Raw genomic sequence first — 55,142 nt, forward strand, 5'->3', positions numbered from 1 at the left:
GGCGATGATATCCTTGGCGACATCTCCCGGATCGGTGCTCTGCGGCTCCGGCTTCAGATAGCGCACGCCGATATAGGCCGTGCGGGCAAGCTGGATCTTGAAGTCGGAAAAGCTCTCGCAGCCCAAGCGGCGGCAAAATCGCGTCACGGTTGGCGGCGAAACATCCGCCTTCTCCGCCAGCTCGATGATGGAGGCGTTCACCGCAAACTCGAAATCGTTCAGAATGATCTCCGCGATGCGGCTCTCGGACTGGGAGAGCCGCGCCTTTTCTTCCTGAAGGGTAGAGAAGAGATCCATGCCGTCGCTCCCGTGTTGATGGCTCAGGCATCCTTCGGTTTGTAGGCGACGCAGTCGATTTCCACCTTGCAGTCCACCATCATTGCCGATTGCACGCAGGCGCGCGCCGGCGGATGCTCGCCGAAATACTGCTGATAGATGGCGTTGAATGTCCAGAAATCGCGCGGGTCGTCAAGCCAGACGCCGCAGCGTACCACATGCTCGGGCCCGTAGCCCGCTTCCTTCAGGATGGCGAGTACGTTCTCGATGGTCTTGTGGGTCTGGGCCGTTATATTGCCCTCGATGATCTCGCCGTTTTCCATTGCCACCTGACCGGAGACATAGAGCCAGCCGTCGGCCTCCACTGCCCTCGCAAAGGGCAGCGGCTTGCCGCCCGCACCGGTTTGCACTGCTCCATAACGTTTGATTGCCATATCCAATCCTGCAAATTATTTTCGTGATAAGTTGACAAATGACCACATTGGCCTGATTTTGGCCAGTGAAATTCACCATTCATGAAAAGAATTTTAATGAGGACCTGAATGCGCGATCCGTTTCGCAATCCCTTTCCGTCTGAAGATGCGGCCCGTCACCAGATCTGGGAGATGCTCGTCCCCCGTGACATCGATGCTTTCCTGGCGGCGGACTGGGCGGCCGTGGAAGGGGATTTCATCGCCGAAGGCTTTCTCGGCATCGATGCGGGGAAGCAGGTCAATCCGGATGGCTGGCGCCTCGCCTTTCCCACGCTGGAAGCCTATCGGGATGAATGGCTCCGGCAGGCAAGGGAATTTGCAACCCTCTCCTTCGCCGAGGATGCCCGCACGGCGATCTTCAACACCACGCGCCTCGAGGTCATAGAAATCACCGGCGAGGCGGCACTCGTGCGCAAGAAGTTCGATGGCGGCATTACCCGCAGCGATGGCACGCGAGACATCATGGCCTGGCAGACACTTTATTACTGCCGGCTCCATCAGGGCCGCTGGAAGATCTGCGGCTTCACCGGCTACCTTCCCAATCCGATGGGCTGAGCCCGGACGGCCCACACCTGCAGCATGAACGGATAAAGGCTTCAATCGTGCGGATCTTCACGGCGGCGCTCGCGACCGAGACCAACACCTTCTCCCCGATCTGCATAGACAGGCGGGCTTTCGAGGCATCGCTTTATGCACCTCCGGGCACGCATCCGGAAACGCCTACCCTCTGTTCCGCACCGATCACGGTGGGAAGGCGGGTGTGCAGGGAGAAGGGCTGGACGCTGATCGAGGGGACGGCAGCCTGGGCCGACCCGGCGGGCCTCGTGAACCGGCAGGCCTATGAGGGCCTGCGCGACGAGGTTCTTGCCCAGTTGCAGGCAGCCCTGCCCGTCGACGCCGTCATTCTCGGCCTCCACGGCGCGATGGTGGCTTCCGGCTACGAAGACACCGAAGGCGATATCCTGGCCCGCGTCAGGGCGCTGGTGGGCCCCGACGTGCTGGTGGCCGCGGAGCTCGATCCCCACAGCCACCTCACCGCAAAACGCCTCGCCGCGGCGGATATCTTTGTCTACTTCAAGGAATTCCCCCACACCGATTTCGTCGACAGGGCAGAGGATCTCTGGCGGATTGCAGTGGACACGCTGGAGGGCCGGGTCAAGCCGGTGATGTCGGTATTCGACTGCCGGATGATCGACGTCTATCCCACCTCGCGCGAACCGATGCGCTCCTTCGTCGACAAGATCCAGACCATCGAGAAGGAAGACCCGGACGTGCTTTCCATCTCGGTGGTCCATGGCTTCATGGCCGGGGACGTGCCGGAGATGGGCACCAAGATGCTCGTGGTGACGAATGACCATGCCGGCAAGGGAGACGCGCTTGCCCGCAGCCTCGGCCTCGAGCTCTTCGCCAAGCGCGGCACCTTCATCATGCCGCAGATCGACGAAAAGGCCGCGGTGGAACGCGCGCTTCGCGCCACGCGATGGCCAGTGGTCATCGCCGACGTCTGGGACAACCCCGGTGGCGGAACAGCCGGCGATGCCACCGTTCTGCTCGCCGAACTGCTGGCGCGCGGGGCCGAGGGCGTGGCGATCGGCACCATCTGGGACCCGATGGCGGTCAGCATCTGCATGGCGGCAGGCGAAGGGGCTGAAATTCCCTTGCGATTCGGCGCCAAGTCCGCGCCGGGAACCGGCAACCCCATCGACGGTCGGGTGAAGGTGGTCAAGATCGTCGAAAATGCAGAAATGCGCTTCGGCGAAAGCTATGCCCCCTTCGGCGACTCGGCGCTGATCACGATGGGCGGCATCGAGATCATCCTGAACTCGACCAGAGCGCAGAGCTTCGACCCCAGCCTTTTCTCGGCGATGGGCATAGACCCCACGTCACGCAGGATCCTGGTCATCAAGTCGACCAATCATTTCTACGCCTCCTTCTCCCGCATCGCTGCGGAGATCATTTACTGCTCCGCCGGAACCCCCTATCCCAACAATCCGGCAAAGACGCCCTATCAGCGGGCGCCCCGCACCATCTGGCCGATGGTGGAGGATCCGCACGGGCTCGAACGGAGGATGGGATAAGATGGACAACGCGACCTATCAGGAGATCGCACGCCCCGGACAAAGCGTGGAAGCCCTTTCCACCCCCCGTCCGATCATCGACGAGGACCGGCTGGCCGCCAATATCGCACGCGCTCAGGCCTACATGGACGCCCATGGCCTGCGGTTCCGCCCCCATATCAAGACCCACAAGATCCCCGCCCTTGCAGCCGAGCAGTGCAAGGCAGGCGCCCGGGGCATCAACTGCCAGAAGATCACGGAAGCGGAAGTATTTGCCGCCGCCGGCTTCCAGGACATCCTCATTACCTTCAACATCCTCGGGACGGAAAAGCTTGAACGCCTGGCGGCCCTCAACGACCGTATCGACGATCTGAAGGTCGTGGCTGACAGCGCCGTCACCATCGACGGCCTGTCGGCCACCTTTGCGTCCCGAAAACCGCTGAAGGTTCTGGTGGAATGCGATACGGGAGCGGGCCGGTGCGGCGTGCAGTCGCCACAGGAGGCCGTCGCTCTTGCGCGGCGGATCGCCGAAGCGCCCGGTCTCGTTTTTGAAGGCCTTCTGACCTATCCGAAGCCCGGCGCTTATCAGGCCGTCCAGACCTTCCTCGAAGAGGCTCTCTCGAGGCTGGAGGCAGCAGGCATGTCCTGCCCCATCGTGAGCAATGGCGGTACGCCCAGCCTCTTCGAGGCGCATCTGGTCACCGCAGCGACGGAACATCGCGCCGGCACCTACATATTCAATGACAGGTCCATGGTCCGGGCGGGCCACTGCACCGAGGACGACTGCGCCATGCATGTTCTGGCAACCGTCGTGTCCCGGCCGACGCCGACGCGCGCGGTCATCGATGCCGGTTCGAAAGCACTGACATCGGACCTTCTGGGCTTCCAGGATTACGGAACGGTCGTGGGTTATCCGGGCGCTGCCATCACCGCGCTTTCCGAGGAACATGGCGTGATCGATCTCAGCGCGGCACAGAGGGGGCCTGATATCGGCGAGAAGATCCGCATCATTCCGAACCACACCTGCGTCGTGTCCAACCTTTTCGACACGATGGTGTTTCATCGCGACGGGAAGGTGACCCGCGTCGAACCGGTGGCCGCCCGCGGCCTCGTCTGGTAACGCAAGAGAAAAGGGAGAGACACGGCCTTCGCTGCCTCTCTCCCGTCACGGCACAGGGAGCCCTGCCGCGGAAATCCGATCAGGCCGGCGCCCGCGCCGGCTCGAGAAGCTTCATGTCGATATCGGTAAGCGAGACGCGACGCTCGAAGGCCTCGCCATCCGCATCGAACAGATGGCAGTCGGCCGCACGGATACCAAGGGTCAGGGGCTCCTCGGCCCGAATGCCGACGCTGCCAGACAGGGTGGCGCAGAAATTTTCCCTTTCGCCATCCAGCGACGCGTAAGCGACCGTTTCTGCACCGAGACGTTCGATCACCGTCGGCCGCACGGTAAGAGTGATGTCTCCGCCGGCGAGATCGATATGCTCCGGCCTGATGCCAAGGGTGAGGTTTTGTCCCTCCATGCCCGGGCGCGGCTCGACGGGAACCGTCATCCGCTGCCCCGCGTAATCGATGACAACGCCATCCGGACTCGCAGACACGCAGGTGACCGGCATGAAGTTCATCTTCGGATTCCCGATGAAGCCTGCGACGAAGAGATTGGCGGGCTTGTGATAGAGTTCGAGCGGCGCCCCCGTCTGGGCGATGCCTCCGGCATTCATCACCACGATGCGGTCGGCCATGGTCATGGCTTCCACCTGGTCGTGGGTGACGTAGATCATCGTGGCCTTGAGCCGCTTGTGGAGCTTCGCAAGCTCGATCCGCATGTCCGCGCGCAGGGCCGCATCGAGGTTCGACAGCGGCTCGTCGAACAGAAAGATCTTCGGTTCGCGCACGATTGCCCGACCGATCGCCACGCGCTGGCGCTGGCCACCGGACAGCATGCCCGGCTTTTGCTCCAGCCGCTGCTCCAGATGGAGAATGCGTGCGGCATCCTCGACCTTCTGCCGCAGCTTTCCTTCCTCCATGCCTTCCACCCGGAGCGGAAAGGCGATGTTCTCGAAAACCGTCATGTGCGGATAAAGGGCATAGGACTGGAAGACCATCGCGATGCCGCGCCTGACGGGCGGCAGGTCGTTGACCCTTACCCCATCGATGACGATGTCACCCCTTGTGGTGTCTTCCAGACCGGCGATCATGCGCAGCAAGGTCGATTTTCCGCAGCCGGACGGGCCGACGAAGACGACGAACTCGCCCTCCCTGACCTCGAGATCCACGCTCTTCAGCACCTCGAACTGGCCGAAAAACTTCTGCACCCGGTTGATGTTCAGCTGTCCCAATATCCCACTCCAGCGATACGCCGGGCTTTCTGCCCGATTGGGAAGGTGTGTGCCGCCCGGCAGGAACATGCCGGGCAGCACACCTCCGTCACACGATCTTACTTGAACTCTTCGATCTCCGCCGCAGCCTTCTTCAAGGCGTCGGCAGGCTCGGCCTGGCCGGTCACCACGGACTGTACCATGGTGATCATCGAATTCTGGAAGTTCTTGTAGTCCGTGAAGAGCGGCTCCGGACCGCCGAAGGAAATGCCGTCGATGAACGGCTTCCAGTAGGGCTTTTCGGCCACCAGCTTGTCCACCTCGGGGCTCGGACGCAGCGGGGTCAGGCCTTCGGAAAGCTCGTATTCGAACTGCGGCTTCGGAGCCGTCAGGAACTTGGCGAGATCGATCGCCTTGTCTTCCACCTCGGTGCCCTTGAAGACCGCGAGGCTGTCGGTGATCAGCAGGGTGCCCGGACCCTTGGCATCGGGACCGAGCGGCAGGTTGGTGACGCCCCAGTTGATCTTGGTATCGGCCAGGCGCACGACCGCGCCGACCGAGGCCTGGATCATGGCCACCTTGCCATCGAGGAAGATGGCGCGGACCTCGTTCTGCTCGTAGGCGGTCGGGCCTTCCTCGGCATAGGGAACGATGTTCTTGAGGGCGGTCAGTGCCGCGAGGTTCTGGGGGCTGTCGAGCGTGATGTTGCCATCCTTGTCGATGACCGAACCGTTGTTGGTGTACACCCAGTGCAGGAACTGGTGCATGGTGTTGTCGAAGGTCTTTGCGACGACGCCGAAGCCGGGAATGCCCGTCTTCTCCTTGATGGTCTTTGCCATCTGCTGCTGCTCGTCCCAGGTCTTCGGCGGCGTTTCGGGATCGAGGCCGGCCTGCTTGAAGAGTTCCTTGTTCCAGTAAAGAGCCTTTGTGGAGAAGGCGACCGGAACGCCCCACTGTTGGCCCTCGAAGGTGACGGTATCCACGATGTTGGGATAATAGGCGCCCTTCTCCTCGTCGGTCATCGGGATCGGCACGATGAGGTCGTTGCTGGCAAATTCCTTCAGCGTGCGGGAGCCGACATAGGCGAGTGCCACCGGTGTGCCTGCGGCTGCAAGGGTCGTCACCTTGTCCTGGCACTGATCCCAGCCGACGACCTCGGGCTTCACCTTGTATCCCGGGTTCTTCGCCTCCCACTCATGCATGGTTCGCTCCTGAACCGCATTCATGGTATCGCCGCAGACGATGAAGGAAAGCTCCTTGTCTTCCGCGAAGCCTGGTATGGCGGTGCTTGCGAGAAGCGCCAGGCTGCCGGCGAGGATGGTCATTGTCTTTGTCATGTCAGTTCCCCTTGCTTTTTGAAGCTTTTGATTAAGGCCTATTGTTTCACGGCACCTGCGGTGAGGCCGGCGACGAGATATCGCTGCATCAGGAAAATGAGGATCATGGCCGGGGTTATGCCCACGAAGCTTGCGGCCATGAGCTCGTTCCACACCACTTCCTGCCGGCCGAAATAGGCAAACAGTCCGACAGGCAGCGGCATGTATTCGGTCTTGGAGTTGAAGGTCAGCGCGAAAATGAACTGCTGTGCGTAGGCGCCGATGAAGGTGGTGATGGCGACCACCGTGATGCCCGGCATGGCAATCGGCAGGATCACCCGGCGCAGCGTGTAGAAGTAGCTGGCGCCATCGACAAAGGCCGCCTCGTCCAGTTCCCGCGGGATGCGCATCATGTAGGTGCGCAAGAGCCAGATGGCGGAGGGAATGAGGAAGGCCACGCCGGGCACGATCATCGCGAAGTAGGTGTTCAGGACACCGAACGAACGCATCAGCCGGAACAGCGGAATGAGCAGAACGGCGCCTGAGAACATGTTGACGGCGAGGAATGCCCCCAGCAACGGCCCGCTGCCGCGAAAGTCGAACCGGGCAAAGGCGTAGGCCGCCGGCACCACCAGCACCAGCACGATGACGGTGACGACGGAGGAGATGAAGAAGGAATTGAAGATGTACCAGCCGAAGCCGGGCACGCTCTGCCACATCGTCACATAGGCCCTGAAGGAGCCGTTTTCCGGCCAGAAACGGTAGGGCGACGAGAAGAGAAGTCCGAGCGGCTTCAGCGAAACCAGGAAGCCCTCGATGAAGGGCGCCAGCACGAAAGCCAGGAAGATGGCGATCCCGGCATAGATGCCGACGATCTCGTACCACTTGTAGCGGGCGATCATCTGTGAGGTCTTCATTTCCGGTCTCCCGAAGTCAGGCGGCTGGTGATGCGGAAATAGGCAAGGCAGAAGAGCGACAGGAAGATGCAGATGAGCACGGCGCGCGCTGCGCCCTCCCCGTATTTCTTCGAGCCGATTGCGGTCTTGTAGGTGTCGATGATCATCGTGGTGGTGTCGCCGTTCGGGCCACCACGGGTGAGGATCCAGATGATGTCGAAGGAATTGAAGGTCGCGATCAGCGACAGCATGGACATGGTGATGAGCGCCGGCAGGATCAGCGGCAGCGTGATGCGACGGAAGCGATAGAAGCGCCCGGCCCCATCCGTCCATGCCGCCTCGTAGAGATCCTGCGGGATGGCCTGCATCGCGGCCAGCATGTAGAGCGTCACCATCGGCACGCCGATCCAGACGTCGGTGATGATGGTGGCCCAGAAGGCGGTGCTTCCATAGGCTAGGAAGGCCACTGGCCCGTCCACCGCGCCCATGTTCTGCAGCACGCCGGAAATCATCCCGAACTGGCCATTATACATCCACCCCCACATGAAGATGCCGATGGCCATCGGCACGATCCATGGCGGCATGGTCAGCACGCGAAACAGCGCACGACCGGGGACGGCGGCATTCAGCATGGTGGCGCCGAAGACGCCGATGATCATCTTGAAGAGAACGGAAAAGAAGGTCCAGACGAAGGTTCGGGTGATGACCTCGGCAAAGGTCGGGCTGAAGATCTTGCGGTAATTGGCCCATCCCACCCAGTTCGTCACCTTCTTCAGGGAGGCATCGGTGAAGGACAGGATGATCGTATCCACAAGCGGATAGGCGACAATCACGGCCACGTAGAGAACCGCCGGCAGAAGCAGGATCCAGGCGAAAACTACGGCGCTCCTCTGTACCGTCATCGCCCCCTCCTCAACCGGTGCGGCCGTGCAGCGCTTCGTCGAAACGGTCCCAGACGGGCCGCAGATCGATGACGCTCTTCGTCATGCGGGCTTCATCCATGGCGAGCGCCAGAATTCCGGCCTCCAGCGCGTTGAGCGTCGAGACGGGAAGCGGCACGCCGCTTCGGGCATTGGCCAGAAGGTCAGCCGCCATCTGCTCGTCGGCGCCGTAGTGTTCGGAAAGCGCCGTGGCGCTGTAGGTATTGGCGACGATGTGCTTGCCGGTCAGCTGTTCGTGGACGTTCAGATAGCCGCGGACGAAATCGCCCTCGGCCTTGCCGCGCGATCCCATGATGGCGAAGCGGCGGAACTGGTCCGGCACGTTGAGGTTCGTGTGGAAGTTCATGCCGACACCGTTCTCGTATTCGACGATGGCGACCTGATAGTCGATGATGTCGCCGTCGCTGTCGAAAACCCGGTTCGACCCCAGCCAGCCGGAGGGCTTGCGATGGAAGAGTTCAACGTCGTTGATGCCTTCGCGGGCCGGATCGTTCTCCGGCACGAAGCTCTTGCGTCCGCCGAAGCTTGCAACCCGCTGGGGTCGCGCGCCGACGACGCCGTTGTAGAGATCCAGGTCGTGGCAGCATTTTTCCAGCATGAAGCTGCCGGAATAGCGGCCGTATCGACGCCAGTCGCGCATGAAGAATGCGCCGTGATAGGGCTCGATGTGCTCCGCCGCCTCGATGGACACCACGTGGCCCAGCTTTCCTTCGGCCTGAAGGGCCCGCAGATCGCGATAGAGCGGTGAATAACGAAGGACGAGGCCGACCTGCACCCTTTCGTGACCGTACCTGTTCATCAGACGGGCAAGCTCGATGCTCTCCCCGATAGTGGTGACGACAGGCTTTTCGCAGAAGATCTTGAGGCCGGCCTCGAGGCCGAGGCGAATGTGATCGAGATGCATGTGGTTGGGCGAGCCGATCATCAGCAGATCGAGCTTTTCGGAAGCGATAAGGTCCTCCGGCGTCGCATAGGCCTTGCCCGCGGAAATACCCTTTGCCTGGAGGCCGGGCAGCCCTGCGGGATCCGGATCGACATAACCGACGATCTCGAAATCCGGCTCCACTGCCTTGAGGACATAGCCAAGGTAGCCCAGCCGGAAGCCCAATCCGATGATGCCCACTCTCATGCTGCCTGCATCCCCTTTTCGTAATTTATTTTCGTCAACCTGCGGCAAATTTTCTCTCTCGTCAACCCGAAACACCGTTTCGCCGCGGATTATGAAATTCATTTTCATGATTGACGTTTTGGGAGGAGACCAGAACGAGGGTTTTCCCCGAAATTGGTCTGGTCCATTTTCAGCGCGCCGGAGGGTTCGCCTGCCGAAGGAAAGGGAGGCAGCCAAAAACAAAAGGGCGACGCTGACGCGTCGCCCTCCAGACTTCAGGATCGGTGGATGCCTTAGCCCAGCTTCAGCTTCATGTGACGGTTGACGTCCTTGTAAAGAAGGTAGCGGAAGCGCCCCGGCCCGCCGGCATAGCAGGCCTGCGGGCAGAAGGCCCTCAGCCACATGAAGTCGCCGGCCTCGACCTCCACCCAGTCCTGGTTCAGGCGATAGACGGCCTTACCCTCGAGCACATACAGGCCATGCTCCATCACATGGGTTTCGGCAAAGGGAATGACCGCGCCCGGCTCGAACGTGACGATGGTGACATGCATGTCGTGACGCAGGTCGGCGGGATCGACGAAGCGCGTCGTTGCCCACTTCCCCTCGGTATGCGCCATGGGCGAGGGCTTTATGTCCTTTTCGTTGACGAAGAATGCTTCGGGCGTATCCAGCCCCTCCACCGCCTCGTAGGCCTTGCGGATCCAGTGAAAGCGGGCCGGCGCGGTGCTTTCGTTGCGGATCGTCCAGCGGCTGCCCGGCGGAAGGAAGGCAAAGCCACCCTCGGTCAGCCCGTGCGCCTTGCCCTCGAGCGTTACCGTGATCTCGCCACCCACGACGAACAATGCGCCTTCGGCACCCGGATCGAGCTCGGGCCGGTCGCTGCCGCCACCGGGCTGCACCTCCATGATGTATTGGGAGAATGTCTCGGCAAATCCCGACAAGGGCCGCGACAGGACCCACAAGCGGGTACCTTCCCAGAACGGAAGGTAGCTCGTGACGATGTCCATCATCACGCCCCGCGGGATGACCGCATAGGCTTCCGTGAACACCGCCCGTCCGGTCAGCAGCTGGGTCTGGGGCGGATTGCCGCCCGTGGGCGCGTAATAGGTCCGGTCTGTCATGTCTCTCCCTCTATCGACCGCGGGCTTTTTTCGGCTCCCGCTATGATTGCCGTCGCCTGCCTCTATCACGGCATCCCTGCGCGAGGCGGTTGGCGTCCAACTTTGTCCTTCCATCTGGATTTATCGTTTTCAAGACCTATTTTCCGGCGAGATGCCCCGTCGGGGGCCTACTACGGCGCTATTTTTGTCCATGCGCCGGGATCTGGGCGGAAACAAATGAATTTCGAAGAGAAAGCCGAACCCTGGCTTTATGCATTGCTGGGCATCCTGACAGTTGTACCTTTCATCTCCGACCTCATCTTTCCGCTCGGCACCGCCATATGGGTTGTGTACCTTCTGGCTGTAGTTTGACACGGCACTCCGGAAATCCGGGAATAACCGCGAACAGCCGGGATTAATCGATATTTCAATACCTTGTGCCGTAAGAAACGCCGCTGCGCCTGTCCGGAAAAAACCAGGGAATTGCCGCGAGTTCGTCCGAAATAACGGACAAGGCGACATAATCCTATGCCTTTCAAATCGCCTTTGAAAAAGCGCTCGAGAGTTTGAAACACCTTCAAGTTATTGAAAAACAAGCTTTGAAGGCACATTACGCCCTACTGAAATGTCCTTTGGAACTCAAATTCTCCGCTCGCCCTTCCAAAATCGAAATTCAACTTCGTGGAACCGAGGGGATAATAACATCAAAACAATCACTTACGACCAGCGTGTCTATTCGCTCGATTCAACTGGCCTCATCGCCAAACTCGTTCGCCAGTCGCCCTGGAAGTCAAAGGTGGGGGCATCGACCACCTCACCAAACCAGAAGTCGGTGAAGGCCGCGACGTTGGGCTCCAGAAACCAATGAGCATTCCCATCGGCATCCAGAGCCCACCATTTCGCGCGACGCGGAGCTCTGGACCAGTCGATCACACCGCAGACAACCTTCGATATTCTTTCCTCACTCATATTGCCGGCCCCATTACCAAAAATTGCTGTTGAATAACCTCAGATGGTACAAAAAATGCCAGTAGAAACAGCGTTGACTACCTCCAAAGGTAACCACCCAAGGGCCGGCCAAACAATGAGGGACTTTACAATCATGAAGCCGAACGTTTGCCAGTGCCAGGCTCGGCCGCGGCTTGCGCCAGACGCTCTACGAGCTGCTGCGCCAAGACAGGAATGACGGCATCGACGACCAACTCATCCCGAATGTCGGTGACCTTTTCAAGCAAGAGGTTTAACAGTTCTGTCGCCTCGTTTGCGATACGGTGACCAGGCGGGCGCTGACCTGCGTCGCGGTAGACGCGCTCGACTGCCTTGTAGAGTTTTTCCATTAGAATAGGGTCCACACCGGTCGAGGCGAAAATTGAAAGCGCCGTCGCCTTCCGTGCCAATTTCTCGCCCTTTCCAGTTGCCACCCATTCCAGTGACAGCCCCGCAGCTTCCGCAATAACAGCTGCGTTCACCATAGATGCGGTCGATGTCTTGGCGCGGTACTTGTTCAAGGTTCCGTTCGCGATACCGATTTTCTCGGCAACCGCTTTCCCCTCGCCAATCATCTTCAGTGCCTCGGCAATCCGATCTCGCAAGGCGCTTTCAGCATCTTCTTCCATCGACTCTATAGTTCCAAGTTTGGACTTGACCAGTTCCAAATTTGGAGCTATCCCTTCCTTAGCGGCCCGCCTAAGCAGTCCGCGATTGTACACACTGAACCCCAAAAAAGCGGCGCTGCAACGCCGCTGATCAGGAGCAGAACATGGCCAAGCCCAAAAAGGCTGGACCTGACCGTCACGACATTCTCGCCGAGCTGCGCCGCCGAGAAATGACGCTGACAGCGCTCGCGAAGCTGCATGGCAGAAACCCTGCAAGCTTCCGACACATCTGGACCCGCCCCAATGCCATCAATGAGGCGATCATCGCCGAATTCCTTGGGCGGCCGGTGGAAGAAATCTTCCCCGACCGATACCCCAAAAAAACAACCCGGATTCTGTCTCACGAATATCTGGCAGAGTCCACTGCCCGTCGCGAGGCCGCATAATGTGTGGCGCGGCTGACCGTTCTAGCCTTTACCATCCGGGTTTTCACCGGCAGGACCTTGCATCTGCGATCCCGGCTGTCCGGCCTTCTTGCCGTGCCACGCTTGAAGCATCGACGATGCGGAGCGGCTCCACAACGTCTGAAGTGGCGTCTGAATTTGGCGCTCGAAACCCCTTCATGCCGGTTTCGAAACCGGCTTACGATGGCTTTGAGGCCTTTGTGATCGTCGCCGTTGCATCGGCGGTGATCCTTGCTGCTGTCTTCGCCCTTCTCTTTTTCAGGGGAGGGATCTGACATGTTTCAATCTGCGGACAGCGCAGTGAAGAAGCTCTATCAGCGGATCGGCGACGAACCTTTGTCCCGAGCCGTAGATATCGCGCTCGAGCTGCTGCCCTATCGCGACGACGAACAGGTCGCAGTGCAGATCCTGTTTGCCATTCTACTCAACGACAATCTTGCGGAGGCGCTCGATGGCTGCCTCTGAAATCTCCCTTCGCATCAATTCTTCGGGGCCGTCCCCGAACGCTTCCAGCCGTGAGATCAGGCTGGACACTGTCACCGGTTGCCCGGCCTCAAGCAGAGCGACCGTCGCTTCTGCAAGCGGGTGCCTCCAGAAATTTGGGTCCAGCTTCCGAGCTGCCTCCATGTTCCGCTTTATGCGGGCTTCCCAATCGATCGCCATACGTTTCTCCTTTCACGTTTTGGCGGTTGAAGAGTGCCAGGGCGCTTTCTCCGCCCTGGCACACCCCAATATGGCTGATTCCCCGAGGAAAGGGCGTGACTCTGCCGTGACAGCCCACGTTCGACGCTTCCAGTCCCTTCGTTTCGCCGCCGAGCAGGCGTCGCCGTCCATCTCGGAGCTGCCCCCGGCAGAGGTTGACCACCTGGTCGGCCGCGCAATCCGCGAGGGGTGGCCGGCATCAAAGCTGACCGAAGAAATCGAGCGTCGAATAGAGCGTCGGGAAACGGGCGGCACCTGCCGCATGGTTCATTGAGACCCGGCCATGATGAACGTCCACGACGCCGACGCCCGACTGCAGTTGATGATGAGCGCGTGCTACCTCGCCGTAAGCGAGCATTTCAGCCATCTGGCGATACGAGACATTATCGATCCGCCCCATGGTTTGTTCGATGCGTTGCTCGCCCGCCAGGTAGCAATAACGCTGATGTGGGATGAGTTTTGCGTTCCCCGCCGGCGCATCGCGATCATGCTTAACCGCCAGCGTGGCCGGATCTGCACCATCACCAAAATCATCGAAGTTCGCCGCGAGTGCCCTGTTTTCGATGCCGCATTCTTGCGCATGGGAAAATACGCGAAGGCGATCTTCCTCCGCGAAATCAAGAGAGACCAGGTGGCAGCATGACCGCAGATTTTGCGCGTATTCCCGTTTCCAGCATCCATGTCGGCGAGCGCCAGCGCCCGATCGACCAGGATCACGCCGAGGCCATCGCCGCCTCAATGGCTGAGCGCGGCCTGATCAACCCGATCACGGTGCGCCGCACGCCAAACGCCCAGAAGGGCGCAACCCCCTACACGCTGGTGGCCGGCGGTCACCGCCTGACCGCTGCCAAGATCAACGAGTGGACCGAGATCGACGCAATGGTGGTCACGGCGGACGCCGCCCAGGCTGTCCTGATCGAGATCTCGGAAAACCTGATCCGCAACGACCTGTCCGCGCTCAACCGGGCGCTTTTCGTCGCCAAGTATCGCGAGACGATTGAGGAGATGGTCGGGAATATTCACCGTGGGCGACCGAAAAAGGGCCACGATGGCCCAATTTTCGCTTTGCCCGGAAAAGAGCTCTCTCAGCGAGTGCAGGAGCGCCTCGGGATCAGCCATCGCACCTATAAGCGTATTTCGCAGATCGCCGTTCACCTTCACCAGGATCTTCGTCAAGCCGTTCGCGCCACGGAGATTGAAGACGATCAGTCCAAGCTCCTGAAACTCGCCAAGCTCGACGTGGAAGCGCAGCTGAAGCTTGCCGCCGCGATGCGGGAGGGCGCGACCTTCAAGGCCGCCATGGCCCTGATCGCGCCGAAGGCCGAACCGCCGGCGCTCGATCTCCAGGGCATGCTGTTCGCCCGCCTTTCGGACATCTGGAGCAAGGCCGATGAGGCGACCCGCCGCCGCTTCCTCGATGAGGTCGTCAGCGCCGACGACTGGTCCAATCTGGAGGACGCAGCATGATCTCCGATCCCTATCAGATCGACATGTTCGCCGAGCCGGTTTTCCCTGTTCGGGAACCTGTCGAGAGCATCGACATCGACCGTTACCGCTCCAAGGTAAAGCGAGCCATGGCGCGAGCGATCCGTGAGTGTCCGCACAGCCGCCCGGTGATCGCGGCGCGCATGGCGCAATATCTCGGCCTCCCGAATGTCAGCCGCGCATCGCTTGACGCTTATACGGCCGAAAGCAAGTCGAGCCACGACATCTCACTCATACGGTTCACTGCATTCGTCCATGCAACGGGCGCCATGTGGCTGTGGGACGAGGTCGCCTCCATCCAGGGCGTGACCGTCCTGATCGGGGATGAAGCAAGGCTCGCAGAACTCGCGCGCCTTCAGCAAGAGCGCCGGCGCATTGAGGCGGAAATCCGTCGTCAAAGGCAGCGTCCCGTCGAAATCAAGAGGGTGCGCTGATGACACCAAGGGGCGCAAAGAAAATCTCCATCGTCGGTCAGATCTCCGAGATCGAGCACGATATCGCGCAGCGCCAGCGGGATTACCCTCGCTTGGTTCGAGAGGGCCGCATGCGTCAGGAAGAGGCCGAGATGCGCATGCAGCGCGTGCTGGCAATCCGGGAAACGCTGCATTTCTGCAAGAGACACGAAGCAGACATCCGAGCCTACATGGCCTCGAAGAAGGCCGGGGGTGCGGCATGAAAGAATGGTTCTCCATACCACAACTGCTGTCGGAAAGACTGCCGGACCTGCCGAGCTCTTATCAGGGAATTCGCAACGTCGCGGACCGAGAGGGATGGGATGCTTGTCCCGATCTCAGCCGCATCGGCGAAGGCGGCGCGCGCGAGTACCATCTGCGCCTTCTGCCGCCTGCGGCTCGCCAGCGCCTTGCGGTCAAATACACGACCTATGACGCGTCTTCGGCCGATAAGGAGCGTTCGAAGATGCTCTGGAAGCGCTTTGAGCGGTTGACGGAGACCCAGCGCGAGACGTGCCGCTTCCGCCTTCAGGTGCTGACGGATGCCGAGACAATGCGGCACGCAGGCATTCCCGGCCATACGATCCTCTCCGAAATCAAGCGCCGGCATGGCGTTGGCAAGTCCGCTCTTTACGAGTGGCGAGCAATGGTCGGAGGAATTGCCCGAGAGGACTGGCTCCCGGCGCTTGCGCCATCGAACGTCAGCATCGGAAATGGCGTGGTGGTAGAGGTCGCCGAATGCCATCCGATGGCTTGGCAATATCTTTGCTCGGACTACCTGCGCGCTGGCGAACCGAAGTTCTCGGCCTGCTTCCGCCGCATGAAGGAAGAAGCCGCCAAGAATGGATGGGAGCCGATCCCGTCCGAGAGAACCCTGCGCCGCCGCATGGCTGCTGAGTTTGAGCCAGCTGTGCAGGTTCTGGCGCGGGAAGGTCGCGAGGCTGCACGCAGGATGTATCCAGCCCAGCGCCGCGACAAAACCAAGCTCCACGCGATGCAGATGGTCAACACGGACGGCCACGTGCTTGATCTGCGCATCCGCGCGCCTTGGTCAAAGGATCCCGTTCGCATCACACTTCTCGGGATCCAGGACATCTACTCGGCGAAGATCCTGTCGTGGCGTCTGTGCGAGGCCGAAACATGGGAAGCAGTTCGCTCCGCAATCGGCGACATGGTCGAGAACCATGGCATCCCGCAGCACATTTTTATGGACAACGGCAAGGCATTCGCATCGAAGAAGATCTCGGGAGGCACGAAGTCTCGCAACCGGTTCAAGGTGCGAGACGATGAGATCGGTGGACTGTTGACGGCCCTTGGTGTCGAAGTCCACTTCACGACGCCTTATCGCGGCCAGGCCAAACCCATCGAACGCGCCTGGAAGGATCTGGCGGAGGAGATTTCGCTCCATCCAAGCATGGACGGCGCCTATACCGGCAGCAATCCACAGGCGAAGCCGCACAACTACGGTGCGCGCGCGGTGTCGCTGGATGAGGTGTATGCCCTCGTGGCGAACCGCATCGCGGAGCACAATGCACGGGTCGGACGGACCTCGCGCGTTGCAGCTGGACGCTCGTTCAATGAAGCTTTCGCTGAAAGCTATGCCGCAAACAGCCACCTGATACCGAGCCCGACTTCCGAGCAGCGCTCTCTCTGGCTCATGGCAGTCGATCAGCGCACCGCTCGCAAGCCTGACGGGCACATCGAGTACCAAGGCAACCGCTATTGGTCGCAGGCGCTCCAGAAGTGGATCGGCAAGAAGGTCACTTTCCGGTTTGACCCGGACCGCCTTCACGACCCGCTGAAGGTCTACGATCCTCAGGGCCGGCTGATCTGCGACGCAAGCTGCATCTTGGATGCAGGTTTCGCCTCGATGGCCGACGCACGGGCTCATGCCCGTAGCGAGAAGGAGTATCTGGCTGCAACCCGCGCCTTCCTCTCGGCCCGCCAACTTCTCAATCCGCAAACCCTCGGTCGAGTCACGCTCGACCAGCAGCCGAAGGCACCGGAGCCGCCCCGCGCGGTGGTCCGCCGGATCGCCACGTCGAGCGTCGCTCGCAAGGTCGAGACCGACACCGAGGTCATGAGCCAGGACGAGTTCAGCGAACGCTTCCGCGCACGCATGAGCCGCGTCACTGCAAATGTGGTGAGCTTTCCAACTCCGAACGGAGGGAAGCGGTAGGCGCTCTGTATCGCGTAGGCCTGCCGAATGCCGGTGAAAACCGGAGCAATGAACCGAGAATGTAGTGCGTACGGTTCCGAAAAAGAAAGGGCGGGGTCGGCCCCGCCCATCAATCGGCCCTTTCGGGCATCTCTGATGGGAACCTGTTTACATGAATATCAAGGCAAACACAACCGGCTGGGAACTTCCGAACGCGACGGCAGAATTCCTCGCAAAACATCAAGGCAGTGAGATCCAGATTTGGTCAGCGCTGCGTATCGAAGTGGCTCAGCTTGCCAAGGCCAGCGGCTTCACCAAGACGGAAGTTGCACGACGTTCCGGCGTCGCTGACTCGACGTTCAGCCAGTGGCTCTCCGGAAAGTACACCGGCACTCTGTCCTCAGTGAACGATGATATCGACAAATGGCTTCGAGCAGCAAGCGAAGCCCGGAACGCTGTTGCACGGATCCCGAGGCCCCCTGCATTCCTCAACCTGAAGGCATCGACGGAGATCATCGATACCCTGGAATGGGCGCACTACTGCCCTGACCTTGTGATGATCACGTGCGGCGCCGGCGTGGGCAAGACTGAGACGTGCCGGCACTACGAACGGACGAGGCCGCACGTCTACCAGGCAACCGTGTCGGAGAACACCAAGACCGTACACGGTATGCTCGTCGAGCTCGCGCAGGAACTGGGGGTCAACGAGCACAACCCGGCTCGTCTTGCCCGTGCCATCGGAAACAAGCTCCGGCGCATGGGTGACGGCACGCTGCTCATCGTCGACGAGGGACAGCATCTCAACGACCAGGCGCTCAACCAGCTCAGGCATTTTGTCGACATCTACGAATGCGGGGTCGCGATCGTCGGCAACAAGGAAGTCTATGACCGCTTTCAAACGGATCGCTCTGGGCCCTCCTATGATCAGCTGAAAAGTCGGATCGGCAAGCGCCTCCTGATCGACAACCCGTATACTGAGGACCTCGTCCGTTACATCCACGCCTGGGGCAACTTCTCCGACGATGTGGTTGAATATCTGGTCGGCATCGGTCTCAAGGGCGGTGCGCTGCGGCAGATCGAGAAGACCGTGAAACTGGCGATGATGCTGCTGGGTGAGGACGACACCCTGACGGTCAAGCATGTAGCCACTGCCTGGAAGAACCGGAACGTGGAGAGCATCGCATGACGATCTGGCTCTCCGAAGAACTGAAAGCTGTCCGAGATCAGCTCATGATGGTGGCTTCTGCGGGCCGCTCGTTGGGACCCATGGAGATCCGCTCCATCGTCCAAAACCTCACCGCGCTCGTTGAACTTGCGGAAGTCGACGAGCACGAGCTTCGCGTCTTCCGGCTTGACCAGGCAGGTAAGCAAGGCCGCAGCATCGTTGAACAACTAGCCGGCGAGGCCATGGGGAACATGATGCTCGATGGCGAAAAAATCGTCCGCCCGAATTTTGGGAGGAAGTCATGACGCCGCAAGAGATCAAGCCGTCCACCATCCTCTCGCAGTTCCGCAGCAAGTTCCGTGCGGTCGTCCAGCCAGGACGAGTGCTGGACGCAATCCAGATCTGCGACCTGCAGCGCCAGCTCAACATGGCCTACGAGGTGACGAAGGACTTCGAAGAGGAATTTGAAATCCTCAGTGAGATCCCGACACCAGCCCGGTCGGACGCACCTCAACAGGAGGGAGCGCAGGTTTTGATGTTCCGCCCAAAGCCGAGGCTCCATGTGATTGCAAGCGGTCCTGGCGGAGGTGACGCGGCATGACCAGGACCATTGCTCTGACCGCGCTTGCGACTTTCGAGTTCCCCCTCGACGAGATCGCCATTGCGATCGGCGAGGAACTGGACAGCGCCCGGAGACGCCAGAAGCGACAGGAAATAAGTCTCCGCGCAGCAACGAAGGAACTCTTTCTCGCAGTTGAGGGCGTCGTCAGCGCCCTCAACAAACTCGAAATCTCCACCAATACGCCTGGTGAAAGGGCTGCGCGCGACCGCCTCATGAGGGCTGTGAGCGAGCTTCGAACCGCGTATGCAAAACAGAGGATCAAGTCAGATGGACGCCGCAACTGAAACACGAGCAGCCGCTGAAGGTGTCACTTTCGTCAACGGTCGCGAATACATGCACGATGCGAAGGGTAACCTCGTACCGGCCGCAAACATCAAGCCCGAAGACAGGCTTGAGGACGAAATGGTCCGCAAGATCATTGCCTTTGCCCGCGACCTGAGCGCACAGATTACCCGTTTCAGAGACCACACCATGGCCGACATCTCGTCCTTCGACCAGTTGCTCGCTCAGGAGTATGGTGCATCGGTCGGCGGGAAAAAAGGCAACAAGACCTACCAGACGTTCGACGGACTGATGCGGGTCCAGGTGCAGGTCGCCGATCAGATCGCATTCGGTCCTCAGCTCCAGATCGCAAAAGCTCTGATCGACGAGTGCCTGAATGAATGGTCAGCAGACAGCCGGCCGGAAATACAGTCGATCGTCACACGTGCCTTCAACACCGACAAGGAGGGCCAGATCAACAAGTCGGAGCTGTTCATGCTCCTGCGTCTGGAGATCGCCGATGACCGCTGGAACCGGGCCATGGAGGCGATCAGGGCTTCCATTCGGGTGACCGGTTCAAAGGAATACGTCCGCTTCTATACTCGCAGTGCTATCGACGCGCCTTGGACGGCCGTGACGATAGACCTCGCGAGAGCTTGAGGAGCAACCTGCTATGGCGGATGCTCTCCTCTCATCTCTCAAGGCAGAGAAGCGGTGCCCTGTTTGCGGGGCGGGAGCTTCGGAAGCAACCTTGCTCATAACGGACCCGGAGCAAGGAGTGACCTATGAATGCGGCGCGGCATTCGCTGCAGAGGCCGGGTCGATCCGAGTGATTGCCCTTTGTCCTACACCATCGACCGTCCAAGCCAACCTCATCGCCGCGTACAGCCGTCGAGGAGCGATTGGTGGCGCGCCCAGACGCCTGTCTTCCACCCACGCTGAAATCTTGGCCGTGCTCGTTGATGAATACCAGCGGGACGGTCATGAGATCATCCATCATGACGGCGAGGCATACGCACGCCTCGTCGAAAAAACATCCAAGGGGGCAATCGTGCTCGCGGAGATCAACCTCCACACCTTGGCGAGCCAGATCGACAGGAGGCTGACATGACCTCCTCGATTGCAGCCATCCACGTTGCCAAGAAGCAGCTCGGGCTCGATGACGATGTTTACCGGGCCAAGCTCTACAACATCACCGGCAAGCGCTCGGCCAAGGACATGTCCGAGGCCGAGCGTCAGAATGTGCTCAAAGTTCTTCGCAAGGAGGGTTTCGAGCCGAAGCCGGCGGAGCGTCGCCAGGACGGCCGGCAGAAGCTGACGGGCAAGTACGCCAAGAAGCTCCAGGCACTCTGGATCGCGGCATGGAACCTCGGCCTGGTCGAGAACCGGGATGACGCGGCTCTGCTCGCTTTCGTGAGGCGACAGACAGGGATCGATCACACCCGTTTCCTCCACCATCATGACGACGCGAGCCGCGCGATTGATGGCCTCAAGGCATGGATGAACCGGGAGGCGCGCGTCGGCTTCGGCAATACCAATGGCTATGACTGGCTGAAACCTGACGGCGCAAAGATCGCCTGGGCACAGTGGCGCATCCTCAATCCGGCTGCCTCGCTGATCGTTCGGATGGGCTTCGACGAGACGGTCTTTAACATTCTAGGAATCGCACCCGTCTATATGGACGCCATAGCGCCGGGCCAATGGCAGACCGTCATGAACGTTCTCGGCGAGCAGGTCCGCGCCAAAAAGGCAGGCTCACTATGAAAAGGATCATTCCCGCGGCCGCGGTTCTTGTTGCCTCTTTCGTTGGTTATGACGCGTTGCGCCGCGAAAGCATTAGGGCGGAACCATACCGGGCCCCACCTCGTAATGACGCGGCTCACATTGCCAAAGCAGAGGAAAAGCGTCGCCTTCGGGCCATGAAAAAAGGCGGTGCGTAATGGTGGCCTATGGCTTCAAAAGGTGGTTCTCCCCACAAATCCAGGACGGCACCAAGACCCACACGATCCGGGGCCATCGCCGGCGTCACGCCCATCAGGGCGAGGAGCTTCAGCTTTTTGAGGGCATGCGCTCGCTGCATTGCCGCAAGATCATCCCGGACCCGATTTGCGTTGCGGTCCTGCCGATCGTGATCATTTCTAGCGATCTTATCGACTGCGGCATTGCCTACATCGAAATAGACGGCTTGCCTCTACACCGTGACGAGATCGAGCCATTTGCAGTCTCGGACGGCTTCAGCCCGGACCGGCTGCGCGGTATTGCCCCGGCTGCGCTGGTCGCATCGACCGCCCGAGAAACCATGGGGCGCTTCTGGCGATCGACACAACCGGGAAGCCGGTTTGAAGGCGTTCTGATCCGCTGGAGGTCCTGAACATGGAGCGCGCACTTCCCCTGTTTGACCGTGTTGAACTGGACAGGATCAAGGTCGAGAGAGCGCGCTTGCTGGAGAAATTGCGCCGCGGCCACGTGGATGCCCGCACGCGCATCCACCGTGAAGACATGCTGAAGCAGCTGACCGCACAACAAATCGAGATCGAGTTGCGGCTCGGAATGGCGTCGAGATCATGAACAACCTCCCTGGCATCCTTGCGGAAATCGCGGACATAGCCGGACTGGAGGCGGCTTATGAGGTCGCCCGCAGCCATGGCGGCACACGTGTATCGATCCCTCCCCGCGCTACGGAGGATCACTGGTTGACCAAGCTGCTCGGTTTCGAGACGGCCGACCGGATATGCCAGGGCCTGTCCACCCTCGACCCTGATGGCCGCTTGAGAGGCGTCCAGAACGAGATCATCCCGCGCGGGCCGGCCGCCGTATTGACAGCCGCGCGCCGCCGCGCTCATGCTGCTCTCCAGGAAGGCAAAAGCGCGCGCGAGGCAGCACGCATTGCAGGCTTGCATGAGCGTACGATTTGGCGCATGAAAGCCAAGGAAGACGACGAGCAAGGCAGTCTCTTCTGAACAGGCTGACACCTGTCAGCCCCTCAAAATACTCCCCCGTAGCATAGTTGCTCCTGTCGCCGGCCTTCCGGCGTTTGGCATGTCGGGGAGCCTTCCATGCAGAGATCGGTCAGCCCGTTGGGGCGGAAATTTCTCTACGCCCATGAGGGCGTGGTGACGAAAGCCTACCGTTGCCCGGCCGGGGAATGGACCATCGGAGCCGGCCTGACGTCGAAGTCCGGCGTGGTGAAGGTCACGCCGGGGATGATTATCACCGAGGCGGAAAACGATCGTCTCGTCGATCTCGCCCTTTCGAAGAACTATGTGCCGCGTGTGCTCGCAGCGCTCGGATCCGAGTGCAGCCAGCAGGCTCTCGATGCGGGCGCATCCTTCGACTACAACACCGGAGCAATCCACAAGGCCTCCTGGGTCAAGGCGTTTCTCGGCAAGGACTTTGTGCAGACCCATGCCCGCCTTCTGCTGTGGACGAAGGGCGGCGGCAAGGTATTGCCAGGCCTCAAGCGCCGTCGCGAGGCAGAGTATGATCTGCTCGTCCACGGCGATTATGCGCTGGCCGCACCTCCGCCTGCCATCCCGCCACGAGGCGGCGCACAGATCCTTGTTCGGCTCTCTGCTGCGGAGATCGAAAACATCAAGGAAGGGCTGAAGTCTCTCGGTTTCGACGCCACGGCGCCACGCGGTTGTATCGGCCTGCACGCGGTTCTGAAGTACCAGGAGAGCCGTGATCTGCTCGTCGACGGGAAGGTTGGCATTGCCACTTTGTCGAGCCTTCAGCGCGACCTCGACGCGCGCTTGAAGGGCAAGCGCGCCGGGCTGGGTGCCGCAGCTGGCACGAGTGTTGTTGCCGGCGACCAGGTAACGAACGTGGTTACCAACCCGCTTCCGGCCGACCCCTCCGCTTTGCTTCCCAACCAGGTCGCTACGCTCGTTGGCGTCGGCATTATTGCTGCCGCCGCCCTCTATCTTGTCATCCAGGCCGTTCGCTATCGCGACGTCATCGCCTCGTCGATCGACGGCATGGCGCCGCGTCTTGCGGCCCTCCTTCGGAGTTTCTGATATGGCGCCCATCATTTCCCTCATCGTCGCAGCTGCTGCCAAGGTCGGGGCACCTGTCGTCAAGTCCATTCTGGAAAAGCACGTCGGCGGAATTCCCGGCAGCCTCGCGGGCGCAGTAATCGATCAGGTGGCAGAGCACGCTGGCGTGGAGCCTGATCAGCTGGCGACCGCAGAACCGGCCGTCATCGAAGCGGCCGTGAAAGAGGTTGAGGCGGCCGGGCCCGAAGTCATCGCTCTCTATCGCGCCGGTCTTGAGGCCCAGTTCAAGCTGCTGGAAACCGAGAATGCCGAAGGCTTCTGGCAGAGTGCCTGGCGCTGGGGCTGGATGTATCTGCTCGCCATTCTTTGGGTCTGCGCCTTCGTTCTGTTCCCGGCGCTCAAAATCTTCGAGGTTCGCATCGATCCCATCGATACCGCCACCCTCATGACGCTCACCGGCTGGTTCATCAGCCTCTACATGGGCGGCCACACGGTCAAGGAAATCGGCAGGCAGGCTGTCGAGGCTGTGAAGACGTGGCGGGGCTCGAATGTACAGTGACTTCGATCGCGAGGTCGGCGAGATGCGCGTCGAGAAAGAGCGTGAGGCCAAGGTCGCAGAAGCCAGCATGGCGGTTGCAAGGCGCGGCCGGTTCATTTGCGAATGCGGTGGATCGATAAGCGATCTGCGCCGGGAAAAGTTCGGCGCGGTGCGTTGCCTCGAATGCCAGCAGGAATATGAGCGCGAGCAGGTGATGAAGTGATGGACCCGCAATTCTTCAAGGACTGGGGCGGCATCATCGCCACCTTCATTTCCATCGGCAGCGTTATCTACGCCTGGCTCACTGCCGGATCCCGCGCCAATACCGAGGCGCTTGGAAAGCTGACCGGACGCATCGACGAGATGGAGGCCGGACTGTTGGAAATGAAGGCAGAGATCAAGCACCTGCCTGACGAAAAGGCGCTGACGCAGCTCAAGCTGGAGCTCGCTGAAATGCGGGGCGTGTTCGGCCGGATGGAGGAGAACATCTCCAGCATGTCCCGCACGGTGCATCGCGTCGAGGAATATCTGCTTAAAAAGGGGACCAACTGATGAGCTTCGATGTCTTTCTGACCGAGGATGCGCGGCTGGTGATCCTGAAGGCGCTGGCGCAGGAATCGAACAACACGCTCAACGAGTCGATCCTCACAAAGGTGCTGGAGACGTTCGGTCACACCCGCTCCCGTGAGTGGGTGCGAACGCAGCTGCTGAAGCTTCAGGAACTGGGGGCCGTGCGGACGGTCGAGGCCGGGACCGTTGTCATCGCCTCGCTGACCCAGGCAGGCCTTGATCATGTCGAGCGCCGGTCGATCATCGCAGGTATTGCGCGTCCGAGCATTGGAGCCTGACGATGGGGCGCGGCAGGCTGAACCATATCGAGTTGCTTCCAGAGGAATGTGGCCCGATCGTCGCCTGGGCGGCCGACGCTCTGCAGGATCGCAATCGCACTCAGACTGAGATCTACGCGGAGTTTGTCGAGAAGCTTCAGGCGCTCGATAAGGAGTACCGCGGTGAACTCGAGATCCGGATCCCGAGCTTCACGGCGTTCAACCGGTATTCGATCAAGCTCGCGACGATGACGCGCAGGCTGGATGAAACGCGGGAAATTGCCACAGCGATTGCAGGTAAGTTCGATCCCCAGGCATCAGACAATCTCACCCTGATCGCAGCAGAGGCTATCAAGAGCCTGGTCTTCGAAATGATGACCAATCCGCAGGGGATAGACCCGAAGGGCGCAATGGCGCTGGCCCAGGCATTAAGGTCGGCTACCCAGGCGCAAACCGTTTCGAATGACCGCCGGAAGAAAATCGAGGCCGAGTTCAAGGCTCAGGCAGAAGAGGCAGTCTCAAAGGTTGCCAAGACCAAGGGGCTGACCGCTGAAACCGCTCAGGAAATCCTCGGGCAGATCCTCGGGGTTAAGACATGACCGCACCTATTTCCGAGGCACAGTGGGCGGAGGCCCGGCGAACCGCCACAGAGGTTCTGCCGGGCCTTGTCGCTCAGGTTGGATTGCCCAAAGCGCTCATATCCTACCAGGCACGCACGTTGGCGCTGCTGGAAGACAGCGCCTGTCGTGTGCTCTTCATCGAGAAGAGCCGACGCATCGGCCTGACCTTCGGTTTTGCATCCTACGCTGCACTTCGCGCCGGCCGGGCCAAATCGGCAGGCGGCATGGATGTGATGTACATCTCCTATTCCCAGGAGATGACGCGCGAGTTCATCGACGCCTGCGCTATGTGGGCAAGAGCCTTCTCGAATGCGGCGCTCGCCGTGGACGAGTTTCTCTTTGATGACAGCGACAAGGACGGCGATCGCTCCATCCAGGCGTTCCGCATCCGCTTCGCCTCGGGCTTCGAGATCCTGGCACTTTCCTCTGCGCCGCGCACCCTGCGCGGCAAGCAAGGCGTGGTCATGATTGACGAAGCGGCTTTCGTCGACAGCTTGCCGGAGCTGCTGAAGGCAGCGCTCGCCTTCCTGATGTGGGGTGGCCAGGTGGTTGTCTGTTCGACCCACAATGGCACCGAGAACGAGTTCAACAAGCAGATCCAGGATATCCTGGCCGGCCGGAAGCCCTACCACCATCTCAGGATCGACTTCGACCAGGCGCTCAAGGAAGGCCTCTACGAGAGGATCTGTCTCGTCAACGGGGTGAAGTGGACACCGGAAGGTGAAGCCAAGTGGCGTCAGGAGATCATCGACTTCTACGCCGACGGCGCGTCGGAAGAGCTCTTCTGCATTCCGACAGCAGGAACGGGAGCCTGGTTGCCCGCACCGCTGATCGAAGCGCGCATGACGCTGACGAACCCGGTCATCCGTCTGGAGCTGCCGCCGAACTTCCTGCACCTGTCCCGTCTGGAGCGCGCAGTTCTGATGGCAGACGCGCTCGCGCAGTTGAAAGCGGCACTCGCCGGACTCGATAAGCAGCGCCGGCATGCCTTTGGCTTCGACTTCGCCCGCGTTGCCGACCTTTCAGTCGCCACGCTGCTCTCGATAGACCGGATGCTGAAGCGGGAGGAAGCGCTGACAATCGAGATGCGCAACGTTCCTGGCGACGAACAGAAGTTGATCGTGCGCACGATCCTTGAACAGGCCCCGCGTCTGGTTGGCGCGGCCTTCGACGCGACGGGTATGGGATGGACCGTGGCGGAAGACATGGGGCGCATCTTCGGCTTCCGGACGGATGAGAATGATGGGGGTCTTGTGGCTCCCGTGAAATTCTCGACCGACTGGTACCGCTTCAACATGCCGCCTCTGAAAGCCGCTTTCGAAGACGACGCGATTGCCCTCATCAAAGATGACGACCACCTGGCCGATGTTCGTCTCGTGCGAGACATCAACGGTGTGCCCAAGGTGCCCGAGGTGCGCACCGGCGAAACTTCGAAGAAGCGGCACGGGGACTTCGCGATCGCACTTGCGCTCGCTCATTGGGCCAGCCGTCAGCAGTGGTTTCAGTACGAGTACACGTCGATACGCGATCTCCAGCAACAGATGCACGGCCACAACGGGGGCCCTGCCCTGGACGACGACGACACAGATATCGGGAGACGGCATTGGTAGAGCGGACATCATCCATCCTGGGGCCAGACGGCAAACCCATCGTGATCCATGCGCTGTCGCAAGAGGTCGCAACACCAACGATTGCCGGTGTCAGGCGTACGCACGAGGATCGTGTGGCCTCGGGCCTTACACCGGAGCGGCTCGGCTCGATCCTGCGCGAAGCTGCCATTGGAAACGCGCGCGCCTATCTGACGCTGGCGGAGGAGATGGAGGAGCGATATCTGCACTACGCGTCCCAGCTCCAGACACGCCGTCTTGCCATCGAGAGTGTCGATTTCACGGTGGAGTCGCAGGGTGTCCCGTCCACGATCGTCGATGCTGTGACGGAACTGGTCCACGATGACGGATTTAAGGAAGCGCGGGGCCATCTTCCGGACGGCATTTCGAAAGGCTACGCCGTCGTCGAGATGATGTGGGAGTACGAGCGCAAGCGTCTTCGCCCTGTTGCCTATTTCGATCGAGATCCCCGCTTCTTCCAGCTGGACCAGCTGAGGCTCACCCAACTTCGTCTGGCGGTGGATGGCTCTGTCGAGGGTGAAGAGCTGCCTCAGGCGAAGTTCCTGCGGCACATGCCGCGAACCAAACTGGGCCTTCCGTTGCGAAGGGGTATGGCCCGGCCGGCAGCTTGGGGGTATCTCATCCAGCAGTTTACCCTGCAGGACTGGGCGGCATTCTCCGAGGTCTATGGCATGCCGCTGAGAGTTGGCAAGTACAATGCCAGCGCCAGCCCTGCCGACAAACGGACCCTCCTTAAGGCGGTAGCCTCGATCGCCAATGATGCGGCCGCGATCATTCCTCAAGGGATGGACATCGAGTTTCACGAGATAAACGGCACCAACGGCGCTGCCGTGTTCTCTGGGCTGCTCGACTATATCGACAAGCAGATTTCGAAGCTGATCGTCGGCCAGACCATGACCAGCGACGACGGCTCCTCGCTGGGCCAGGCGAAAATCCATAACGAGGTGCGCCTCGACATTCTGAGGGCTGACTGCAAGCAACTGGCCGCCACGATCAATCGCGACCTGATCAAGCCCTTCGTCGACATGAACTTCGGCGTCCAGGACCGCTACCCGCTGATCGAGCTGCCGGTTCCAGATCCTGAAGACGTCAAGGCCCTTTCTGAAAGCCTCGGCGTCCTCGTGCCTCTCGGCCTGCGGGTAAAGCAGTCAGAGGTTCGCGAGAAGCTCGGCCTGTCAGACCCGGCGAGCGACGACGAGCTTCTCGCCTCCCCTTCCGCTCCGGCTGAACTTCCGGGAGCCGGGGCAAACCGCTCGGGCAAGGAGACAGGAAGCGAGGCAGCACAGACGCCGGAGAACGAGGCTGAAGACGTGAAGTCAAAGGTTGCTGCGCTCTCGGCAATTGTCTCCGATCACAAGCGAGCCTGCCGTTGCGGCGCCTGCACGTCGCTGCTGGCGGCCGAGGCGGGCGAGCCGGCAGCGTTGGATCAGCTCGACGCACTTTTTGCCAGCGCCATGGACGACTGGGAGGCTATGGCTGATCCAATCGTCGCGCCGATCGCCGAAATATTCGAGAAGGCCCAAAGTTTCGAAGAAGCCACAATGATGCTTCAAAGCCGCTTTCCCGATGCTTCAAGTTTGGCCGATAGGCTTGGGCGGCTCACTGCAATTGCCCGTGGCGTCGGCGACATCGTGGACTGACGATGGCACAGATACGCAAACCTTTCGCCGTTCCCGCCGAGGTCACGCGCTACTTCGACGGCAAGACGGTGACACCCGCGTTCTCGTGGCTCGATGTCTGGGCAGAGGAGCACGCCTATAAGTTCACGGTCGCCAAGGCTGTCGAGCTCGACGTGCTGAACGCTTTTCGCGGTACCATCTCCCAGGCCATTGCCGAAGGCCGTGGCTTCGAGAGCTGGAAACCGCTTATCCAATCCGAGCTGACCAAGCTCGGCTGGTGGGGTCCGCGAATGGTGGCGGATCCATCGGGTGAGCAGCCCGACCGGATGGTGAACTTCGCGAGCGATCGGCGGCTCAAGACCACGTTCTGGGCAAACATGAACTCGGCGCGGTCCGCCGGCCAGTGGGAGCGGGCGCAACGATCAAAGCGGGTACTCCCGTACGTCCTCTACGTCAGAACGACATCAGGAGATCCGCGCCCTGAGCATCTCCAGTGGGTCGGCTTGATCCTGCCGCTCGACGATCCGTTCTGGTCGACACATTGGCCGCCCAACGGCTGGCAGTGCAAATGCCAGGTGCGGATGATCTCAGCTGCGGAACGCGAGAGGCTGATGGGAACCGAGCGGGTTCTCGGCCGGGACCCGAACGGGGAAGAGATCAAGATCCGCTACACGGATCAGGTCCCGGATCTCGGTCCCGATATCGAGTTTCGGAACCGGCGCACTGGTGAAGTCCAGAGTGTTCCTCAGGGCATCGATCCCGGCTGGCATACAAATCCGGGTCTTGCGAGGACGTCCACTCTCATCCGCAATCTCGAAACCAGGCTCGAAGTAGCCGCGCCAATGGATGCAACGCGCGTGCTGAAGGAGCTCTGGAGCGATCCCTACCTCCGGCTTGCCCCCCGGCTTCCCAGCAAGTCGTGGCTTCCTGCGGGCCACAGCGAGAACTTGGCAAAAGAACTGGGCGCGGTGTCACCGGTGATCTCGGTCACGAGCGAGACGGTCGCGGAACGGATCACCAGGCACAAGCTCGACATGGAGGATTTCTCAATCCTTCCTGATGTCCTTGCTGAAGGGCTGATCGCGGCAGATCCGAAAGGATCAGACGTCGTCCGGGCCATCATTGCCAGGATTGGCAAGACCTGGTGGCGGGCCTTTGTGACGGTTTCGAAGAATGGGTACCTTCGTGCCACGTCACTGCATCAGAAGGACGAGAAGGAATTGCGCCGGCAGATGGAGCGGGCGGGTATCAAATGGCCGTTTGGGGAATGAAGCGTGGCAGGGAGGGACCGCATCCGGGCCTTTACCCGGCTCCCCCTGTGGGCATCGAGGCCAACGGACTTCGCTGCCACGCTTCCCATAATGTAGCGCAGGCACCGTCGATCTTCAACATCCGCTGGCACACAGCATCCGTTCCAGGGCAGCCGAAAAATAGGGCCGTAGAAGGGCATCGTCCTTTCATGTGGAAGACGACACGCCCCAGATGCCGAAAACCTCTCCACGGGCTTTGAAACCGCCTCGAAATCGATCTTGCTCTTGATCGGTTCGTGTGATCGGGTTTACATGCGCGTACGAGAGGCGCGCATCGGGTCCTGAGCCCTTGAGCTCGTCAGGGCTGACACCTGTCAGCCCTCGCCTCGGCCGAAGTGGTGGCAGGTTGCCGCCATGATCACGAAAACCCCGCCACTCACCCTATCGACGCTCGCTCCTGATGTCCACGGCATTGCCGAGGCCATGACCGGCCTGACCGTCCTCGACGCCTATATCGCCGATCCGTCGGCGGCGGCTCGGCAGCACGGCCCGGAATGGGTAAAGCTGGCACCGCGAGGCAAATTCACCGCCCGCGACGGCCGCGTCTTCGACGTCGATCCGGAACTGCTCGCAGCGCGCTTCGAGAAAGACGGCGTCGATCTGCCGATCGATATCGACCATGCCACGGTCAAGAAGGCCATGTTCGGCGAGGCCGCTCCGGCTGTCGGCTGGGTTTCGAAGCTCGAAGCTCGGGCAGACGGACTGTACGGCAAGGTCGAGTGGCTGGCCGCTGGCATTGAAGTGCTCGCGGCACGCACGCACCGCTACATCTCTCCCACCCTTAAGCATGACGAGAACGGCAAGGCCTACTGGCTGCATTCGGCCGCGCTCGTTGCTGCGCCGGCTGCTGCGATGGCGGCAGTCGCATCATCTGACCTTTCAACCCATGAGGATCCCAAGATGCTGAAAGCAATTGCCGCCGCCCTCGGCCTTTCCGAGGACGCGTCCGAGGCCTCGTGCCTCTCTGCCGTCACCAACCTGAAGGCTCGCGTCGACCCGGCCGTCCACCAGGCGGCTCTCGACCAGGTCAAGACCCTGTCGGCGGAGCTGGAGGCGCGCAACAAGGCCGATCATCAGGCCAAGGTCGACGCGCTGCTCGAAGATGCGCTGAAGGCGAAGAAGATCGTACCGGCGCAGCGCGACCAGTACGCCGCGCTGTGTGGATCCCCCGAGGGTCTTGCCCAGGTCACCGCTCTTTTCGCCACCATGACTTCGACGCTGAACGCCTCCGGCCTCGACGAGAAGCAGCCGAACGACCAGATGGCGACGCTTTCGGCCGAGGACCGCGAAGTCATGAAGATGCTCGGCATCTCCGAAGAAGACTACCGCAAGGCCAATGGCCTGACGGTTGCCGCCTGAACCCTGAAACCTGCTGGAGACCAAGATGACCGCTCTGAGCCAGGCCCGCCCCGTCGTCCAGACCGAGGGCCGCCAGTCCAACCTGCCCGTGAAGGGTGCAACCACCATCTACCAGGGCGGCCTTGTCGTCATGGACGCAGGACTCGCTGTTCCCGGCCGCACCGCAGTTGACCTCATCGCTGCGGGCGTCGCCCAGCATACGGTCGCGAATACGGGCGCGGACGGCGCGAAGAAGGTGCTCGTCGAGCGCGGCACCTTCAAGTTTGCGAACCACGGCGCTGACGCCGTCACCGCCGCCGATATCCAGAAGGATTGCTACATCGTCGATGACCAGACGGTGGCCAAGACTTCCGGCAGCAATACCCGCTCGATCGCGGGCAAGGTCATCGAAGTCGAGGCTGACGGCGTCTTCGTCCGCGTCGGCTACTAACGCCCGAAAGGACTAGAACCCAATGGCACGAGTTATCACTGCCGCCCTGCTTGATGCAGCACTTCGCGGCTACAAGACGATCTATCAGAACGCCTTCGCTGCCGCTCCGTCGATGTATGCGTCTGTCGCGACGATCGTTCCCTCGACGACACGGGAGGAGATCTACTCCTGGCTCGGCGATATGCCGAAGATGCGCGAGTGGATCGGTGATCGCCGCGTCAAGCAGCTGACCGCCAAGGGCTACAGCATCACGAACCGCAAGTTCGAGATGACCATTGCTGTCGAGCGCGACGACATCGAGGACGACAAGCTCTCCCTCTACAATGCTCGCTTCCAGATGATGGGCCAGTCGGCTGCGCAGCACCCCGACGAAATCGTATTCGAGCTGATCAACGGCGGCTTCTCGACGCTCTGCTACGACGGCCAGAACTTCTTCGATACGGATCACCCCGTCGGTCAGCCCGGCCAGGAAACCTCCGTCTCGAACATGCAGGCTGGTTCCGGCGAGATCTGGATCCTTGCAGATCTCTCCCGGCCGCTGAAGCCCTTCATCTTCCAGAAGCGCCGCGATTACGAGTTCACGACCAAGGAAGATGGCCGGACCTCCGACCACGTGTTCATGAAGGACCAGTACCTTTACGGCGTGGACGCGCGGGTGGCGGCCGGCTTCGGCTTCTGGCAGATGGCTTTCGGGTCGAAGGCCGAACTGACCTCGGCCAACCTCCGGGCGGCCTACACCGCCATGACGGAGTTCAAGGATGACGAAGGTCGGAAGCTCAACATCAAGCCGACCCACCTGATCGTCGGCAATACGAACCACTTCAAGGCACGCGACATCCTCATGTCCGAGCAGATCAACGGCTCGACCAACGTCGACCGCAATCTCGTCCAGCTGCTGCACGCTCCCCTCCTCGGCTGACCGCCGTATCCGCCAGGAGTGAGAAGTCCGCCGGCCCTGTCACGGGCCGGCGGGTTTTCCGGAAAGAGCCAGACCGTGTCTCTTTCCCGAACACCCAGGAGACCGAACTATGGCAAAGAGCAAACCCGCCGATAACCAGTCAACAGATGCAGCAACACCGGAAGCCGGAGCTTCTGCCAAGGTTCTCGTCGTCTCAGCCCCCGGTGGCCCGCGCCGGCGCGCCGGCTTCAGTTTCGGGCCGGTGCCTGTCGAACTGAGCGTTGAGGATCTCGGCGACGATCCGGAGGCGGTGATCGAAGCGCTGCGCGCCGATCCGTTCCTGAAGCTCGACGCCCGCTTCGGAGAACGCGCGAAGGAAGACGCCCAGGAATAACCCAGAGGGAGGTCTGGTACGGCTCGCGAGGCTCCCAGCACCTTTTAGGAACGTCACGAACGTAGGGGCACAGCCCGCCTCCCAACCTCTTTATCGTCGAGGACAAGCATGCAGCCCTACGCCACTATCGCAGACATCGAAGCCCGGTTCCGCGACCAGCTTGCGCTCGTGGCGGCTGACGAACAGACGGGGCTGCGCGATGACATGCGTGTCGAAAAGGGTCTGATCGATGCCTCGATCGAGATCCGCGGAATTCTCGCCGGCCGATACTCATCTTCGGAGCTCTCCGCGCTTGATGCGGACTCTCTTGCCCTCCTGAAGATCTACTGCATCGACGTGGCCTTCTATCGGATTGCGCTCGATTTCTCGCGATCGACCGACAACATCAAGGAGCGCTACGATCAGACCGTCAAGCGCCTGGAGCAGATCGCGGCCGGCAAGGGTGCGCTGACCACCACCATGCCTCCGGCCGGCGGCGACGGTAGCGCAGATGTCGGCGAGATTGGCCAGAACGAAGTGGCGCTGCAAGCGCCCGAGCGCGTCTTTACCCGCGAGAGGCTCGGCCGGATATGAGCACATCGATCGTCATTGACGTGTCCGACCTCGATCAAGCGTTTGCTCGCTTGCGCCCGCTCTTCGATTTCGAGCCTGAGGAGTTGATGAGCAACATTGCCGGGATCGGAACCGAACAAACGCGCCGTCGAATCTTGGAGGAGAAAACCGCGCCTGACGGAAGCCCGTGGCAGCCCAATGCCGAAGGCACATCTATCCTTCTTGAAACAGGTCAGCATCTTCTGTCGTCGCTCTCCTGGCAGGCCTCTTCGACGGAAGCCGAATGGGGAGCCACCTGGAAGTTTGCCCACGTCCATCAGGAGGGCATGACGATCGTCCCCAAGTCGGCTGAAAGTCTCGTGTTCCAGCTGGGCGGGCGCGTTGTCCAGGCAAAGAAGGTGACGATCCCCGCGCGCCCCTTCGTCGGCCTTTCGGATGAAAACCGACAAGAGATTATCGATGTCGTCACCGATCACTTCGGGGCGCTTCTGTCATGATCGAGCCACGCACTCTTGACCAGATCCTCGCAGCCGACGCCTTGGCATCCTTTCAGGCTGCGATTGTGGCGACGCTCAGAACATTGAACCCCGGCGTGACGATCGAACCTCATCCGGGTAAGGTCGACCTTTCCGAGCTGGTCTCAAAAACCGTTGTCAAGGCTCCCGGCTTGAGCGTCGGCTGGAGCCGGATCAAGACCGGGCAGCATGCGGAAGGGCACTTCTACCTTGCGGTGGAATGGGTGGTCTACGTCGTCGCCGAGGCTCGGATCATCGGCGGGCGACGGGTGGAGAAGGAGGCCGTCGGCATTGCCCTTGGCGGCCGCGTTCTCGAAATACTGGCAGACATGGAGCACTCACTCTGGGGCCTCACCCGGATACTCCCGCCCGAAACCACCCCGCCTGCAGAGTTGAAGCCGCTCTTCACCATCCGCGACCAGGCACAGGGGATTGCCTATTACACGGTCACCTGGACCCAGATCATGGCCGATCGTGGAAGCTCCGTATTCCCGGACCCTGCCGGCCATTGGAACGAGCAGGATCGCCGCATCGATTACGCCGATGCCTCCTCGATCGACGAGCTCGCACCGTGGATCCCCGCGCTCCGGGAGCCTGACGATGCGTGACCCGGTAGCCCTCGAATTCAGGCGGCAGATTGCACGGCTGGAAGCGGCCGAAAGGCGTATGGCGATGATGGTCATCACCGGCAAGGTCGAGATCGTTGACGCGGGCAAGCGCCGGCTTCGGCTGAACCTCGGCAAGAGCGCGAACGGCAAGGATGTGCTGAGCCCATGGATCAGGTGGCAGGAGAGCGGCGTGGGTGCTCTGTCGATCCACAGTGAGCCCGCGAAAGGCGAGCAGATGATAATGCTCTCCGCATCCGGAACGGTCGGAGCAGGCTCGATCGCGATGCCCGCCACGTTCGACAAGGATCATTCCGCGCCGTCAAGTGAGAGCGACAGAACCGTCATCAAGAGAGAGGGCGGCCGTATCGTCGTCGCCGCACCCGATATCGATCTGATCGGCAACATCCATTTCAGGGACGGCGACGTGGATCATGACGATGTCGATATCGGAAAGACCCATCGCCATACCGGCGTCGAGAGTGGCGCCGGGCTCACCGGCCAACCCCAAAACTGAAGGAAGCAGCGCATGTCCAAGACCCAGAAATCAAAGCTCGACGTGGCCTCGCAACCGACCGCGGCCACCGATCATCCGGATCGCCGGGAGTATGTGGTGACGGCTGCAGCGCCGCTGCGGGTCGCCGGCCGGCGCGCAAGTCCGGGCGATGTTCTTGCACTGACGGAGGCCGAAGCACGCGGGGAACTCCTTGCCTTGCACATCCGGCCGCTCCACGAGGAGACACCGGCTTCAAAGGCAGACTGAACACGGTTTGAAGGGAGTGTGAGGAATGGCGGGCAGCGTTCGCTTCCGGACGGGGATTGATGAACGGACGGGGAAAGTTCTGTCCGGCCCGGATCATCTTGCCCAGTCGCTCCTGAAGATCTGGACAACCCGCCTCGACACCCGCGTCATGCGGCTCGCCTTCGGATCTGACCTCAGGTCCTTGCTCTCCGAGGACCTGACGCCCGCTATTGCCATGCAGGTCTACAACGAAATGGTCGCCTCGGCCGCACGGTGGGAGCCTGAATTCATGATCACCCAGCTCCAGCTCGTGACGCTGAAGGAGACCGGCAAGCTCGGGATCCGCTACGGCGGCATCTACTTCCCCGAGGGCCGGCTTGGAAACTACGACCTGGCCGTCGATCTCGGCCTCCGGGCGACAACACCAACTGCGCTGGGGGTATGATGGCACCGTTCGACCTTTCCACTCTGCCGAAACCATCCGTTGTCGAGACCCTGGACTTCGAACAGATCGTATCCCGCCAGAAGGCGCGCTTCCAGGATGCGTGGGAAACCGTTCGCGCAGCCTATCCCGACCTGCCGCCTTACGATGTGGGTATGCTGGAGACTGACCCGGCAGTCATTCAGAACGAAAGCGAATCTTACCGAGAGCTGGGGCTGAGGGCACGCGTGAACGAAGCCGCCCGGGCCCGGCTTCTGGCCTTTGCGCAAGGCTCCGACCTCGATCATCTTGCCGCTTTTTACGATGTCTTCCGTCTGCCCAGCGAAACAGATGCCCGCCTGAAACTGCGCGTCATCCTCGCGATACAGGGACGATCAACGGGTGGTCCAAAGGAGCGCTACAAGAGCATTGCCATGGCGGCTGATCTTAAGGTCGACAACGTCGAAGTGTACCGCATCGGCCGCAGCCCCGTGATCTACGTCGCCGTCTTTTCAACCGAAGCAAATGGCATCGCCAGCCCGCAGCTTCTCGCAACCGTGAAAGCGGCCCTGGAGGACGAGAGTGTCCGCCTGGCAAACGACGAATTCGTGATCTCCTCGGCCGTGCAGATCGCGGTAACGCTCTCGGCCGACATCTGGCTGTTGCCCGACGCGGACAGCGCGACGGTCGAGCGAGCGAAGACGGCCCTTCTCACGGCCTGGGAACTGGAGCGAGGGCTCGGTCGGGATCTGGTCAGGGAATGGTGGGTTTCGAAGCTGATGATCTCCGGCGTCCATAAGGTCGTGCCAACCAACCCAGCCGCGGACATCGTTGCCGCTCCCTCACAGGCGATCTCGATCTCGGCCGTTGACCTGACGCTGAAAGGGAGGGCGTATTGAACACGCTTCTGCCCGCCAGTTCCGGGGTATTCGAGAAGGCTTTTGAGCAGGCCTTGGGCGAGCGTTGGGAGCAATTGCACGAGGCAGTCCCTCTCGTCGTATCGGCCAAAGAAGTGCCGCTGCCATCGTTCATCCCGTTCCTCGCCTGGGAGTTCGGGCTCGGCATGCTGACGCCGTACGTCCCAAACCTCTACGAACTCATCTACGAGGGCGTCCGCTGGTTTCGGCTTCGCGGTACCTACGCCGGGGTCGAGAAGGGTCTCTCGTTTATCAACGTTACGGCCGCTCTTGAGCCTGCGTGGCACGGCCGCGCGTGGTGGAACTCGAACCAGCTCCGCCTGTCTGAACTGCCAGGGTCAGATACGCCCGCTCTTGAGAGGATTGAGGGCGTAACGAAGCTGTCGTTGCCATTCCGGTCGGATTTCCGGCGTGGTGTGTTTGGCTACGACGTCCAGCCTGTGGAGCTGGATGCCTCCCCGCTTGACGGTGCTCACGTCGAACGGGAAAGCGGGGTTGCCTACGGCACCACAACAGCGATCTGGTCGTTCGGACGCACGACGGAATTGGAGCACACGCTGACAGAAGCCGAAGGTACGGCGCTTGGAAATTGGATCGTTCCGCCGACCAGCGCGAGCCTGAGGTGGGCTGATATGCACTTCCGATGGAGCACAGCCCTATTGTCCTGGTCCGCCAATCCTGCTGCCCAACGCCGCATCCTGATGGCCCAGTGGTTTGCAGGCAAAGACGCTTATCTGCGCCTGCGCAGGGGAGACGGCTCCGTCATCGGGTATCGACGTTGTCGCATCATCTGCGGATGCTCGCCATCTGCATCCGGCTTCTACTCCCATGGCGGCGCTCTCTACTCCCCAGATGAAAGTGGACAGCGGGTCTACATCGAGGCACGCACTGACTTCGGTGATGCGCCCCGCGAATTTGCCGAAATGGCCGACATCATACTCTCTGGCACCCGTGCTGTCGGCGTTCCAAAGGGCAAGCTCTGGCTTGAGGCCGGCGAATTGAGCGGCGGCGTTGCCATCGCCTCTAAACCAATCGCTGTCCCGCTGCGTGAAACGGTCAGGGATCAATTCAAGCTTATGTTGAGGTTCTAATGGCTTACGAACACAAGAGCGGCCTTCCCTATGCTTTCGATCGCGCCGAAGGCCATGAGGAGCAGAAGGGGGTTATCTTTTATGGCGAGCGCCCCTTGCTGCAAGGGGCGGAGCTGAACGAGGTGCAGAGCATCCTGCGGAGCAATATCCGCAGGGTTGGGAATGTCATCGTTCGGGATGGCACACGCATCGAGCGCGCAAGCGCCGCGGTTAATGTCGCAGCAGGGACTGTAACGCTTACGGGCGGAAAGATCTACGTTGCTGGTGACGTGTTCTCAGTCCAGGAAGCCGTATTGACCGGTGTTCCCATGACCGGTCGCCTCGAAATCGGCGTGCGCCTCACCACGACCTATCGCACCCACGAGGATGACCCCTCGCTTATGGGTCTTGTTCCCGGCTCGATAGCCGAGGGCGAGCCTGGAGCCGCACGCGAGATAGCAACGATTGTCTGGTCGCATTCCCTCGACGGCAAGCCCGGTATCTTCTACGCAGTCTACACCTTGGATGATGGCACCATCCTCGATCAGTCTGGTCCAGCCGTGCTGGCGCCCGCCATGCAGCTTGTTCAGGAGTATGACCGTCCCAACGGAAACTACATCGTACGCGGCTGCCGGGTAACGGCGCTCGGCCTTGACGGCGGTGCCCAGCAGTTTTCCATTGAGCAGGGCGAGGCAAACATCAGTGGCCTGAAACGGACCCGCTATGCGGCTCTGCGCCATGCCGAGCCGGAGGATTGGGATGAGCTTTCCATTCCGGGCGAAACGGTGACCTACCCTGGCGGTGCCAGCTATACGTTCACAGTGGACTTCCCCCCGATCGCGCAGGTGAACTCGATCCTTCTGACCAAGGAACGCACAGTGACGATCACCCGCGGCGCTATTGTAGGCGGTGTTGATGCTCTGCCCGATACCAGTGTGATCTCTGTTTCGCAGGTCAAGCAGGGGGGGACCATATTTGCCACCGGGACCTACCTGCTCCTGAACAACACCATCGACTGGAGCCCGGCGGGTGCAGAGCCTGCTGTCGGGTCGTCCTATGATGTTACCTATCGCTATCGGGCGTTGGTAACCCCGACTGCCCAAACCTATAAAACCCTCACTGTTGCCGGCGGAGCGGCGGGTGGTGATATCATCGTTTCCTACACGGCGAAACTGCCTCGCATTGACCGTCTGTGCCTAAAGGATGATGGCAGCCCGGTCTACTTGAAGGGGATTTCCGCATGGAAGAATCCTCTGCCGCCGGCGGTTCCGTCCTCGCTCTTGAACCTTTGCCAGATCCGGAACGACTGGATTAACAAGCCCGTCGTCAAAAATGACGGCACATTGTTCATGACCCGAGACCAGATGCAGACCTATTTCGACAAGATTGTCGATCTGGAGCGTCTGGTGGAGCTTGAGCGCCTGAAGTCGGGCATCGACCGGAAGGAGCCGGTGGCAAAGCTCGGCATGTTTGTCGATCCTTTCACGTCGGACTATTACCGGGATGCAGGAGCAGCGCAGAACGGGGCTGTTGGCAAGGGCATGTTGACGCTCGCTGTAACTCCGACTTTTTACAAGGCCAACCTGGCCGCTCCGGTCAAGTTGGACCATGTCGAGGAGATCATCGCGCAGCAGCTCTTCAAGACCGGCTGCATCAAAGTGAACCCCTATGCCAACTTCACGCCGCTGCCCGGTCAGCTGAAGCTGGACCCGGCTGTAGATTTCTGGACCGTGTCACAGACGGAATGGACGTCTCCGGAAACGCGGGAATTCAACCGGGGTGAAGCTGAAGATGAAGACAGCCCCCTTCAGAAGGTCACAAGGACTACTCGTCTGGTGGATCAGCGGGAAGAGCAGGCAGATTTTCTGCGCCGCATTGACGTTGACTTCACGATATCTGGCTTCGGTCCGGGAGAAGTACTCAAATCGCTGACCTTCGACGGAAAGAGCGTTAAACCGCCGGGAACACAGACGGCCAACGCCTCTGGTGTCATCAGCGGCACCTTCACTATTCCAGCAGCCATCACTGCCGGCACCAAGGTTGTGCAGGCTGTTGGCATGGGCAAAACGGTAGCGACGGCCATGTTTACCGGGCAGGGCACCATCGAGATCAACGTGATGCGCCGTATCACCACGATCGAGAACTGGACGGCGCCAGAGCCTGAGCCTGCGCCTGAACCGGAGCCTGGATCGCCTGCAACGCCGGCGCCGACCACGCCTACGCCAGTCTTCCGGGTTAAGACCGGAGGCGAGGCGCCAGACCCTCAGGCGCAAATGTTTGCAGTGCCGGAAGTGCGTCAGATCGTTGGTGTCGATTTCCATGTCTGCAAAGTCGGTTCACAAGCAAAGCGGCTGATCCTCGACCAGGTAACGATCGACAATGGCTACCCCACAACGGATATCGTTGCGCAGGCGGATATCCCGATGACGGGTGCCGTGGTCGGCTGGAAGTCGGGGCGCTACAAGCTCCCGGTCACCACCAGGCCGGAGGTCAATCATGCCTTCGTGATCAAGACCGATGACAACACGCATTCGGTTTCGTTCGCGGCGCTGGGTGCCTATGACGCTTCGCTTCAGAAGTATGTCACCCAGCATCCCTATGTGGTCGGGCCGCGCTATGACTCTGTCAATGCGCAGACATGGACGGCGCATCAGAAGGAAGCGCTGGCCTTCAAGATTGTAGCAGCCAAGTACAACGTCCTGACCAAGACGGTTGCCCTCGGCAGCTTCACCCTGGTCAACGCCTCTGACCTTCAGGTTCGGGCGTCTGTCGAGATCCCTGGTCCCGGCTGCAGCGTTGTCTTTGAAGTCGTGCGCCCCAACGGTACGGTTTACAAGCTGGCCGCTGGGCAGGTCCTGAAGCTGAACGAATTCCTGAATGAGACGGTGCAGCTGCGTGCCGTCCTCAAGGGCACTTCAAAGCTGTCTCCGATCCTCTTTGCTCCGGTGCAGCTCATTGCAGGCCGTGTCGAAACGACCTTCTCTTACATCACCCGCGCCTTCGACATCACCGGGGCTTCAAGGATCTCGGCCTACTTCAAGGCGTTCCTGCCTGCTGGGGCCACTGCCGTCATGCATTATTCGCTAGACGGCGGCGCCTGGAACTCCCTGCCCTTCGTCTCGGCCGAGCCACTCCAGTTCAACGGCTGGACGGAACGGAAGTTCGAAAAGGTCGGCGGCCTCGCCGGCTCCACTATCAGGCTGAGGATTTCCGGGACGGGCGGGCCAGCGGCCCGTGTCATCTGCGGTGACTTCGGCGCTGGAGTATTCTAAGGGAATAGGCAATGGCAACGACGATGCACTATGGGCTAGTGAAGCCATCGACTGAGAAGTACGTCGATGAGGAGTTCTACCAGCTTCAGGATACCCTCGACACGCTGGATACCATCCTTCACGGGCTCGACCTTGAGATCGACGAGAAGGCGCCGGTCTCTCATGGGCATTCATTGGCGGATATCATCGGCCTCATCGACGCCTTGAACGGCAAGATGAGCGCCTCGATGACCTTCAAGCTCGACAGCTTGACGGATGTCGATGGTGCAGACGCGGCCCCGAACGGCTATATTCTCGTCAAGACCGCTGCTGGGTGGGTGCCCGCGTCGGCCGCGACGGCCATGGGAAACCACAACCACACCACCGCCCAGGTCAACGGACTTGATGCTGCGCTTGATGCCAAACTGGACGACTCCCAGCTTGACACGGATGCAGCCATGACTGCCAACAGCGATGCGAAAATCGCGTCGCAGAAGGCGGTTCGGGCGGCATTGTCCGTTAAGCAGAACATCGCCGATCGAGGCCTTCTTTCCGGGTTCCGCAACAAGCTCATCAACGGCAACTTCGATTTCTGGCGACGCGGAGCTTCGCAGACTATTGCCGGGTACGGGTCCGCTGACCGATGGAAAAGCAACTTCCTCAGTGTTACCCGAACTATTTCCCGCATGGCCTTCACGCCGGGGCAGACACTTGTTCCCGGAAACCCGGCCTGGAGCTTGCGTCACTCAATTACGGCCGCAACGGTTGACTCGGCCGGCTTCTCGCAGACGGCCCAGTTGATTGAGGATGTCACAACGCTCTCGGGCAGACTTGTAACAGTCACTTTTTACGCAAAAGCCGATTTTGCGGGCCGCCCGATGTCTGTCGAACTGATGCAGTCGTTTGGCACAGGTGGCTCTCCGTCTGCTGCTGTGGCCGGGATCGGTGTAAACAAGTTTCTACTCACGACGGGTTGGGCAAAATACCAGTTCACCACGACAATTCCATCTGTCTCTGGGAAGACGATCGGAACTGGCCAGAATGACTACCTGGCGCTGATTTTCTGGTTCAGCGCGGGCAGTGATTTCGATGCGCGGACGAATTCCCTGGGTAACCAGTCAGGGACTTTTGACATTGCGCATGTGTCGATTGTCGAAGGTGATGCGACGGGCGAAAGCGACCCCTTCAGCCCGCGTCACCCGCAACAGGAGTTGGCGCTTTGCCAGCGATACTTTCAGACGACCCGCATTGTGTTCTGGGGGAATGTTACCTCGGGTGCCAGCTACCGCGCATCGGGTTACTTGGAGACCGCGATGCGTGCCTATCCATCTCTTACCGCCACATCGACCGCAAACAGCAACTTCGGTTCGGGAACCACTGCCTCGGTGAACAGAGGAAATAATCTCACGGACATGCGCACCGCCACTGGCACGGGCGTCGGCTACTATTACACCGATATTGACGCAGACGCGGAGATTTGAGCATGCGTGTGATTGGATACACTGAAGACGCTAACATCTGGGCAGAGATCGAAGGCAGGGAGATGACGGTCCCTGACGATCCGGCGAACCGTCACCGGCAGATGATTGCGGAATGGGAGGCGGCAGGGAATACGATCCCGGCTTTCGTTCCACCACCGCTTCCGGTGCCCGAGGAGATCAGCGATCGGCAGTTCTTTCATGCCCTGGCAAAGGCGGGCCTCATCACCGAGGCCGAAGCACTGGCGGCAGTGAAGACCGGCGATATGCCTGAGGCGATCAACGACTTCGTGAATACCCTTCCCGAGGACGATCGCTTCGACGCTCGCATGCTCCTCGAGGGCGCCACCATCTTCCGGCGCTCTCATCCCCTTACAGCGGCATTCGGTGCCCTCTATGGGATGGAGCCATCGGATATCGACGATCTCTGGCGGGATGCAGCTTCATTGTAAGCTCTGGCGCGCGACTTGATTTTCGCGTCTGGAACGCGCATCTTTACGGCTGATTGAACTTGGCTTGAACCATTTGGGGCTGACAGCTGTCAGCCCTTTCTTTTTTCCATCATCCCTATCCTTGCTGACGACCCTTATTTCAAGCAGCAGCAGGGATGACCGATGTCAGGGACCACGGATTTCGTCGGCGTACGCCGGTTCTCCAACCTCACAAGCACTGTCGCCAAGATCGATACCCGCGACTCGACCATTGTTGGTCTCGTCGCCCCGGCTCCACTGGCAGACAACACCGCCTTTCCGCTCAATGAGCCCGTCGCCCTCTCGCTCGACGACAGTGCACAGGTTGCTCTCCTGGGGGCCGGTATCGTGCGGGACGCCGTCGACCAGATGCTTTCGGAAGGCATCGTCACCGATGTCGCCTTCGTCCGCACCGCGCATTCGGTGCTCACCGACCCGCAGCTCAAGCTTGAGGCCGAAATCAACGGCATCGTCGGCAGCGCCGGCGCAAAGACCGGGGTATGGGCACTGCTGGACGCCAAGAGCGAAATCAAGCTGGAGCCGGGCTGCATCATCTCCCCCGGCTATATGTCTCATCGCATCGGCAATGCGGCCAACCCGATCGTCGCGGCCGCCCGAACGGTTGCAGATCGTATCATCGACTGCATCGTGATCGCGGACACTCCTGCAACTTCGTCCGCGGCCGCCATGACCTGGGCCGAAGACTTTGCCGCGGCCTTGAATGTCATCGGCATTTATCCCGGTGGCATGGTGAACCTCGGTGCGGGCAATGTGGTCCGGCCGCTCTCCCCGCATGTTGCCGCAGCCATGGTCCGGCGCGACAAGGAGACTGGCGGACCCTACAAGGCGTTCTGGAACCGCTCGCTGCAGGGCGTGCTGGGCCCGTCTGTGCCGGTCGGGTACACGGACGGGGATATCAACTCGGAAGCCAACCAGCTTGCACAGGCCGGCGTCGGCTCGATCATCGAAGGCAACCTGCTTTGGGCTCCCTTCACCACTGCCACGGACCCGACCGTCAAGTCCTGGCGTTCCATCAAGAAGATCCGCACCCGTCGGGCCGTCGAAAAAGCAATGCTTCGCCCGCTGCGCCAGTATGCGAGCGAGGACATCACGCCGCATATGGTGTCCCTGATCTATCGCGCAGCCGACCAGTTCCTTTCCGATCTGGTCACCCTCGGCGCAATCATTGACTATGAGCTGGTCTGGTCGAAGTCGATGAACCCGCCTTCGCTTCTCGAGGCGGGAGGCTTGAGGACAAAGATGCGCTGGGCCGAGACACCCGACCTTGTCGATCTCCAGCTCTATGACGAACCCATGCCGGAAGCATTCGACGTTCTCGAAGCGGCCATCGCCACCGCTCTCTCGCAGCTCGGTCTTCCGAACATTCGCGTAACCGCCTAAAGGAGAAACGTCATGGACCGCATCATTCGAGGCGCGAACTGGTACTGCAACGAGATCAACCAGCGCCTGCGCGTCGATGAGACGACGCTGCCCGAACTCTCCCGCGAAATGATGAGCTTCGTCATGGGAGGTGGCTACTTCGCTATGGAGCTGCCGGCCGAGATCCAGCCGCTCACCTGCGAGCAGACGGTCAACGGCGTCCATGAAGATCTGAAGTCGCGGTTCGGCCGAGAGCCGGGGGACTGGACGACGGTTACCTACTACGAGAACCTCCTGAACGTTTTCCCGCAGTCGGCGAACGGAGAAGTCCAGGCCGGTGCAAAGCCCCAGTTGACCGGGCGCGTCGTGTTCCTGAAGGGGCTGCTCAACGGTTACGCCCAGGCAGGGGTGAAGGGCATGAAGTCGAGCGGCGCGACCCGGCTGCGCTGGTCATCGATCGTGCTCTATCACGACATCTTCAACGGTAAGACCGTGCACAAGTTCGACCTTCAGAACAACACCCTGATCATCGACGGCGTGAACTACACCGCAGAGCACAACCGCTTGATCGCCGCTTAAGCGAATACCTCGGCGCGCTCACCGACAGGCGCGAGATCCAGGCTGGCTGCAGCGGTGAGGCGGCCAGCCATTAGTTTTAGAGGCCTACACGATGACTTCGAACCGTCCTCAAACTGCCGTCATTGCCACTCCGCAGTCGAAAGACGATCCCTTCGATGTCAAGATCGAGGAAATACCAATGCCGCCGGCCGACAAGTGGGAAGAGCTCGACAACAGCACTCCGACGAAGTCAACATTAGCCGACGTCACGCCGAAGGAGAATGATACTGCGGCCGGGGCAAGGCCCATCGCCAAGCTCAACTTCATTAAATCGATGGCGTCGGAGGTCCCTCTCGCCTTTCCCTTCGAGCATCCAGAATTCGGGGAAATTCATGCGATTGTCGTTCATCGCCTGACGGTGGGCCAGGTGGGGGACATCCTTGACGCCAGAGCGAAGGGCGCCCCCGATCTCTTCGACATCTATGCGGCAATGACAGGTCTCACACCGGAGGTGTTGCGTGGATTGGAAGCAAGCGATGGTGAACGCGTAACAGGAGCCTGTTTTGATTTTTTGCCCCCATTGTTGCGTCCGGCCCAAACGGGCTGACGCGCGTCGCCATAGATCTGGGGGCATGGCGCGCGGTCATGGCGCGCGTATCGCACAGCTTCGCCACATCGCTTGACGCTCTCAGAGCAATGCCATGGGACGAGGCCTTGCGGTGGTACCCGGAGGCACAAGCGATCTATTCGGAAACTTGGGGTCGAAGATGAGTGATCTGGATGTCTCTCTCAGACTGCGGATGGTCAATCAGCTGTCCCGCCCGGCCAATGAAGCTGAGCGGGACCTGAAGGACATCAAGGAAGCAGCAGACCGAATTGGCCGTTCGAATGGCAGCGATCGCCTGAACCAGGACATCCGCGCAATCGGCCGCACCGCCGACGACGCAAGACAAAAGATCAGGGAAATTGGTACGGGCTTTCAGGGCGTAGCAGGCGAGGCCAGAGGTGCGGCAACAGCGATCGGGCGCATCAAGACCGAAGCGACTGAGGCCCGATCCGCCCTTTCCACCTTGGACAACGGCAGTCTAAATGGGTTGAAGTCGGACGCAGCCAACGCGAAACAGGCCATCACTGAGATAGGCGCAGCAGCTGACGCAGCGCAGGCGAAGCTCCGCCAACTTAAAAGCGGGCCTCTTACCATGACGCCTCCAGGCGGGCGCGTGACGATGGCGGATGGACCCTGGCGACCGCACACAGGAGGTTTGGCAAGTGCGGCAGAAGGTGCGCTGGACCAGTTCGGAGCACCGGTAGCACTCGGAGCAGGCGGCGCCTATTTGGCGGGAGCTGTTCCCGCCGCAGTAGCGGTTGCCGGTGGTGAGGCAATCCGCCGATCTGCTGCAGACGAGTTTACGCTCGATCAGATCCAGAACACGGGCGGTTTCAGCGACGAGGAAAAGAAGCGCTACGATTTCGAGCTGGGAAAGGTCGGTGCGAAATACGGTGTTGGAAAGCAAGGCGCGATGCAGGTCTTCGGATCGCTTCAAGCGGGTGGCCTTGAGCATGGTATAGCCTCTGCGATGATGGAAAGCGTTCTCCGCTTTGCCAAGGCAACCGGCTCCGATCCCGTCGATGCGGCGAAGACTGCGACCGCCCTTCGAAACAACATGAAGATAGAGCCTCAGGACCTCATGGCGGTATTCGACATGATGGCCGTGGGGGGCAAGGAGGGCATGTTCGAGATCCCCGACATGGCGCGGAATTTCCCGTCAATGCTCGCAGCGCTCGCGGTGCATGGATCAAACGGCCCCCGCGGAGTCAGCCTCGCGACTGCCATGATTCAATCGATCAATAACGGCGCCGGCTCGCCGGATCAGGCCAAGACGTCCTTCGAGGCTATGTTACGTGACATGGTTGCTCCGGAGGTCACGGATCGTGCAAAAAAAGATTATGGCATTGATGCCTTCGCCATCGAGGAGAAAGCGAAGAAGGACGGCGAGGACCCAACTCTTGCTCTGATCAAGGCCTATCGGAAAGCCGTCGGCGGAGATCAGGAGAAGATGCGTGGTCTCTTCCGCAACGAAGAAAGCTTCAAGGGCCTGGCGGCCGTATTCAAAGACCTCGACGCCATCGAGGCACTAATGAAGAGAATGGAGGATGCGAAGGGCACGATTGACAAGGACTTCGGCAACGCAACCGACAACCTGTCCTCTCAAAGCGAGCGCCTCTCAGCAAATGTCGGGCAGAATATAAAGGATCTGGCCGCCCCGCTGCTTCCATATCTGACGAGCATTGCACGCGTCATGTCACAGGCCATGGAAGACAGCAGGGAGAATCAGCAAAAGGATCCGCTGTCGCTTGTGCCAAATGCGCCTCTGATCCAGGAAGGCATTCGCATATGGTTGCAGCACGGAGCGACAAAGCCGAAAGGCCCGTCCCTCATCGACCGCTTCCTCTACGGCCAGGCGGCTGACCCGGACTTCGATGCGAAGAAGCACTTTGGTATAGACCTGCGACCTTCTGCCGAGAACTCTATGCAGAGCTACACGCAAGGACTGGCAGAACAGGGGGCCAAAGCCGAACAGGAGGCGCAAGGCATTGCTGAGCGGATCAAGGCTCTGCTCGGCTTCACCGTTTCGCCCGTCATCGCTCCGACCTATGTCGATCCTGGTGCACCCTCTGCGCCAGCGGCAACTCCCGCACCTACAGCACCGTCGCAGAAGAACACCTTTAACCAGACGATCACGTCTCCCAACTCAAAGCACGCGGCAGTCCAGTCGGCCCGCGAAATCCGCCGGGCTCAGGCAAGAACGCTTTATGACACAGGCAGGAGGCTCGCATGAGCGTATTTCGGCCGCACGGCGCTCTGCTGTCCATTGGTGGTGCGATCCTGTACACCGTGGGTCTCAATCCTCAGCGAATTGGCTATTCCTCCACAACGCGCTTCCCGGTCCACTCTGTCCAGGCAGGTTTTCGCGTCCAGGCAACAGGGGCAGATCCCGAGCGAATCGTGATCGATGCCCAGACCTATCCGCATGTGGTGGGTGGCATGGATGCCTACGCGATATTGAAGGCGCATCACCGCTCTCAGTCCGTGGTTCCATTTATCCGTCTCCGGGGGAACTACCTCGGGGAGGCCGGAGGTCTGTGCGTGATTGAAACCCTCGATACGGATGAAGAGCGGCTGCACCCCTTCGATGGCGTCGGCCGTAAAGTCGATGTGAGCGTGGGGCTCATGCTGCTGCCAGCAACCGCCGGCCTCGGCGGGCGGCTTGAGATCGTCACTCTGGGAGGCCTGTTCGGATGAGCTATGTTGTCGCCTTTGGCGGGGAGCGCTTGGACCGGATCGCGAAGAAGCTAATGCAGACAGAGCGCCAAGGTACAGTGGAGGCGTTGCTCGACGCGAACGAGGGATTGGCGACCGCTGCTGTCTCGGGCCTGGTGCCCGCCGGCACCGTTATAAGGGTGCCGAGAGATTGGTCGCCACCTGCCCCAGGCTCACCAACTGTTTTGCCCTGGGAGTAGGTGATGAAGCGTCCAGTCGTGCGGATCGTTGGTGAGACGGGAAGTGACCTTCTGCCGGCATGGGGATCGTCTCTGATGTCGGTGACCTTCACAGACAATTCCGGTGGAGACGCCGATGAGCTGGAGTTCCAGTTCTCGGTCACAACACCCCTTCAGGCACCACCGCAAAAGGGCCAGCAATACCGTCTTCTCTTTAACTGGCAGGGCGAAGCTCTGCGCGATGCAGGCCTCTTCACCTTCCAAAGCGCAAGCCTTTCGTTTGAAGCTGAAGGCGGGTGGACAATGAGCGTTGTCAGCCGTTCTGCTGACTTCGTGGATGCCGATAAGGCCGCCGATGTCGAGCATTTCGAAGAGACGACAGCAGGCGAGATATTCCGCCAGCTTGCCGAAGGCGTCGGGAAAAAAGCGACCGTACATCCTGTGATCGATGCCATTCCAATCCCCTATCGCCTTAGGATGCAGCAGTCCGCAGTCGGCTTTGCCCAGCAACTCGCCGACGAGCTGGGAGCGACCCTGAAGCTTGCGAATGGACAGTGGCTTGTTCCCCTCAAGAATAGCGGCCAGACTGCTCTTGGATCGACACTTCCGCCGATCGTCATCTCAGCCGACGAGGCGACAGGCTGCGATCTCACCACTGAAGGGCGCCCTGAATTTGCAGAAGTGCGCGCAACCTGGTTTGACGAGGAAAAGGGCCTGCCCGCACTCGCAGTGGCAAAGGGCAGTGGAAGAAGCGCCGCCTTCTTCGGGCTGCATTCCGCCCCCTCTGCCTCCGAAGCAAAGCAGCGTAGTCAGGCGGAGCGCAAAGAGATGGAGAGCGCTGCGATAACGGGCAGTGTCTCGCTGGAGGGGCGCGCAGGGGCCATAGCAGGGGCGCCAGTCGAACTGGTGCAGTTCGGCGGCTGGTCTGGTTTCGATCTCGTCGCCCAAACGATTACCCATACTTTCACGTTCGATGAAAGCGGGGGATGGCTAATGTCGATCGAACTCTCTGCCAAAGGCGACGCGAGCGCGGCGGGTTAGAGGCGGGCGAGAACTCGCTCGAAGGGTCTTTGAAGGGGCTTTGCGACGGCTTTGACAGGGACCATCGGAAAATCGAAAATTCCGGATTTGCGTGTCAAAATTCCGGAAATCCGTGTCACGCTACACTGGCGATCGCCCTTTCGTTCTTTGTCTCGCAGCCTGCCGTGCCGCTGATCCTCGCCGCGGTGTCCACCGTGCTGATCGTCATCGGCTATTTCCTGGCACCCCCCGGCGTGTCGCTCGAGCTCGCGCAGGTCAACCGCTCGCTTTGCATCGTCACCGCCTGGATCCTCGGCGGGGCCGGGATGGTTTCCATTCGAGGCAAGCTGGATGTACGGCGGCAGGAATGGCTTCAGCGCGCAGAGGTCGGCCTCGCCAAACGCATGTCGGGGGAACAGACCGTCGAGGCACTCAGCCAGAACATCGTCTCTTTCCTGTGCGAATACATGGGTGCGGCCAGCGGGGCGATCTTCGTCAACCGCGATGGCACCTTCCAGAGAACGGCCACCTTCGGCGTGCCCGCGGATGCGCCCGTGCCGTCGCAGGTCGCACCGGGCGACGGTCTCCTCGGCGAGGTCGCCCGTGACGGCAAGGTCATGATGCTGAAGGACGTGCCCGACAATTATCTCTATGTCGGCTCGTCGCTGGGACGGGCCGTCCCGCGCCATATCGCGCTGTCAGCCGCCAATGCGGATGACGTGATCAACGGGGTCATGGAATTCGGTTTCCTCAATCAGCCGAAGCCACGAAAGGAAGCGCTGCTTTCGCGTGTCGGGCCCACGATCGGCGTCGCGCTTCGATCGGCACAATACCGGCTCACCCTGCGCCGTCTTCTGGAGGAAACCCAGCAGCAGGCAGCAGAGCTGCGCGCGCAGGGCGAGGAGCTTCGCGCCGCCAATGACGAGCTTGAGACCCAGAGCCGTGCGCTGCAGGAATCCCAGGCCCGGCTGGAATTGCAGCAAAGCGAACTGGAACAGAGCAACGCGCAGCTGGAGGCGCAGGCACAGGAACTGGAAGCCCAGCGGGACGATCTGGCGCGCAGCCAGCTGCTGCTCCAGCAGCAGGCGCGGGATCTCGAACAGGGAAGCCGCTACAAGTCCGAGTTCCTTTCCAACATGTCGCACGAACTGCGCACACCGCTGAACTCGCTGCTCATCCTCTCGCAGCTGCTGGCCGACAACAAGGCCGGGAACCTGACGGAGGAGCAGGTAAAGTTCGCACGCACGATCACCTCCTCGGGCAACGACCTGCTCGTGCTGATCAATGACATTCTCGACATTTCGAAGATCGAGGCGGGCCAGGTCGAGCTCCAGATCCAGCCGGTTCGCGTGACTGATATCGCCGCCAAGCTTGAGGGAACCTTCCGGCCTCTGGCCGAGCAGAAAGGCCTCTCCTTCCGCATCACCGCCGCGCCCGATCTGCCGGAGGAGATTGCCAGCGATCCGCAGAGGCTGGAACAGGTGATCAAGAATTTCCTGTCGAATGCGATCAAGTTCACCGCGCATGGCGAGGTCACGCTCGATCTCGCGCCTCGCGGAGAAGCGGAAATCGCCTTCACCGTCCGCGATACCGGGATCGGCATTCCGGCGGAGCAGCAGCAGGCGATTTTCGAACCCTTCCGGCAGGCGGACGGCACGATCAGCCGCAAGTACGGGGGCACGGACCTGGGGCTGTCCATTTCCCGTGAACTGAGCACACTGCTCGGCGGGCATATCGCGGTGTCGAGCAAGGAGGGCAAGGGCAGCAGCTTCACCCTCACCATTCCGGTCTCGCTTTCGGAAGACGAGGTGCGACCCCTGACCGGCGCGGCGCCGGAGCGGCGCTCGCCCTCGGTGTCGTCGCGGCATGCCTCCGCCACGCTGTCCGCCCCCGCCGCAAGCGCACCGGAAAGCCGTCCCTCGATCATCAAGGATGACCGCTCCACGCTGACCGCCGGCAGCCGGCTGATGCTGGCTGTGGAAGACGATCCGAAATTTGCCGAAATCCTCTACGATCTCGCGCACGAGGCGGGCTTCCAGTGTGTCGTCGCAGGCACCGCGGATGAGGGCGTCATCATGGCGCGGCAATATCTGCCGCAGGCGATCATCCTCGACATCGGCCTGCCCGATCATACCGGCCTCTTCGTGCTCGATCGCCTGAAGCACGACCTCAGAACCCGGCATATTCCGGTTCATGTCGTCTCCGCCGGGGATTACGTGCGGAAGGCAAGGGCGCTCGGGGCCGCCGGCTATTCCCTCAAGCCGGTGAAGCGGGAAGAGCTGGTGGAGGTGCTGGAAGGTCTGGAAAGCAACATGCTGGAGCCCGTTCGCCGGGTGCTGGTGGTGGAGGACGATGCAACCCAGCTGGAAAGCGTGCAGCTGCTGCTCGGCTCCCGGAATGTGAGCACCGTCGGTGCCAAGAGTGCCTCCGAATGCCTGGAGAAGCTCCGCAGCGAAGAGTTCGACTGCATGGTGCTCGACCTCACCCTGCCTGATGCCTCGGGCCTGGACGTTCTGGATCAGCTCGCAGGCGATACCTCGATCGCCTTTCCCCCGGTCATCGTCTATACCGGCCGCGAACTTTCGCCGGACGACGAACTCAGGCTTCGCAAATATGCCAAGTCGATCATCATCAAGGGCGCGCGGTCGCCGGAGCGTCTGCTGGACGAGGTAACCCTCTTCCTTCATCAGGTGGTTTCGAAACTGCCGAATCGCCAGCAGGAGATGCTGGCAAAGTCGCTGAACCGCGATGAAGCGCTGCTGAACCGGAAGATCCTCATCGTCGAGGACGATGTGCGCAATGTCTATGCGCTGTCGAGCATCTTCGAAACCCATGGTGCCGAAGTCACCATTGCACGCAACGGGCTCGAAGGCGTCCAGACCCTGGAACAGGCGGGGCCGCAGGGCTTCGACCTTGTGCTGATGGATGTGATGATGCCGGAAATGGACGGCCTCACCGCGACCCGGGAAATCCGCAACCGGCTGGGCATGGACCATCTCCCCATCATCATGCTCACGGCAAAGGCCATGCCGCAGGACCAGGAGCAGTGCCTCGCCGCCGGAGCTGACGACTACCTGCCGAAGCCACTCGATGTGGAGAAGCTGCTGTCCCTCGTTCGCGTGTGGATGTCCCGATGAGCACGCCCAGGATCACCCCGAGGCCGGTCGAGGAGATCGAACTGCAGCTCCTGCTGGAAGCGATCTACCAGAAGAGCCACTACGATTTCCGCGGCTACTCGCAGGCCTCGCTCGCACGGCGCATGGAACAGGCAAGACAGCATTTCGGCTGCGAAAGCCTCTCCATGCTTCAACACAAGGTGCTGCATCAGCCGTCGGTATTCCGCGAGCTTCTCAACTTCCTGACCGTGCAGGTCAGCGAGCTTTTCCGCGATCCCGACTATTACAGAGTTCTGCGCGAACAGGTCATTCCGCATCTGAAGACCTACCCTTCTCTGAAGGTCTGGGTTGCCGGTTGCAGCGACGGGGAAGAGCTCTATTCCCTTGCGATCCTTTTCCGGGAGGAAGGGCTGGAATCCCGCACCATATTCTATGCGACGGACATCAACCCCGCCGCCCTGCGGAAGGCGGAGGCTGGCGTCTACGCGCTGGACCGCATCCCGCAGTTTACCCGCAACCATCACGCCTCGGGCGCCCGGACCTCGCTCTCCGACTATTACACGGCGGCTTATGGTGCGGTGGTCTTCGACAAGAGCCTTCGTGCACAGACGGTGTTTTCGGAGCACAGCCTGGTTTCCGATCAGGTCTTTGCGGAAGTCCATCTGGTCAGCTGCCGCAATGTCCTTATCTACTTCGACAAGCAACTGCAGGACCGCGCCATTGCCCTGTTCGAGCAGTCACTGGTGCGCGGCGGTTTCCTCGGTCTCGGCATGCAGGAAACGCTCGCCTTCTCCCCCCATCAGGACCGCTTCGATACCTTTGCACGCGATGAGAAGGTCTATCGCAAGCGACTGTTCGTCCCGACCGAAGAAAGGGCCTTCCATGGCTGAGCAAACGGTAAAATTCCTGCTGGTCGACGACCTGGAGGAAAACCTCGTGGCACTCGAGGCCCTGCTCCGCCGGGATGGTCTGGAACTCATCAGGGCCCGCTCCGGAGCAGAGGCGCTGGAACTGCTCCTGGTGCACGACATCGCGCTTGCCCTCCTCGACGTGCAGATGCCGGAAATGAACGGTTTCGAACTGGCCGAGCTGATGCGAGGGCTGGAGCGCACGCGGCGCATTCCCATCATCTTCGTGACCGCGCTGCCGGCCGACGAGAACCGGCGCTTCCGCGGCTATGAAACGGGTGCCGTCGACTACCTGCAGAAGCCGATCGATCCGCAGATCCTGCACAGCAAGACCGGCGTGTTCTTCGAACTTGCGCGGCAGCGAAACGAACTCAAGGAGAATGCCGACAAGCTGAGGCAGGCACTCAGCCAGCTGCAGGCCCACACGGACAACTCGCCGCTCGCCTATGTGAGCTTCGACCCCCTCCTGCGCATAACCGGCTGGTCGGACGGCGCCAGTCGCCTGTTCGGCTGGGACGCGGCGGAGATGAAGGGACGCTCCTATCGCCACGTCTCATGGCTGCCGGAAAAGACAAAGACCGATTTCTCCGCCGTTGCGTCCAGCCTGATCGAAGGCCATCCGACCGGACGCGACGTGGCCGAATTCGGCGCCCGCCATCGCAGCGGCCGGATGGTGGAGGGGGAATGGTACCTCTCCGCTCTTTACGACTGCAAGGGCAACCTGACGTCGCTCAGCGTCCAGATACTGGACATCACGGAGCGGCGGAAGGCGGAAGAGACCCAGCGTCTGCTGATGGGCGAGCTCAACCATCGCGTCAAGAACACGCTCGCCACCGTGCAGGCGGTCGCGGCCCACGCGCTTCGGCACACGCGCGACCCCGCCCAGTTCGCCCGGACCTTCAACGGGCGCATCCAGTCCCTGGCCAAGGCGCATTCGCTCCTGAGTGCCACCACCTGGAGCGGAGCCTGCCTGAACGACATCATCCGGGATCAGCTCGATCTTGGCGCTCTCGATGTCAACCGGTTCCAGTCGAACGGTCCCTTGCTCGAGCTCGTGCCTCAGCAGGCCTTGCACATTGCCATGATGGTTCACGAGCTGGCGACCAATGCCAGCAAGTACGGCGCCCATTCCATGCCAAGCGGGCGGATTTCGGTGGAATGGAGGCTGGAAGGCGAAACACTGGTAATTGTCTGGACCGAAGCAGGCGGTCCCGCGCCGGGAGGAATGGTCAGAAGGGGCTTCGGCACCACCCTGATCGAGCAGAGCGCGCGGTCCGAGGGAGGCGCGGCCGAGCTTGTCGTCAGAGACGACGGGCTCAGCTGGACCATCCGCATGCGCTTTCAGGGGAAAATGCCGGAGGAGCCGACGGGCAATCCGGAACCTGTGGAGATGGAAAATGGGATGGGCGTTCCGGCGCCCAGAAGCGACATGCCCTCGGCAGCCGGGCGCCGCCGGGTCCTCATCATCGAGGACGAACCGCTGGTGGCAATGGATATCGCCAGCCTGCTGGAGGCGGCGGATTTCGAGGTGGTGGGCACCGCTGCGACCGTGGGTGAGGCACTCGACTTCATCGCCCGTTCCGAGATCGATGTGGCTCTCCTCGACGGCAATCTTCGGGGATATCCCGTGG

Annotated in this window: 66 protein-coding genes (2 of these 66 only partly in view); 56 read left to right on the forward strand and 10 right to left on the reverse strand. The window is 60.9% G+C overall.

The window, feature by feature from the left end:
• Both GGR23_RS16950 and GGR23_RS16955 read right to left on the reverse strand, forming a co-directional pair.
• Positions 1-297 carry the beginning of a MurR/RpiR family transcriptional regulator gene (locus GGR23_RS16950; RefSeq protein WP_183367517.1) on the reverse strand. The gene continues 570 nt to the left of window position 1, outside the view, so only the first 297 of its 867 coding nucleotides appear in the window; it begins with the start codon at positions 295-297; its stop codon lies off the left edge, out of view.
• A gap of 23 nt (positions 298-320) precedes the next feature.
• Positions 321-710, reverse strand: a complete 390-nt coding sequence (locus tag GGR23_RS16955; RefSeq protein WP_183367518.1) for a RidA family protein — start codon at positions 708-710, stop codon at positions 321-323.
• Between the two features lie 108 nt (positions 711-818).
• Here GGR23_RS16955 and GGR23_RS16960 point away from each other — a divergent pair, with 108 nt between their 5' ends.
• Genes GGR23_RS16960 through GGR23_RS16970 form a run of 3 tightly spaced genes read left to right on the forward strand, consistent with a single transcriptional unit; the run spans position 819 to position 3,926 of the window.
• Positions 819-1,304: a hypothetical protein gene (locus GGR23_RS16960; RefSeq protein ID WP_183367519.1), complete on the forward strand. Its 486-nt coding sequence runs from the start codon at positions 819-821 to the stop codon at positions 1,302-1,304.
• Between the two features lie 47 nt (positions 1,305-1,351).
• Positions 1,352-2,827, forward strand: coding sequence for a M81 family metallopeptidase (locus GGR23_RS16965; protein WP_183367520.1), 1,476 nt, complete (start codon positions 1,352-1,354; stop codon positions 2,825-2,827).
• 1 nt (position 2,828) lies between these two features.
• Complete coding sequence (locus GGR23_RS16970; RefSeq protein ID WP_183367521.1) at positions 2,829-3,926, forward strand: D-TA family PLP-dependent enzyme; 1,098 nt, start codon at positions 2,829-2,831, stop codon at positions 3,924-3,926.
• Positions 3,927-4,005: 79 nt separating this feature from the next.
• Here the strand turns inward: GGR23_RS16970 and GGR23_RS16975 are convergent, their stop codons facing one another.
• The 6 genes from GGR23_RS16975 to GGR23_RS17000 form a co-directional block, all read right to left on the reverse strand.
• Positions 4,006-5,145: an ABC transporter ATP-binding protein gene (locus GGR23_RS16975; protein ID WP_183367522.1), complete on the reverse strand. Its 1,140-nt coding sequence runs from the start codon at positions 5,143-5,145 to the stop codon at positions 4,006-4,008.
• Positions 5,146-5,243: 98 nt separating this feature from the next.
• Positions 5,244-6,461 (reverse strand): ABC transporter substrate-binding protein, encoded by a 1,218-nt coding sequence (locus GGR23_RS16980; protein WP_183367523.1) that lies wholly within the window; start codon positions 6,459-6,461, stop codon positions 5,244-5,246.
• A 38-nt stretch (positions 6,462-6,499) separates the two neighbouring features.
• Positions 6,500-7,357, reverse strand: coding sequence for a carbohydrate ABC transporter permease (locus tag GGR23_RS16985; RefSeq protein WP_183367524.1), 858 nt, complete (start codon positions 7,355-7,357; stop codon positions 6,500-6,502).
• Positions 7,354-8,238: a carbohydrate ABC transporter permease gene (locus GGR23_RS16990; protein WP_183367525.1), complete on the reverse strand. Its 885-nt coding sequence runs from the start codon at positions 8,236-8,238 to the stop codon at positions 7,354-7,356. The genes GGR23_RS16985 and GGR23_RS16990 overlap by 4 nt, the downstream gene beginning before the upstream one ends.
• A 10-nt stretch (positions 8,239-8,248) precedes the next feature.
• Positions 8,249-9,406: a Gfo/Idh/MocA family protein gene (locus GGR23_RS16995; protein WP_183367526.1), complete on the reverse strand. Its 1,158-nt coding sequence runs from the start codon at positions 9,404-9,406 to the stop codon at positions 8,249-8,251.
• A gap of 272 nt (positions 9,407-9,678) precedes the next feature.
• Positions 9,679-10,506 carry a bifunctional allantoicase/(S)-ureidoglycine aminohydrolase gene (locus GGR23_RS17000; RefSeq protein WP_183367527.1) on the reverse strand — a complete coding sequence of 276 codons (828 nt, stop codon included), beginning with the start codon at positions 10,504-10,506 and terminating at the stop codon, positions 9,679-9,681.
• Positions 10,507-10,548: 42 nt separating this feature from the next.
• Here GGR23_RS17000 and GGR23_RS17005 point away from each other — a divergent pair, with 42 nt between their 5' ends.
• Positions 10,549-10,857 (forward strand): hypothetical protein, encoded by a 309-nt coding sequence (locus tag GGR23_RS17005; protein ID WP_183367528.1) that lies wholly within the window; start codon positions 10,549-10,551, stop codon positions 10,855-10,857.
• Positions 10,858-11,217: 360 nt separating this feature from the next.
• Here the strand turns inward: GGR23_RS17005 and GGR23_RS17010 are convergent, their stop codons facing one another.
• The gene (locus GGR23_RS17010) at positions 11,218-11,454 is read right to left on the reverse strand and encodes a hypothetical protein (RefSeq protein WP_183367529.1); all 237 of its coding nucleotides are present in this window, start codon (positions 11,452-11,454) and stop codon (positions 11,218-11,220) included.
• Positions 11,455-11,585: 131 nt separating this feature from the next.
• Positions 11,586-12,140, reverse strand: coding sequence for a hypothetical protein (locus GGR23_RS17015; RefSeq protein ID WP_183367530.1), 555 nt, complete (start codon positions 12,138-12,140; stop codon positions 11,586-11,588).
• Positions 12,141-12,244: 104 nt separating this feature from the next.
• Here GGR23_RS17015 and GGR23_RS17020 point away from each other — a divergent pair, with 104 nt between their 5' ends.
• The 52 genes from GGR23_RS17020 to GGR23_RS17275 form a co-directional block, all read left to right on the forward strand.
• Positions 12,245-12,526, forward strand: a complete 282-nt coding sequence (locus GGR23_RS17020) for a helix-turn-helix domain-containing protein (RefSeq protein WP_183367531.1) — start codon at positions 12,245-12,247, stop codon at positions 12,524-12,526.
• Positions 12,527-12,820: 294 nt separating this feature from the next.
• On the forward strand, positions 12,821-13,009 hold the full coding sequence (locus GGR23_RS17025; RefSeq protein WP_183367532.1) for a hypothetical protein: 189 nt from the start codon (positions 12,821-12,823) through the stop codon (positions 13,007-13,009).
• 304 nt (positions 13,010-13,313) lie between these two features.
• Positions 13,314-13,520, forward strand: a complete 207-nt coding sequence (locus GGR23_RS17030; RefSeq protein ID WP_183367533.1) for a hypothetical protein — start codon at positions 13,314-13,316, stop codon at positions 13,518-13,520.
• Positions 13,521-13,529: 9 nt separating this feature from the next.
• Positions 13,530-13,889: a hypothetical protein gene (locus GGR23_RS17035; protein ID WP_183367534.1), complete on the forward strand. Its 360-nt coding sequence runs from the start codon at positions 13,530-13,532 to the stop codon at positions 13,887-13,889.
• Positions 13,886-14,713 (forward strand): ParB N-terminal domain-containing protein, encoded by an 828-nt coding sequence (locus GGR23_RS17040; RefSeq protein WP_183367535.1) that lies wholly within the window; start codon positions 13,886-13,888, stop codon positions 14,711-14,713. Before GGR23_RS17035 ends, GGR23_RS17040 begins: the two co-directional genes overlap by 4 nt.
• The gene (locus tag GGR23_RS17045; RefSeq protein ID WP_183367536.1) at positions 14,710-15,165 is read left to right on the forward strand and encodes a hypothetical protein; all 456 of its coding nucleotides are present in this window, start codon (positions 14,710-14,712) and stop codon (positions 15,163-15,165) included. Before GGR23_RS17040 ends, GGR23_RS17045 begins: the two co-directional genes overlap by 4 nt.
• Positions 15,165-15,407: a hypothetical protein gene (locus GGR23_RS17050; protein ID WP_183367537.1), complete on the forward strand. Its 243-nt coding sequence runs from the start codon at positions 15,165-15,167 to the stop codon at positions 15,405-15,407. Before GGR23_RS17045 ends, GGR23_RS17050 begins: the two co-directional genes overlap by 1 nt.
• Positions 15,404-17,362 (forward strand): transposase domain-containing protein, encoded by a 1,959-nt coding sequence (locus GGR23_RS17055; protein WP_183367538.1) that lies wholly within the window; start codon positions 15,404-15,406, stop codon positions 17,360-17,362. Before GGR23_RS17050 ends, GGR23_RS17055 begins: the two co-directional genes overlap by 4 nt.
• Positions 17,363-17,513: 151 nt before the next feature.
• Entirely contained in the window at positions 17,514-18,527 is a 1,014-nt protein-coding gene (locus tag GGR23_RS17060) for an AAA family ATPase (protein WP_183367539.1), read from the forward strand.
• Entirely contained in the window at positions 18,524-18,811 is a 288-nt protein-coding gene (locus GGR23_RS17065) for a hypothetical protein (protein ID WP_183367540.1), read from the forward strand. The genes GGR23_RS17060 and GGR23_RS17065 overlap by 4 nt, the downstream gene beginning before the upstream one ends.
• The gene (locus tag GGR23_RS17070) at positions 18,808-19,107 is read left to right on the forward strand and encodes a hypothetical protein (protein WP_183367541.1); all 300 of its coding nucleotides are present in this window, start codon (positions 18,808-18,810) and stop codon (positions 19,105-19,107) included. Before GGR23_RS17065 ends, GGR23_RS17070 begins: the two co-directional genes overlap by 4 nt.
• Entirely contained in the window at positions 19,104-19,412 is a 309-nt protein-coding gene (locus GGR23_RS17075; RefSeq protein ID WP_183367542.1) for a hypothetical protein, read from the forward strand. The genes GGR23_RS17070 and GGR23_RS17075 overlap by 4 nt, the downstream gene beginning before the upstream one ends.
• Positions 19,396-20,049 (forward strand): DUF3164 family protein, encoded by a 654-nt coding sequence (locus tag GGR23_RS17080; RefSeq protein WP_183367543.1) that lies wholly within the window; start codon positions 19,396-19,398, stop codon positions 20,047-20,049. The genes GGR23_RS17075 and GGR23_RS17080 overlap by 17 nt, the downstream gene beginning before the upstream one ends.
• A gap of 91 nt (positions 20,050-20,140) precedes the next feature.
• Positions 20,141-20,500 (forward strand): hypothetical protein, encoded by a 360-nt coding sequence (locus GGR23_RS17085; protein ID WP_183367544.1) that lies wholly within the window; start codon positions 20,141-20,143, stop codon positions 20,498-20,500.
• Entirely contained in the window at positions 20,497-21,153 is a 657-nt protein-coding gene (locus tag GGR23_RS17090) for a gp16 family protein (protein WP_183367545.1), read from the forward strand. The genes GGR23_RS17085 and GGR23_RS17090 overlap by 4 nt, the downstream gene beginning before the upstream one ends.
• A 175-nt stretch (positions 21,154-21,328) precedes the next feature.
• Positions 21,329-21,760: an ASCH domain-containing protein gene (locus GGR23_RS17095; RefSeq protein WP_183367546.1), complete on the forward strand. Its 432-nt coding sequence runs from the start codon at positions 21,329-21,331 to the stop codon at positions 21,758-21,760.
• A 2-nt stretch (positions 21,761-21,762) separates the two neighbouring features.
• Positions 21,763-21,957: a hypothetical protein gene (locus tag GGR23_RS17100; protein ID WP_183367547.1), complete on the forward strand. Its 195-nt coding sequence runs from the start codon at positions 21,763-21,765 to the stop codon at positions 21,955-21,957.
• Positions 21,954-22,349 (forward strand): hypothetical protein, encoded by a 396-nt coding sequence (locus GGR23_RS17105; protein ID WP_183367548.1) that lies wholly within the window; start codon positions 21,954-21,956, stop codon positions 22,347-22,349. Before GGR23_RS17100 ends, GGR23_RS17105 begins: the two co-directional genes overlap by 4 nt.
• 96 nt (positions 22,350-22,445) lie before the next feature.
• Positions 22,446-23,405, forward strand: coding sequence for a glycoside hydrolase family protein (locus tag GGR23_RS17110; protein ID WP_183367549.1), 960 nt, complete (start codon positions 22,446-22,448; stop codon positions 23,403-23,405).
• 1 nt (position 23,406) lies between these two features.
• On the forward strand, positions 23,407-23,943 hold the full coding sequence (locus tag GGR23_RS17115) for a hypothetical protein (protein WP_183367550.1): 537 nt from the start codon (positions 23,407-23,409) through the stop codon (positions 23,941-23,943).
• Positions 23,933-24,145 (forward strand): TraR/DksA C4-type zinc finger protein, encoded by a 213-nt coding sequence (locus GGR23_RS17120; RefSeq protein ID WP_183367551.1) that lies wholly within the window; start codon positions 23,933-23,935, stop codon positions 24,143-24,145. Before GGR23_RS17115 ends, GGR23_RS17120 begins: the two co-directional genes overlap by 11 nt.
• Positions 24,145-24,474, forward strand: a complete 330-nt coding sequence (locus tag GGR23_RS17125; protein ID WP_183367552.1) for a DUF2730 family protein — start codon at positions 24,145-24,147, stop codon at positions 24,472-24,474. Before GGR23_RS17120 ends, GGR23_RS17125 begins: the two co-directional genes overlap by 1 nt.
• Positions 24,474-24,770, forward strand: coding sequence for a VpaChn25_0724 family phage protein (locus tag GGR23_RS17130; protein ID WP_183367553.1), 297 nt, complete (start codon positions 24,474-24,476; stop codon positions 24,768-24,770). The genes GGR23_RS17125 and GGR23_RS17130 overlap by 1 nt, the downstream gene beginning before the upstream one ends.
• A 2-nt stretch (positions 24,771-24,772) precedes the next feature.
• Positions 24,773-25,348 carry a DUF3486 family protein gene (locus tag GGR23_RS17135; protein WP_183367554.1) on the forward strand — a complete coding sequence of 192 codons (576 nt, stop codon included), beginning with the start codon at positions 24,773-24,775 and terminating at the stop codon, positions 25,346-25,348.
• Positions 25,345-26,979: a hypothetical protein gene (locus tag GGR23_RS17140; RefSeq protein ID WP_183367555.1), complete on the forward strand. Its 1,635-nt coding sequence runs from the start codon at positions 25,345-25,347 to the stop codon at positions 26,977-26,979. The genes GGR23_RS17135 and GGR23_RS17140 overlap by 4 nt, the downstream gene beginning before the upstream one ends.
• Entirely contained in the window at positions 26,973-28,637 is a 1,665-nt protein-coding gene (locus GGR23_RS17145) for a DUF935 domain-containing protein (protein ID WP_183367556.1), read from the forward strand. Before GGR23_RS17140 ends, GGR23_RS17145 begins: the two co-directional genes overlap by 7 nt.
• Before the next feature lie 2 nt (positions 28,638-28,639).
• Positions 28,640-29,887: a phage head morphogenesis protein gene (locus tag GGR23_RS17150; protein WP_183367557.1), complete on the forward strand. Its 1,248-nt coding sequence runs from the start codon at positions 28,640-28,642 to the stop codon at positions 29,885-29,887.
• Positions 29,888-30,280: 393 nt separating this feature from the next.
• Positions 30,281-31,285, forward strand: coding sequence for a phage protease (locus tag GGR23_RS17155; protein WP_183367558.1), 1,005 nt, complete (start codon positions 30,281-30,283; stop codon positions 31,283-31,285).
• 25 nt (positions 31,286-31,310) lie between these two features.
• Positions 31,311-31,715: a hypothetical protein gene (locus GGR23_RS17160; protein WP_183367559.1), complete on the forward strand. Its 405-nt coding sequence runs from the start codon at positions 31,311-31,313 to the stop codon at positions 31,713-31,715.
• A gap of 22 nt (positions 31,716-31,737) precedes the next feature.
• Positions 31,738-32,634: a Mu-like prophage major head subunit gpT family protein gene (locus GGR23_RS17165; protein WP_183367560.1), complete on the forward strand. Its 897-nt coding sequence runs from the start codon at positions 31,738-31,740 to the stop codon at positions 32,632-32,634.
• Positions 32,635-32,743: 109 nt separating this feature from the next.
• A complete protein-coding gene (locus GGR23_RS17170; protein ID WP_183367561.1) occupies positions 32,744-33,007 on the forward strand; it encodes a hypothetical protein in 264 nt (87 codons plus the stop codon).
• 108 nt (positions 33,008-33,115) lie between these two features.
• Positions 33,116-33,580 carry a gp436 family protein gene (locus GGR23_RS17175; RefSeq protein WP_183367562.1) on the forward strand — a complete coding sequence of 155 codons (465 nt, stop codon included), beginning with the start codon at positions 33,116-33,118 and terminating at the stop codon, positions 33,578-33,580.
• Positions 33,577-34,056, forward strand: a complete 480-nt coding sequence (locus tag GGR23_RS17180) for a phage virion morphogenesis protein (protein ID WP_183367563.1) — start codon at positions 33,577-33,579, stop codon at positions 34,054-34,056. Before GGR23_RS17175 ends, GGR23_RS17180 begins: the two co-directional genes overlap by 4 nt.
• Complete coding sequence (locus GGR23_RS17185) at positions 34,053-34,682, forward strand: phage protein Gp37 (RefSeq protein ID WP_183367564.1); 630 nt, start codon at positions 34,053-34,055, stop codon at positions 34,680-34,682. Before GGR23_RS17180 ends, GGR23_RS17185 begins: the two co-directional genes overlap by 4 nt.
• Entirely contained in the window at positions 34,675-35,196 is a 522-nt protein-coding gene (locus GGR23_RS17190; protein ID WP_183367565.1) for a phage baseplate assembly protein V, read from the forward strand. The genes GGR23_RS17185 and GGR23_RS17190 overlap by 8 nt, the downstream gene beginning before the upstream one ends.
• Positions 35,197-35,208: 12 nt before the next feature.
• The gene (locus GGR23_RS17195; RefSeq protein WP_183367566.1) at positions 35,209-35,442 is read left to right on the forward strand and encodes a hypothetical protein; all 234 of its coding nucleotides are present in this window, start codon (positions 35,209-35,211) and stop codon (positions 35,440-35,442) included.
• 25 nt (positions 35,443-35,467) lie between these two features.
• Entirely contained in the window at positions 35,468-35,866 is a 399-nt protein-coding gene (locus GGR23_RS17200) for a GPW/gp25 family protein (RefSeq protein WP_183367567.1), read from the forward strand.
• The gene (locus GGR23_RS17205; RefSeq protein ID WP_183367568.1) at positions 35,866-36,741 is read left to right on the forward strand and encodes a baseplate J/gp47 family protein; all 876 of its coding nucleotides are present in this window, start codon (positions 35,866-35,868) and stop codon (positions 36,739-36,741) included. Before GGR23_RS17200 ends, GGR23_RS17205 begins: the two co-directional genes overlap by 1 nt.
• A complete protein-coding gene (locus tag GGR23_RS17210; RefSeq protein ID WP_183367569.1) occupies positions 36,738-37,850 on the forward strand; it encodes a phage tail protein in 1,113 nt (370 codons plus the stop codon). Before GGR23_RS17205 ends, GGR23_RS17210 begins: the two co-directional genes overlap by 4 nt.
• On the forward strand, positions 37,850-41,101 hold the full coding sequence (locus GGR23_RS17215) for a DUF4815 domain-containing protein (RefSeq protein ID WP_183367570.1): 3,252 nt from the start codon (positions 37,850-37,852) through the stop codon (positions 41,099-41,101). The genes GGR23_RS17210 and GGR23_RS17215 overlap by 1 nt, the downstream gene beginning before the upstream one ends.
• Positions 41,102-41,112: 11 nt before the next feature.
• Positions 41,113-42,561, forward strand: coding sequence for a hypothetical protein (locus tag GGR23_RS17220; protein WP_183367571.1), 1,449 nt, complete (start codon positions 41,113-41,115; stop codon positions 42,559-42,561).
• A 2-nt stretch (positions 42,562-42,563) separates the two neighbouring features.
• Positions 42,564-43,010: a hypothetical protein gene (locus tag GGR23_RS17225; RefSeq protein ID WP_183367572.1), complete on the forward strand. Its 447-nt coding sequence runs from the start codon at positions 42,564-42,566 to the stop codon at positions 43,008-43,010.
• Positions 43,011-43,172: 162 nt separating this feature from the next.
• Positions 43,173-44,429: a phage tail sheath protein gene (locus GGR23_RS17230; RefSeq protein ID WP_183367573.1), complete on the forward strand. Its 1,257-nt coding sequence runs from the start codon at positions 43,173-43,175 to the stop codon at positions 44,427-44,429.
• 12 nt (positions 44,430-44,441) lie between these two features.
• Positions 44,442-44,987: a phage major tail tube protein gene (locus GGR23_RS17235; protein ID WP_183367574.1), complete on the forward strand. Its 546-nt coding sequence runs from the start codon at positions 44,442-44,444 to the stop codon at positions 44,985-44,987.
• A 91-nt stretch (positions 44,988-45,078) separates the two neighbouring features.
• Positions 45,079-45,573, forward strand: a complete 495-nt coding sequence (locus GGR23_RS17240; RefSeq protein ID WP_183367575.1) for a phage tail assembly protein — start codon at positions 45,079-45,081, stop codon at positions 45,571-45,573.
• Positions 45,574-45,733: 160 nt separating this feature from the next.
• Positions 45,734-47,806, forward strand: coding sequence for a phage tail tape measure protein (locus GGR23_RS17245; RefSeq protein ID WP_183367576.1), 2,073 nt, complete (start codon positions 45,734-45,736; stop codon positions 47,804-47,806).
• Positions 47,803-48,270, forward strand: coding sequence for a phage tail protein (locus tag GGR23_RS17250; RefSeq protein ID WP_183367577.1), 468 nt, complete (start codon positions 47,803-47,805; stop codon positions 48,268-48,270). The genes GGR23_RS17245 and GGR23_RS17250 overlap by 4 nt, the downstream gene beginning before the upstream one ends.
• The gene (locus GGR23_RS23640; protein WP_183367578.1) at positions 48,267-48,488 is read left to right on the forward strand and encodes a tail protein X; all 222 of its coding nucleotides are present in this window, start codon (positions 48,267-48,269) and stop codon (positions 48,486-48,488) included. The genes GGR23_RS17250 and GGR23_RS23640 overlap by 4 nt, the downstream gene beginning before the upstream one ends.
• A gap of 3 nt (positions 48,489-48,491) precedes the next feature.
• The gene (locus tag GGR23_RS17260) at positions 48,492-49,508 is read left to right on the forward strand and encodes a phage late control D family protein (RefSeq protein WP_183367579.1); all 1,017 of its coding nucleotides are present in this window, start codon (positions 48,492-48,494) and stop codon (positions 49,506-49,508) included.
• A 164-nt stretch (positions 49,509-49,672) separates the two neighbouring features.
• Positions 49,673-52,624, forward strand: coding sequence for a response regulator (locus GGR23_RS17265; RefSeq protein WP_210297004.1), 2,952 nt, complete (start codon positions 49,673-49,675; stop codon positions 52,622-52,624).
• A complete protein-coding gene (locus tag GGR23_RS17270; protein ID WP_183367581.1) occupies positions 52,621-53,493 on the forward strand; it encodes a CheR family methyltransferase in 873 nt (290 codons plus the stop codon). Before GGR23_RS17265 ends, GGR23_RS17270 begins: the two co-directional genes overlap by 4 nt.
• A protein-coding gene (locus GGR23_RS17275; protein WP_183367582.1) for a response regulator crosses the window boundary here: on the forward strand, positions 53,486-55,142 show its 5' portion. The gene runs 179 nt beyond the window's last position; 1,657 of the gene's 1,836 nt are visible here — the first part of the coding sequence; the start codon lies at positions 53,486-53,488; its stop codon lies beyond the right edge, outside the window. Before GGR23_RS17270 ends, GGR23_RS17275 begins: the two co-directional genes overlap by 8 nt.

The organism is Gellertiella hungarica (genome assembly GCF_014197145.1).
Taxonomy (GTDB): domain Bacteria; phylum Pseudomonadota; class Alphaproteobacteria; order Rhizobiales; family Rhizobiaceae; genus Gellertiella; species Gellertiella hungarica.

Coding starts and splice junctions, on each gene's coding strand:
- GGR23_RS16955 (WP_183367518.1), bottom strand. CDS start 710: ATGGCAATCAAACGTTATGGAGCAGTGCAAACCGGTGCGGGCGGCAAG.
- GGR23_RS16960 (WP_183367519.1), top strand. CDS start 819: ATGCGCGATCCGTTTCGCAATCCCTTTCCGTCTGAAGATGCGGCCCGT.
- GGR23_RS16970 (WP_183367521.1), top strand. CDS start 2,829: ATGGACAACGCGACCTATCAGGAGATCGCACGCCCCGGACAAAGCGTG.
- GGR23_RS16980 (WP_183367523.1), bottom strand. CDS start 6,461: ATGACAAAGACAATGACCATCCTCGCCGGCAGCCTGGCGCTTCTCGCA.
- GGR23_RS16985 (WP_183367524.1), bottom strand. CDS start 7,357: ATGAAGACCTCACAGATGATCGCCCGCTACAAGTGGTACGAGATCGTC.
- GGR23_RS16990 (WP_183367525.1), bottom strand. CDS start 8,238: ATGACGGTACAGAGGAGCGCCGTAGTTTTCGCCTGGATCCTGCTTCTG.
- GGR23_RS16995 (WP_183367526.1), bottom strand. CDS start 9,406: ATGAGAGTGGGCATCATCGGATTGGGCTTCCGGCTGGGCTACCTTGGC.
- GGR23_RS17000 (WP_183367527.1), bottom strand. CDS start 10,506: ATGACAGACCGGACCTATTACGCGCCCACGGGCGGCAATCCGCCCCAG.
- GGR23_RS17005 (WP_183367528.1), top strand. CDS start 10,549: ATGATTGCCGTCGCCTGCCTCTATCACGGCATCCCTGCGCGAGGCGGT.
- GGR23_RS17010 (WP_183367529.1), bottom strand. CDS start 11,454: ATGAGTGAGGAAAGAATATCGAAGGTTGTCTGCGGTGTGATCGACTGG.
- GGR23_RS17020 (WP_183367531.1), top strand. CDS start 12,245: ATGGCCAAGCCCAAAAAGGCTGGACCTGACCGTCACGACATTCTCGCC.
- GGR23_RS17025 (WP_183367532.1), top strand. CDS start 12,821: ATGTTTCAATCTGCGGACAGCGCAGTGAAGAAGCTCTATCAGCGGATC.
- GGR23_RS17035 (WP_183367534.1), top strand. CDS start 13,530: ATGATGAACGTCCACGACGCCGACGCCCGACTGCAGTTGATGATGAGC.
- GGR23_RS17040 (WP_183367535.1), top strand. CDS start 13,886: ATGACCGCAGATTTTGCGCGTATTCCCGTTTCCAGCATCCATGTCGGC.
- GGR23_RS17045 (WP_183367536.1), top strand. CDS start 14,710: ATGATCTCCGATCCCTATCAGATCGACATGTTCGCCGAGCCGGTTTTC.
- GGR23_RS17050 (WP_183367537.1), top strand. CDS start 15,165: ATGACACCAAGGGGCGCAAAGAAAATCTCCATCGTCGGTCAGATCTCC.
- GGR23_RS17055 (WP_183367538.1), top strand. CDS start 15,404: ATGAAAGAATGGTTCTCCATACCACAACTGCTGTCGGAAAGACTGCCG.
- GGR23_RS17060 (WP_183367539.1), top strand. CDS start 17,514: ATGAATATCAAGGCAAACACAACCGGCTGGGAACTTCCGAACGCGACG.
- GGR23_RS17065 (WP_183367540.1), top strand. CDS start 18,524: ATGACGATCTGGCTCTCCGAAGAACTGAAAGCTGTCCGAGATCAGCTC.
- GGR23_RS17070 (WP_183367541.1), top strand. CDS start 18,808: ATGACGCCGCAAGAGATCAAGCCGTCCACCATCCTCTCGCAGTTCCGC.
- GGR23_RS17075 (WP_183367542.1), top strand. CDS start 19,104: ATGACCAGGACCATTGCTCTGACCGCGCTTGCGACTTTCGAGTTCCCC.
- GGR23_RS17080 (WP_183367543.1), top strand. CDS start 19,396: ATGGACGCCGCAACTGAAACACGAGCAGCCGCTGAAGGTGTCACTTTC.
- GGR23_RS17090 (WP_183367545.1), top strand. CDS start 20,497: ATGACCTCCTCGATTGCAGCCATCCACGTTGCCAAGAAGCAGCTCGGG.
- GGR23_RS17095 (WP_183367546.1), top strand. CDS start 21,329: ATGGTGGCCTATGGCTTCAAAAGGTGGTTCTCCCCACAAATCCAGGAC.
- GGR23_RS17100 (WP_183367547.1), top strand. CDS start 21,763: ATGGAGCGCGCACTTCCCCTGTTTGACCGTGTTGAACTGGACAGGATC.
- GGR23_RS17105 (WP_183367548.1), top strand. CDS start 21,954: ATGAACAACCTCCCTGGCATCCTTGCGGAAATCGCGGACATAGCCGGA.
- GGR23_RS17110 (WP_183367549.1), top strand. CDS start 22,446: ATGCAGAGATCGGTCAGCCCGTTGGGGCGGAAATTTCTCTACGCCCAT.
- GGR23_RS17115 (WP_183367550.1), top strand. CDS start 23,407: ATGGCGCCCATCATTTCCCTCATCGTCGCAGCTGCTGCCAAGGTCGGG.
- GGR23_RS17120 (WP_183367551.1), top strand. CDS start 23,933: ATGTACAGTGACTTCGATCGCGAGGTCGGCGAGATGCGCGTCGAGAAA.
- GGR23_RS17125 (WP_183367552.1), top strand. CDS start 24,145: ATGGACCCGCAATTCTTCAAGGACTGGGGCGGCATCATCGCCACCTTC.
- GGR23_RS17130 (WP_183367553.1), top strand. CDS start 24,474: ATGAGCTTCGATGTCTTTCTGACCGAGGATGCGCGGCTGGTGATCCTG.
- GGR23_RS17135 (WP_183367554.1), top strand. CDS start 24,773: ATGGGGCGCGGCAGGCTGAACCATATCGAGTTGCTTCCAGAGGAATGT.
- GGR23_RS17140 (WP_183367555.1), top strand. CDS start 25,345: ATGACCGCACCTATTTCCGAGGCACAGTGGGCGGAGGCCCGGCGAACC.
- GGR23_RS17150 (WP_183367557.1), top strand. CDS start 28,640: ATGGCACAGATACGCAAACCTTTCGCCGTTCCCGCCGAGGTCACGCGC.
- GGR23_RS17155 (WP_183367558.1), top strand. CDS start 30,281: ATGATCACGAAAACCCCGCCACTCACCCTATCGACGCTCGCTCCTGAT.
- GGR23_RS17160 (WP_183367559.1), top strand. CDS start 31,311: ATGACCGCTCTGAGCCAGGCCCGCCCCGTCGTCCAGACCGAGGGCCGC.
- GGR23_RS17165 (WP_183367560.1), top strand. CDS start 31,738: ATGGCACGAGTTATCACTGCCGCCCTGCTTGATGCAGCACTTCGCGGC.
- GGR23_RS17170 (WP_183367561.1), top strand. CDS start 32,744: ATGGCAAAGAGCAAACCCGCCGATAACCAGTCAACAGATGCAGCAACA.
- GGR23_RS17175 (WP_183367562.1), top strand. CDS start 33,116: ATGCAGCCCTACGCCACTATCGCAGACATCGAAGCCCGGTTCCGCGAC.
- GGR23_RS17180 (WP_183367563.1), top strand. CDS start 33,577: ATGAGCACATCGATCGTCATTGACGTGTCCGACCTCGATCAAGCGTTT.
- GGR23_RS17185 (WP_183367564.1), top strand. CDS start 34,053: ATGATCGAGCCACGCACTCTTGACCAGATCCTCGCAGCCGACGCCTTG.
- GGR23_RS17190 (WP_183367565.1), top strand. CDS start 34,675: ATGCGTGACCCGGTAGCCCTCGAATTCAGGCGGCAGATTGCACGGCTG.
- GGR23_RS17195 (WP_183367566.1), top strand. CDS start 35,209: ATGTCCAAGACCCAGAAATCAAAGCTCGACGTGGCCTCGCAACCGACC.
- GGR23_RS17200 (WP_183367567.1), top strand. CDS start 35,468: ATGGCGGGCAGCGTTCGCTTCCGGACGGGGATTGATGAACGGACGGGG.
- GGR23_RS17205 (WP_183367568.1), top strand. CDS start 35,866: ATGGCACCGTTCGACCTTTCCACTCTGCCGAAACCATCCGTTGTCGAG.
- GGR23_RS17215 (WP_183367570.1), top strand. CDS start 37,850: ATGGCTTACGAACACAAGAGCGGCCTTCCCTATGCTTTCGATCGCGCC.
- GGR23_RS17220 (WP_183367571.1), top strand. CDS start 41,113: ATGGCAACGACGATGCACTATGGGCTAGTGAAGCCATCGACTGAGAAG.
- GGR23_RS17225 (WP_183367572.1), top strand. CDS start 42,564: ATGCGTGTGATTGGATACACTGAAGACGCTAACATCTGGGCAGAGATC.
- GGR23_RS17230 (WP_183367573.1), top strand. CDS start 43,173: ATGTCAGGGACCACGGATTTCGTCGGCGTACGCCGGTTCTCCAACCTC.
- GGR23_RS17235 (WP_183367574.1), top strand. CDS start 44,442: ATGGACCGCATCATTCGAGGCGCGAACTGGTACTGCAACGAGATCAAC.
- GGR23_RS17240 (WP_183367575.1), top strand. CDS start 45,079: ATGACTTCGAACCGTCCTCAAACTGCCGTCATTGCCACTCCGCAGTCG.
- GGR23_RS17245 (WP_183367576.1), top strand. CDS start 45,734: ATGAGTGATCTGGATGTCTCTCTCAGACTGCGGATGGTCAATCAGCTG.
- GGR23_RS17250 (WP_183367577.1), top strand. CDS start 47,803: ATGAGCGTATTTCGGCCGCACGGCGCTCTGCTGTCCATTGGTGGTGCG.
- GGR23_RS23640 (WP_183367578.1), top strand. CDS start 48,267: ATGAGCTATGTTGTCGCCTTTGGCGGGGAGCGCTTGGACCGGATCGCG.
- GGR23_RS17260 (WP_183367579.1), top strand. CDS start 48,492: ATGAAGCGTCCAGTCGTGCGGATCGTTGGTGAGACGGGAAGTGACCTT.
- GGR23_RS17270 (WP_183367581.1), top strand. CDS start 52,621: ATGAGCACGCCCAGGATCACCCCGAGGCCGGTCGAGGAGATCGAACTG.